The organism is Chitinophaga sp. S165 (assembly GCF_003182155.1).
Lineage (GTDB): Bacteria > Bacteroidota > Bacteroidia > Chitinophagales > Chitinophagaceae > Chitinophaga.
Genome location: NZ_QGTG01000001.1, coordinates 1,477,853 through 1,535,523 on the forward strand (window position 1 = coordinate 1,477,853; position 57,671 = coordinate 1,535,523).

The 57,671-nt window shown below is 47.5% G+C and carries 46 protein-coding genes (2 of these 46 running past the window's edge); 15 read left to right on the top strand and 31 right to left on the bottom strand.

Going from position 1 to position 57,671, the window contains the following annotated elements; all coding sequences use genetic code 11:
- The 3 genes in view from C7475_RS05395 to C7475_RS05405 are tightly spaced (at most 4 nt apart) and all read right to left on the bottom strand, a layout consistent with a single transcriptional unit that may run on beyond the window.
- Nucleotides 1-551, bottom strand: the start of a protein-coding gene (locus C7475_RS05395; RefSeq protein ID WP_110051922.1) for an asparagine synthase-related protein. It extends 1,288 nt beyond the left edge of the window; only the first 551 of its 1,839 coding nucleotides appear in the window; it begins with the start codon at nt 549-551; the stop codon falls past the left edge of the window.
- A gap of 4 nt (nt 552-555) precedes the next feature.
- On the bottom strand, nt 556-966 hold the full coding sequence (locus tag C7475_RS05400; protein WP_110051925.1) for a lasso peptide biosynthesis B2 protein: 411 nt from the start codon (nt 964-966) through the stop codon (nt 556-558).
- Complete coding sequence (locus C7475_RS05405) at nt 966-1,865, bottom strand: serine kinase (protein ID WP_110051929.1); 900 nt, start codon at nt 1,863-1,865, stop codon at nt 966-968. The genes C7475_RS05400 and C7475_RS05405 overlap by 1 nt, the downstream gene beginning before the upstream one ends.
- Nucleotides 1,866-1,938: 73 nt before the next feature.
- Here C7475_RS05405 and C7475_RS05410 point away from each other — a divergent pair, with 73 nt between their 5' ends.
- Both C7475_RS05410 and C7475_RS05415 read left to right on the top strand, forming a co-directional pair.
- Nucleotides 1,939-2,238 (top strand): PqqD family peptide modification chaperone, encoded by a 300-nt coding sequence (locus tag C7475_RS05410; RefSeq protein WP_110052824.1) that lies wholly within the window; start codon nt 1,939-1,941, stop codon nt 2,236-2,238.
- 4 nt (nt 2,239-2,242) lie between these two features.
- Nucleotides 2,243-3,352: a nucleotidyltransferase family protein gene (locus C7475_RS05415; RefSeq protein ID WP_110051932.1), complete on the top strand. Its 1,110-nt coding sequence runs from the start codon at nt 2,243-2,245 to the stop codon at nt 3,350-3,352.
- Between the two features lie 23 nt (nt 3,353-3,375).
- On the opposite strand, the gene C7475_RS05420 is transcribed toward C7475_RS05415, so the two are convergent.
- Nucleotides 3,376-6,120: a discoidin domain-containing protein gene (locus tag C7475_RS05420; protein ID WP_110051944.1), complete on the bottom strand. Its 2,745-nt coding sequence runs from the start codon at nt 6,118-6,120 to the stop codon at nt 3,376-3,378.
- A gap of 281 nt (nt 6,121-6,401) precedes the next feature.
- On the opposite strand from C7475_RS05420, the gene C7475_RS05425 reads away from it, so the two are divergent.
- A complete protein-coding gene (locus tag C7475_RS05425; RefSeq protein WP_110051946.1) occupies nt 6,402-7,130 on the top strand; it encodes a hypothetical protein in 729 nt (242 codons plus the stop codon).
- Nucleotides 7,131-7,358: 228 nt separating this feature from the next.
- Here the strand turns inward: C7475_RS05425 and C7475_RS05430 are convergent, their stop codons facing one another.
- From C7475_RS05430 to C7475_RS05440, 3 genes are all read right to left on the bottom strand, one after another.
- Nucleotides 7,359-7,832, bottom strand: coding sequence for a hypothetical protein (locus tag C7475_RS05430; protein ID WP_110051948.1), 474 nt, complete (start codon nt 7,830-7,832; stop codon nt 7,359-7,361).
- Nucleotides 7,833-8,151: 319 nt separating this feature from the next.
- A complete protein-coding gene (locus C7475_RS05435) occupies nt 8,152-8,598 on the bottom strand; it encodes a hypothetical protein (RefSeq protein WP_110051951.1) in 447 nt (148 codons plus the stop codon).
- A gap of 341 nt (nt 8,599-8,939) precedes the next feature.
- A complete protein-coding gene (locus C7475_RS05440) occupies nt 8,940-9,800 on the bottom strand; it encodes a hypothetical protein (RefSeq protein ID WP_110051953.1) in 861 nt (286 codons plus the stop codon).
- Nucleotides 9,801-10,166: 366 nt separating this feature from the next.
- On the opposite strand from C7475_RS05440, the gene tcmP reads away from it, so the two are divergent.
- From tcmP to C7475_RS05480, 8 genes are all read left to right on the top strand, one after another.
- Entirely contained in the window at nt 10,167-11,057 is an 891-nt protein-coding gene (tcmP, locus tag C7475_RS05445) for a three-Cys-motif partner protein TcmP (RefSeq protein WP_110051955.1), read from the top strand.
- Nucleotides 11,057-11,779: a DUF5131 family protein gene (locus C7475_RS05450; RefSeq protein ID WP_110051957.1), complete on the top strand. Its 723-nt coding sequence runs from the start codon at nt 11,057-11,059 to the stop codon at nt 11,777-11,779. The genes tcmP and C7475_RS05450 overlap by 1 nt, the downstream gene beginning before the upstream one ends.
- Before the next feature lie 390 nt (nt 11,780-12,169).
- The gene (locus C7475_RS05455) at nt 12,170-13,720 is read left to right on the top strand and encodes a CotH kinase family protein (protein WP_110051960.1); all 1,551 of its coding nucleotides are present in this window, start codon (nt 12,170-12,172) and stop codon (nt 13,718-13,720) included.
- 165 nt (nt 13,721-13,885) lie between these two features.
- A complete protein-coding gene (locus C7475_RS05460; protein ID WP_110051962.1) occupies nt 13,886-14,398 on the top strand; it encodes a DUF4402 domain-containing protein in 513 nt (170 codons plus the stop codon).
- A 169-nt stretch (nt 14,399-14,567) separates the two neighbouring features.
- Nucleotides 14,568-15,311: a molecular chaperone gene (locus tag C7475_RS05465; RefSeq protein WP_110051965.1), complete on the top strand. Its 744-nt coding sequence runs from the start codon at nt 14,568-14,570 to the stop codon at nt 15,309-15,311.
- 62 nt (nt 15,312-15,373) lie between these two features.
- Nucleotides 15,374-23,326, top strand: coding sequence for a hypothetical protein (locus tag C7475_RS05470; RefSeq protein ID WP_110051966.1), 7,953 nt, complete (start codon nt 15,374-15,376; stop codon nt 23,324-23,326).
- A gap of 8 nt (nt 23,327-23,334) precedes the next feature.
- Nucleotides 23,335-23,853 (top strand): DUF4402 domain-containing protein, encoded by a 519-nt coding sequence (locus C7475_RS05475; protein ID WP_158286427.1) that lies wholly within the window; start codon nt 23,335-23,337, stop codon nt 23,851-23,853.
- A gap of 6 nt (nt 23,854-23,859) precedes the next feature.
- Nucleotides 23,860-26,496 carry a hypothetical protein gene (locus tag C7475_RS05480; protein WP_110051970.1) on the top strand — a complete coding sequence of 879 codons (2,637 nt, stop codon included), beginning with the start codon at nt 23,860-23,862 and terminating at the stop codon, nt 26,494-26,496.
- Between the two features lie 3 nt (nt 26,497-26,499).
- Here C7475_RS05480 and C7475_RS05485 read toward each other — a convergent pair whose 3' ends face one another.
- The 14 genes from C7475_RS05485 to C7475_RS05550 all read right to left on the bottom strand — a co-directional run bounded on the left by C7475_RS05485 (nt 26,500) and on the right by C7475_RS05550 (nt 43,690).
- Complete coding sequence (locus C7475_RS05485) at nt 26,500-26,997, bottom strand: GyrI-like domain-containing protein (RefSeq protein WP_110051972.1); 498 nt, start codon at nt 26,995-26,997, stop codon at nt 26,500-26,502.
- Nucleotides 26,998-27,098: 101 nt separating this feature from the next.
- Nucleotides 27,099-27,410, bottom strand: coding sequence for an L-rhamnose mutarotase (gene rhaM / locus C7475_RS05490; protein WP_110051975.1), 312 nt, complete (start codon nt 27,408-27,410; stop codon nt 27,099-27,101).
- A 3-nt stretch (nt 27,411-27,413) separates the two neighbouring features.
- Nucleotides 27,414-28,007 (bottom strand): LUD domain-containing protein, encoded by a 594-nt coding sequence (locus tag C7475_RS05495; protein ID WP_110051977.1) that lies wholly within the window; start codon nt 28,005-28,007, stop codon nt 27,414-27,416.
- A 33-nt stretch (nt 28,008-28,040) separates the two neighbouring features.
- Nucleotides 28,041-29,417, bottom strand: a complete 1,377-nt coding sequence (locus tag C7475_RS05500; protein WP_110051980.1) for a lactate utilization protein B — start codon at nt 29,415-29,417, stop codon at nt 28,041-28,043.
- A gap of 12 nt (nt 29,418-29,429) precedes the next feature.
- Nucleotides 29,430-30,164 carry a (Fe-S)-binding protein gene (locus C7475_RS05505; RefSeq protein WP_110051982.1) on the bottom strand — a complete coding sequence of 245 codons (735 nt, stop codon included), beginning with the start codon at nt 30,162-30,164 and terminating at the stop codon, nt 29,430-29,432.
- Between the two features lie 5 nt (nt 30,165-30,169).
- Nucleotides 30,170-31,552, bottom strand: coding sequence for an FGGY-family carbohydrate kinase (locus tag C7475_RS05510; RefSeq protein WP_110051985.1), 1,383 nt, complete (start codon nt 31,550-31,552; stop codon nt 30,170-30,172).
- 17 nt (nt 31,553-31,569) lie between these two features.
- A complete protein-coding gene (locus C7475_RS05515; protein WP_110051987.1) occupies nt 31,570-32,844 on the bottom strand; it encodes a sugar isomerase in 1,275 nt (424 codons plus the stop codon).
- Nucleotides 32,845-32,978: 134 nt separating this feature from the next.
- Complete coding sequence (locus tag C7475_RS05520; protein WP_110051989.1) at nt 32,979-35,102, bottom strand: bifunctional aldolase/short-chain dehydrogenase; 2,124 nt, start codon at nt 35,100-35,102, stop codon at nt 32,979-32,981.
- Between the two features lie 105 nt (nt 35,103-35,207).
- Nucleotides 35,208-36,260, bottom strand: coding sequence for an L-rhamnose/proton symporter RhaT (gene rhaT / locus C7475_RS05525; RefSeq protein ID WP_110051992.1), 1,053 nt, complete (start codon nt 36,258-36,260; stop codon nt 35,208-35,210).
- Between the two features lie 177 nt (nt 36,261-36,437).
- Nucleotides 36,438-37,034: a hypothetical protein gene (locus C7475_RS05530; protein ID WP_110051995.1), complete on the bottom strand. Its 597-nt coding sequence runs from the start codon at nt 37,032-37,034 to the stop codon at nt 36,438-36,440.
- A 44-nt stretch (nt 37,035-37,078) separates the two neighbouring features.
- Nucleotides 37,079-39,061 (bottom strand): PAS domain-containing protein, encoded by a 1,983-nt coding sequence (locus tag C7475_RS05535; RefSeq protein ID WP_110051998.1) that lies wholly within the window; start codon nt 39,059-39,061, stop codon nt 37,079-37,081.
- Between the two features lie 84 nt (nt 39,062-39,145).
- Complete coding sequence (locus C7475_RS05540) at nt 39,146-40,168, bottom strand: LLM class flavin-dependent oxidoreductase (protein ID WP_110052000.1); 1,023 nt, start codon at nt 40,166-40,168, stop codon at nt 39,146-39,148.
- 309 nt (nt 40,169-40,477) lie between these two features.
- Nucleotides 40,478-42,745, bottom strand: a complete 2,268-nt coding sequence (locus C7475_RS05545; RefSeq protein ID WP_110052002.1) for a helix-turn-helix domain-containing protein — start codon at nt 42,743-42,745, stop codon at nt 40,478-40,480.
- A gap of 54 nt (nt 42,746-42,799) precedes the next feature.
- Nucleotides 42,800-43,690, bottom strand: a complete 891-nt coding sequence (locus C7475_RS05550; protein ID WP_110052005.1) for an S-adenosyl-l-methionine hydroxide adenosyltransferase family protein — start codon at nt 43,688-43,690, stop codon at nt 42,800-42,802.
- A gap of 119 nt (nt 43,691-43,809) precedes the next feature.
- Between C7475_RS05550 and C7475_RS05555 the strand changes: the two genes are divergently transcribed.
- A complete protein-coding gene (locus C7475_RS05555; protein WP_110052007.1) occupies nt 43,810-44,148 on the top strand; it encodes a four-helix bundle copper-binding protein in 339 nt (112 codons plus the stop codon).
- Nucleotides 44,148-44,696: an HD domain-containing protein gene (locus tag C7475_RS05560; RefSeq protein ID WP_110052010.1), complete on the top strand. Its 549-nt coding sequence runs from the start codon at nt 44,148-44,150 to the stop codon at nt 44,694-44,696. The genes C7475_RS05555 and C7475_RS05560 overlap by 1 nt, the downstream gene beginning before the upstream one ends.
- Nucleotides 44,697-44,703: 7 nt before the next feature.
- Here C7475_RS05560 and C7475_RS05565 read toward each other — a convergent pair whose 3' ends face one another.
- The 5 genes from C7475_RS05565 to C7475_RS05585 form a co-directional block, all read right to left on the bottom strand.
- The gene (locus C7475_RS05565) at nt 44,704-45,924 is read right to left on the bottom strand and encodes an ABC transporter permease (protein ID WP_110052012.1); all 1,221 of its coding nucleotides are present in this window, start codon (nt 45,922-45,924) and stop codon (nt 44,704-44,706) included.
- 2 nt (nt 45,925-45,926) lie between these two features.
- Entirely contained in the window at nt 45,927-46,676 is a 750-nt protein-coding gene (locus C7475_RS05570) for an ABC transporter ATP-binding protein (protein WP_110052015.1), read from the bottom strand.
- On the bottom strand, nt 46,673-47,929 hold the full coding sequence (locus C7475_RS05575; protein WP_110052017.1) for an efflux RND transporter periplasmic adaptor subunit: 1,257 nt from the start codon (nt 47,927-47,929) through the stop codon (nt 46,673-46,675). Before C7475_RS05575 ends, C7475_RS05570 begins: the two co-directional genes overlap by 4 nt.
- Nucleotides 47,930-47,945: 16 nt before the next feature.
- Nucleotides 47,946-49,286 (bottom strand): TolC family protein, encoded by a 1,341-nt coding sequence (locus C7475_RS05580; RefSeq protein ID WP_110052020.1) that lies wholly within the window; start codon nt 49,284-49,286, stop codon nt 47,946-47,948.
- A gap of 223 nt (nt 49,287-49,509) precedes the next feature.
- On the bottom strand, nt 49,510-51,489 hold the full coding sequence (locus tag C7475_RS05585; RefSeq protein ID WP_110052825.1) for an alpha-L-arabinofuranosidase C-terminal domain-containing protein: 1,980 nt from the start codon (nt 51,487-51,489) through the stop codon (nt 49,510-49,512).
- A 408-nt stretch (nt 51,490-51,897) separates the two neighbouring features.
- On the opposite strand from C7475_RS05585, the gene C7475_RS05590 reads away from it, so the two are divergent.
- Nucleotides 51,898-52,509 (top strand): hypothetical protein, encoded by a 612-nt coding sequence (locus C7475_RS05590; protein WP_110052023.1) that lies wholly within the window; start codon nt 51,898-51,900, stop codon nt 52,507-52,509.
- 501 nt (nt 52,510-53,010) lie between these two features.
- On the opposite strand, the gene C7475_RS05595 is transcribed toward C7475_RS05590, so the two are convergent.
- The 5 genes from C7475_RS05595 to C7475_RS05615 all read right to left on the bottom strand — a co-directional run bounded on the left by C7475_RS05595 (nt 53,011) and on the right by C7475_RS05615 (nt 57,219).
- The gene (locus C7475_RS05595) at nt 53,011-53,553 is read right to left on the bottom strand and encodes a hypothetical protein (RefSeq protein WP_233259768.1); all 543 of its coding nucleotides are present in this window, start codon (nt 53,551-53,553) and stop codon (nt 53,011-53,013) included.
- A 68-nt stretch (nt 53,554-53,621) separates the two neighbouring features.
- Nucleotides 53,622-53,993 (bottom strand): hypothetical protein, encoded by a 372-nt coding sequence (locus C7475_RS05600; RefSeq protein ID WP_110052025.1) that lies wholly within the window; start codon nt 53,991-53,993, stop codon nt 53,622-53,624.
- Between the two features lie 143 nt (nt 53,994-54,136).
- Nucleotides 54,137-54,346: a heavy-metal-associated domain-containing protein gene (locus tag C7475_RS05605; protein WP_110052028.1), complete on the bottom strand. Its 210-nt coding sequence runs from the start codon at nt 54,344-54,346 to the stop codon at nt 54,137-54,139.
- A gap of 13 nt (nt 54,347-54,359) precedes the next feature.
- The gene (locus tag C7475_RS05610) at nt 54,360-56,606 is read right to left on the bottom strand and encodes a heavy metal translocating P-type ATPase (RefSeq protein ID WP_110052030.1); all 2,247 of its coding nucleotides are present in this window, start codon (nt 56,604-56,606) and stop codon (nt 54,360-54,362) included.
- Between the two features lie 91 nt (nt 56,607-56,697).
- On the bottom strand, nt 56,698-57,219 hold the full coding sequence (locus C7475_RS05615) for a helix-turn-helix domain-containing protein (protein WP_370445408.1): 522 nt from the start codon (nt 57,217-57,219) through the stop codon (nt 56,698-56,700).
- Nucleotides 57,220-57,361: 142 nt separating this feature from the next.
- Here C7475_RS05615 and C7475_RS05620 point away from each other — a divergent pair, with 142 nt between their 5' ends.
- Nucleotides 57,362-57,671: the 5' end (the start) of a carboxypeptidase-like regulatory domain-containing protein gene (locus C7475_RS05620; protein WP_146217479.1), read on the top strand. The gene runs 5,366 nt beyond the window's last position; the window shows 310 of its 5,676 coding nt (coding positions 1-310); it begins with the start codon at nt 57,362-57,364; its stop codon lies beyond the right edge, outside the window.

The window sequence follows — 57,671 nt, forward strand, 5'->3', positions numbered from 1 at the left end:
GGATCTGTTTGCCGGAAATAATATTCGATCAGACTAACCTCATTGAATATATGCGGGCCGGGCTTTACTGCAAGGATGCCCTTCTGTTCGGTGCAGAAGATAAACATCTCAGGCGAGTCGTAGTAATATAGGGCCCTGCACCCCATGTGATCTGTAGCAAGCAGCAGCCGTTGTTCATTCTTATGCCAGATGCCAAATGCAAATTCCCCTTCGAGGTGTTGTACGCAATCATTCCCCCATTTGCGATAGGCATAATATAATAAGATCTCATCAGACACTTCAGCCGGGAGGTCCGTCTGTTGCAGCAGGTAAGGCCTATTATCGAGTAGCAGGTCTGCTGCGATAATAACATCCTCCGGAAAAAAAGGCATAACAGGGGCCGTTTCTGTTGTTAAGAACCGAAGGGTACATTGACCGATCAGCACATTGTCATGGTTGCAGGTATACTGGCCGTTGACGGCCCTGTGCTGCATTGCGCCGACCATCAGATCCACGGTATTTTTTGTTACCGGCTTTCCATTCTTATTGATTATCCCGAATATGGCGCTCATCAGCTCAGCTTTTAAAACGTGCGATAACAATAAATTGAGCGGCTTCTTTGCCACCGGTGACGATCACTCCTTCACTTTCCAGCCAGGCGTGCGCCTGCAATTCATCACCCACTTTATTGATACCAAAGAAGACGATGCCGGACATATTCCTGCAGGAGAGCATGATCTTTCCGGCAAGCGCCTGTTCAAAACATTTTGCTCTCCAGGGCGACCAGGCGGCCGCCCTTTTAATGGCAGTACGTATCCTTTTTGGGCGGAGTGATGTAGGGGTACCGGACGTATTATCATCATCAACACTCTTACCCAGCAGGGGCGCTATTTTTCTGAATGGCATGAAGACAAGCATACAGCGGGCTATGGCAATACAGATCCATGCCTGTACGAAGAGCAGTATTGCGGAGACATTTCTTTTCATCACATAATTGAAGTTACTACGTCCAATAATGCATCGGGCTCACATATGAAAGGGCGTGACACCTGATGTACTTCCGAGCCATTCACTAATTTACTGATAACATCGAAACAGAGCGCACGCATAGTGGGTTGTCTGAAAAAAGATGCTTTATAAATATGTTGCACAACTGCCGCGAACGCTTCACTTCCGTATAACTGCTTATGATGAATACCCTCCATTTCGTCCTGCGCATCCAGCAGGATGATCCTTTCAACGGGATAATGCTGTGTATCGAAAGCGCCGTGAAAGAAAAAACCGTACTTCTCAAAGCCGGGTACAATGGGGAATGAGCGATCGTCCAGCTGTAATGTCTTCATAGAATTTTCCCATAGCTTGATCATGGGATAAGACGCGATGCCACTGATACGGTCATCGTCGGGCAACTCTTCGAGTACAGTGATATCATCACTAAAGATCTTGTATTGCCGTTTTCTCAGTCCGGCGAGCGTCGTGGACTTACCGGCGCCTGACTGTCCGGCGATAAGCGTCAGCCGGCCATTTACAATAACGGCGGCAGTATGCAAAGGGATCTGTCTTCTCTGTTGCAGAATGCCTGCCATGGCAGCACCGAGTACAAAGAGGCGGACGACGCGTTCCTGCACATCGCTAGGGTAAGGCTGGATAACGATACTGTTACCGCCAGTGACATAATAACTGGTAAGACCGTCTACCGAGAAGACCAGTTCCCGGTCGTTCATCTTGTAGGTAATGCGGCCCATTGAGAAGAGCGTGATGGCATCAACAGCAGGTATTTCCCCCAGGGTAATATTTACGTCAGCGTGCTTAAAATCGAACGGCAGCAACTCAGGGAATTCAATTTCGGATGTAATATGCAGGCCAAAGCCCCAATATTTATACATGGACAGCGAACTATTTCTGGTTAAATAATGTTACAATAGTTATACACATAAGTAACCACTAATGTTTAAACATATGTCAGAAACTGTACAGACTTCCCTATGCAAAGAGACAATCGTTCGGAGGAACGAACGAAATTTCCTGATCAGCCGCATCGGGGAAGAGGTTGTGTTAATGGATGTTCATAACGGACAGTATATAGGTCTTAATGCCATAGGCAGCGCCATCTGGGAAAAGCTGGAGCAGCCTGTGCCTATCCACCAGGTAGTGCATGCGCTGATGGAAGAATATGCAGTCAGCATGCAATTGTGCGAACAGGAAACCCTTCTTTTTCTCGAAAAAATGATGCAGCACCAAATGCTTATCGTTGATTGATATTATGCGCCAACCTGAGGTTACTATTCTATTATTATGCTGCAGGGTATACCTGCAAACCAGTTCAGCTTCTACGCTTTGTACTTATATATCCGGTCAGCCTGTTGACTGGCAGCGGGTGTATAAATTATCAGCACGGCACCGGATAAGGCCGGTGGTCTTTCATGTATTAAACAAGTTGCATGGAGTTGTTCCTGCGGAGGCTTTGCAATTGTTCAAAGCGTACTGCAGGGAGTTCTCTGTATTTGCTTTTGACAGGAAGATGGTGACCGATGATATTATTGCCCGGTTGCAACAGCATGGGGTAACTGCGCGGTTCTATAAGGGCATGGACTTTTCCCAGATGGTATATCATGATATCGGGATGCGGGAGTTTACTGACATGGATATTATTATCCGGGAAGACCAGGTAGCAACTGTGGTATCCATAATGCAGGCGAATGGTTATGAAATGCACCTGGAACAATATTTCAGCAGTTATCCGGACCATTTTAAGGACCATACCAAAGAGGTAGTATTTGGTAAACGTTGCTCCCGGGGCAAGTGGCTGAGTTTTGAATTCCACTACCGGCCACCGGAAACACTGATGACAATGCAGTACCAGTTTGAGGAGCTGTTGGGCAGTGATTATATCTCCGGCCGGGACTATACGTATGAGGAATATTATAAGTTAATGCTGGTCAACAACGGGGCCAGCGACTTTTATCCCCATCTTCGTTCCCTGCTGGATATGGCTTTACTGTACCGTCACGGGCCGTATAATATCTCCACGGAGCTGCAGGGTTTTGAAGACCTGTGGAAGCAACTGGCCTCCAACCTGCTGGGCTTTCCGGCCGCTGCAACGGGCCCTGTACCGGAGAAGACCTATCATTTGCTGATGAAGCGATTGTTAGATGAGCCTTCGCGGAAGGAAAACAAGTTCCTGCAACTGGCGTTTATCAGGTTTACTTTCATGACCAGTCTGAAAGCAAAGTATATTGTTCTGATGCAGTATCTGCGGTTCCTGCTGAGACCTAATGGCGAAGATGTTATGACAATGAGGATGCCTTATTTCTTCCTATATTATTTTACCAAACCTTTCCGGCTGTTGAAGAAGTTAAGAAACCCTGCGTAACTGGTTACGCAGGGTTTACATCATTATTGTTTGATCACTTTTTCATTGATCACTCCCTGTTTGCTGAAGATCTGGATGATATACAAACCACTCCTCAGTTGTGTGAGATTAATAACGCCGTTCACTACCTGTGTTCTCAGTGCAGGTGAGCCGTCGAGATTCAGCACGTTCACCCTGGCGCGGTCTTCTACTCCTTCCACGTGATAGTTATTGATCACAGGATTGGGATAACCCCTGAACTTAATTTCTGCGATCTTCTCGTCCGCGGGTTTAGTTGCAGCCAGTGTACTTAATGGAGCGGCTGCGCTACCGTAAACTTCTGCAGAGAAGATAGAATATCCCCACTGGGTAGCTCTGGCCGTTCCATAGATACGAACATAGCGACCGGCGCCACTGAGGTTTGTCCAGTCGTTGACCGTCGTTGTATTAGCTGTTACGGTCTTGAGCAGGTGCCAGGTATTGAGGTCGGGCGAGATCTGTACCAGATAGTCCTTGCCGAGGGCAGTTTCCCAGGTGATCTTCACACGGTTCACGTTATAGTTGCCGCCCAGGTCAACATAGATCCATTGAGGATCGGAATAGGCACTCTCCCATCTTGAACCGGCGTTAGCATCGAAGGCGTTATTCGCATTGAACACACCTACCACGCTTGATGCCGTTCCTGTCTTATTTAAGGCGATATTAGACGATGTTTGGGTACCGCCGCCATACACCTCCATACCGAAGATAGAATAGCCGTATTGGGTCCCTCTGGCCGTTCCATACACCCGCACGTACCGTCCGGAGCCACTCAGGTTAGTCCAGTCGTTCACGGTAGCGGTATTGGCGGTTACATTCTGCAACAGCTGCCAGTTGTTGAGATCATTAGAGACCTCAATACGATAATCCCTGCCCAGGGCTGTTTCCCAGGTGATCTTCACACGGTTGATATTGTACGTATTTCCCAGGTCTACATAGATCCATTGGGGATCGGTATAGGCGCTTTCCCAGCGGGTGGTGGCGCTGGCGTCAAATGCATTGGAAGCTGCAAAACTGCCGGTAACGCTGGAGGCTGTGCCTGGCCTGTTCAATGCCAGGTTGGAGTTCACGCCATTCACGGCGATGGTCACCTCGTTAGAACTGGAAGTAGCGCCGCCGTTGTCGGTTGCTTTGGCATGTACGGTATAGTTGCCTGCTGCCACGTTAGACCACTGTACGCTATACGGTGCAGTGTTATCAGTACCGATAAGCGTCGTACCGTTATAGAAGCTGACAGACGAAATGGTGCCGCCGTCACGATCGCTGGCATTGGCTGTGAGTGTGACAGTACCCGGAGCTGAATAGGTTTCTGTACCGGTCGGGCTGGTAAGTGTAACGGCTGGCGGAGGATTGTAAGCAGTGCCATTGGAATATACCCTTACCCAGTCGATATATACATCTGCAGGGAAGATTGCCTGGTCGACGATAGGACCACCATAGGTTTGTCCGCCGCCACCAACACCGGCGCTCAAAATAGCATATAATTTATGCTCGAACGGATGCCATTCGGGGTACAGGTTGGAGAATTCCGATTTACGTACCCTTCTGCCGTTGATCAGTTGCACCTGTGCCTCATTCTCTCCATCGGTTGCAAAGGCAGCGCCATCTTCAAAATAATGGATATGATAAACGTTGCCATCTACAAAGAATTCCATTCTGTCGGCAAACCAGTCAATGCCATACTCGTGCCAGCCGTTCGCGCCAACAGCAGGATCTGTAGCGGATGACTGGGCACAGCACTGATAGTCCGGATTGCGCAGGGAGCTGCCCCACCTGGTGCTGGCGCTGCCATCAAATGCCAATCCGGCGGCAACATCGGCGCCCTGTGTGCTGGAAGCAACGGCAGGTTTGTTCAACGCCAGGTTAGTACTGGTGCTTCCGAATACCTGGAACTCAAACAATGAATAGCCCCAGTCGTTGGAACGCTGTGTACCGTACATTCTCACGAAGCGGGCATTCCTGGCGGAGAAGCTGATGACATCGAGGCCACCGTCGCCCGCAGTAGTGGAATAGGCGTCAGCCCAGTTGGTACCGTCTGTAGAGGTTTGGACCTTAAATGACCTGCCGGTATTTTCCCAGGTCAGTTCTACCCTGCTGACAGACATTACGCTGCCCAGGTCCACGCGGATAAATTCGGGATTGTCGGGCGCCTGTGTTTCTGCGAAACTGTAATAGCCGCCCTGGTGGCCGTGATTCCAATCGGCCCATTGGTTATTGTTCCATGCCCAGGCATAGTGTGTAGACCCGAGGTTAAAGGTGGGGATAGAACCGACGTATTCCATGATATCTATCTCTCCACCCTGCGGCCAGCTGAGTGTACTTTGGCCCTGGGGCAGTTCATCGGGCATCATCCAGAAAGCGAAGCCTTGTCCCATGGTGCGTACGCCTTTGGGCCATACCCTGGCAACGATCCTGTGTTGCGGGCCCCAGCTGGCTTTCCCTTTTGTAAATATTCTGCCGCTGGTATAGTTCCTGTCTATATAAAATTCTTTCCGTGTAGAAATTCTCAATACGTTCCCGTTGGCGCCGGCGATGCCTGATTCGATACCAACATTTTCAATGCGATCGGTGGCGCGGTCTAACTGACCGGTGCCCCAGTCGCCGTTTACACCGGTACCGGTTTCGTACGACCATTTTGTAAGATCGAGGGAGGAGCCATTGAATTCGTCGCTCCAGATGAGGGTCCATGTCTGGCTCTTTGCTGCAATGGATAGGGTGAGTGCAGCACAGAGTAATAGTATTTTCTGCATAAGGTTTAACTTGGGTTACTTTGAGATAATTTTTTACGTGAACTATTTGGCGCAGGCGCACAGGTGGCCCGTGAGCGGCCATAAATCGTGGAATAGTCATTATTTATTGTTTGAGTTCCCGTTGTGCGGGAGGGTTTTCTTTGCTCAGTACTATAGGGAGAAGGGTTTTCTTAAATCTAGTGAAAATAGTATAGAAATCCAAATGAGATGAGGCATGAATTCACCAGAGAATTAATATATTCGTGCACTCACATTTTCCACTACAACAATATATCCCTATTATGCAAGTTTTTAAACTTTCCCCTGAAGGAGTTGATCAGGTTATCAGCAAAAACCGTTTCCGATCAATTGCAATAATGCTTATATCTACTGTTATAGCGCTGATCATCTTTCTGAAATATACCGAGGGCAAGGACAATACACCGACCGATCTGCTACTGCCTCTCGCTTTCATGTTAGTGGTAGCGGTTTGGAGTTATATGCGCGCCATCAAAAGACAAAAAAAGCTATTGGCTACTTTCATCATCACAGTTAATGAAAACAATGTTACACGGCAGCAGATCAATACCCCTGTGGTGTCAATAGCTATCGCTGACATAAAAGAAATTTTAAGAGATAAAAAAGGGAATCTGGTTATCAAGGCTAACGAAAACAGAGACATTATTTATGTTCCAGCCCAGATAGATGATTTTCCCGAACTGGAAGCATTACTTCACCAGATAAAGCCTATAGGCGAACGAAATCCCTATCCTATAATGGAACGCTATCCGATTGCTGTGGGGCTGCTCACTGCCCCTCTTATGCTAGGTGTATACCTTTCGACCAATAAGATCATTGTTGGCGTGACAGGGACTTTACTGCTGGTATTATTGATCTGGAGTTTTTATCAGACCCAACGTACCAAACATGTTGACGATAGAACAAAGAGGCGGGGGTATTTTTTGCTCCTGGTGATGGTAGCTATAGTTGTCTTTATGATAAAAAAGCTTACTGGAATTATGCCATACTAAAAACTGTATAAGCAATCGATAACAAAGACGTTCATCACTGAGCGTCTTTTTTTTTGCACGGAGATGTAATTGTCATGTAGCTATTTGTGTTAACATCTAATTAAGACTTTTATTGAACACGTCCCTCTATCTTGCGTGCGGGACATGTTTTCACACAAAGTTCATGTCTCTTTATAACGTGAAAAACGACAACCGGACATTCCTGTCCGGTTCTTTTCCGCTTAACATTTAACACGTTTGTGACCGGGCCGGGTCTGTGCTATTTGTTCCTTTACTTTTTTTTACTATCGGATGTAGTTTATAGATCCAAATGGCGCCGATGGTGCTGATCAGATAGCAGGTCCAAACCCGGTCCATTCTGAGGTCGAAGATGTGACAGAGATTATCGAATAAATAAACGGCCAGTGTTGTCACTAAGATACCAGGCACAAGAAGTATACATTTCTTCACGACCATGGACCGCTTTAATTTATTGACCAACTTTACGATACCATAGGATAAAACAAAACTGGGGCAAGAGTAGAGTAGTCCGACAAAAAACATGTAATAGAACTCCGTTATAAGCACTTCAAAATCAGGAAAACTATACTCCGACAATAAAGCGATCCTGTATACAATAGGGCCTAGTGCAACAATTGTCAGCCAGGTCTTTAGCGAATAGGTGAATTCATTAGATTTCACCTCAGGAGTGAGGGTATGCATAGGGATGATTTATCCGTCAAATATATGTAATTGTTATTGCTCTTTGGGGAGTGGCTATTGGAGTTCTCTTATGGTTCAATATGCAATATTGGGTTGTTGCGCCTGGGTCTTTTATCGGAGTTCGCTTAGGTTTCACATAGTATTGCGGTCGGCGCCCGCTTATAACGCTACTATGGATTGGTATTAGGGCTGAGCATTGGTACTTTGGTTGGCTTCACCAACAATGCAGGGAACCGGCCGAAGGCCCGCAATTGCTATATGAAACCTTTGTTACCTCTTGAGCTCCGCTAAGTAGCTGAAGGGCTGTTTTCCCGGCTATTTATTCTTCTATAAGCTTGTTAACCGCCGGATGCAACTTGTAAAATATTATTGCGGTCATAGTACTAAACAGATAACAATATATCATGCCGTTATCTATAAACTTGAAGTACTCCTGTTGCGGGTAGTATGAGTAAAATGGTACTAGTGTCAGTACAATGCCTGCTAATACCAGTATACCCTTTTTTATTCCCAGGGAATACTTCAATCTGTTGGTTAGTTTTACCGCCAGACACAGTAAGGCAAAACAGGGTGCGGAAAAGAGCAACCCGTATAGTAACATGAAGAATAACATGAACAAAAATGCCATGACACTGACCATGCCCAGGTCGAATAGAACAAATATAACAGGGCTGAGTGATGCACTTGTTAACCAGATCTTTAACGAATAAGAAAACTCATTGGGTTTCAATTCCTCTGCAAAGAGCTTTTCTGTATCTGTAGACATAGCTGATAGGGTTGTTTTGGGTTATATTCAAATATATGTCATTCCCGTTATACTCCCTATTCCATAGTAGCTGAGATGGCGAAGCACAGAAGCTTTCGTGGTCGTGAGGTGGACCTGAAATTTTGCGGGGTAAATCCTGTGAACTTTCCTTGTCCGGGGTGACGGAGAGGGCGTTTAAACAGGTTTATGCCGGTTGAGGAGTCAGTTGTGGTTCGTTGACCAGGTTTGTATAGGGAGCAAAACAGCTAAATGGAGTAATTTCCAGGGGGATGGATATAGACAGGCAGCGGGAAGATCCTTCCAGTTAATTTTTCCAGGCTACATGATCTGTGAGAGGTACGTTATTCCTGTAGGAGCAAACGGGGTGCAGTCCGTACAACTTTTTTACGTTTCGGGACTATTTGGATAGCAGGTGTACTCCAGAAGACGGGAAGTTTATTCTTTAATTTCTTTACTTTCTTTTTCGCGGATATTACTGGCGGTATTACACTGATAAGATCCATTGCTGATGCCGACTTATTCTGAGACAGATGCAACTGGCCGTTCACTTCATAATAAGACTGTACCTGCAGCAAGATACAGGTGATCTCTTTGTTATTGGTGTTTAATGTGAACGTGACCTGGCGTTTGTCGTTACGCCTGATCAATACGGCCTCGCTGGCGATATGCGTGGTTGTCTGGGTTGCAAAATTCACCGATAAGGCAATTGCTTTTATACTCAGGTGGGTGACACCGCTGAGTGCTTTATTTCTGCTGAAGGATATTTCAGGCAGGGAAACGGTGATCTGGCCATCGCTTGTTTCAATGAACGGTGTTTCATTTAACAGTCTGTCGATAGCTGTTTGATGATTAAAACGGAAGCCTTGCAGCAGGTGCATGTTTTTACCTGTCGCCTGCCGATGGCCGGGCTTATGGACGGCATCTGCACGCACCACCTCTCCCATTGCCTTGTTCAGGCTATTGATCAGGGCACCATTGTCATAATGCTGTGTATATTCTTTCAGTGCATCACGCATTAATTTCGCGCAGTGGCTTGCGGTCCCGAAGTCAGCGGCTGCATTTTGGGTGGCTGCAGTTTGTCTGACCTCGTCAGGTGCATTGCGGACGAAATAGTGTGTTTTGCCATGTTTGTCTTTCCGGGCGTAATAGATCTTATCGCCTATTTTGCCGGATATGGGAAGGATCCCGGTTTGTTTACCCATTCGGTTATTTTTGAGGGTATAAAGGTACGGAAAAAAGAAACACTGTATTTTCTAAACAGGATTATCATCTCAAGAAAAATCATCCATTTTTTTCGCATGTATCATATTTTCATATAACTTCGGGACCGTTGCGGTATGCAGACAATATATCCATTGACTTTTTACTGTTTGTTCTCCGTAGATTATAGCATAATAATTTTCAAAACCATAGATAAATAGGTCTTAAGCTAAATCTCTTGTATTAATATACAATATCGCATTTTAAAACCATCAATATTAAAGTAAAGTGCCATTGTTCTTTATCAGTTGCATCTGCGCCGCAGGCGCGTACCAAAACAATTTAGAAATCAAGTAAATACCTACACTATGACAAATCAATTTGGGGGGTCCTGGACCGACCAAAAAATGGCCATTGTTGTTGCATACGCCAAAGCCTACCTTACCATTATGAAAGAGCAACGCTGGGCCAAAACGATCTATTTTGACGGCTTTGCGGGTTCTGGCAGCATAAAGGACAATTCATCGTTAAGGAATAATAACTGCTTATTAGATTCCAATGCAGAAATGTCCACTGCCGAAGACATTAAGAAAGGAACTGCACTGAGGATATTGGATATCTCTGAGCCGAAACCTTTTGATCTTTATTATTTCGTTGAAAAAAACGAATCATATCAACAACAGTTATTACATCAGATCGGCCGTCGTTATGTTGATAGGAAATGCCATGTTGTAAAAGGAGATTGTAATAAAAAGTTAAACGATCTCGCTGGATTTCTAAAGCAGAACAATGAATTTAGGGCTTTATGTTTTATCGATCCATATGGTATGTCAGTAAAGTGGTCATCCATAGAAGCATTGAGAGGGCTAGGAGTTGATCTATGGATTCTCGTTCCTACCGGAGTTAGCGCTAACCGGGTTTTGGTCAACGATGGAAATATTCCAGACGTTTGGCTCAATTCATTGGAAATATTCCTCGGGCTGAAAAGAGATGACATTAAACGAAAATTCTATAAGGAGGTTATCCAACATAATTTATTTGGAGACGACCTAACTTTAGTTGAAAAAGAGAGAGACACTGTAAATAAGCTGGGAAAATTATATGCCGAAAGATTACAAACTGTCTTTAATTTTGTATCGGAATCCTTCGTACTGAGAAATAGTATGAATTCGATTATGTATCATTTCATGATGGGCACAAATAATCCGGTTGCTTTAAAAATTGCTAACGACGTCATAAAACCTAAATACAAATTGTAATGGCTCAATCCAATATTGAATGGACGGAAATGACATGGAACCCTGTTACTGGCTGTACTAAGATTTCAGCTGGCTGCAAATTTTGTTATGCGGAAGTAATGGCAAAACGACTGCATGCAATGGGAGTGGAAAAATACAAAGACGAATTTAAGGTTAGGATACATCCTGATGCACTTAATATACCTTACACATGGAAAAGACAAAAGGTCGTTTTTGTTAACTCCATGAGCGACCTGTTTCATGCCCAGGTACCTCCTGATTTTATCAAAGAGGTATTCAGAGTTATGAATGAAAATCCGCAGCATATTTTCCAGGTCTTAACTAAAAGAGCAGATAGATTACTGGAGATACATCAGGAGGTGAAATGGACACACAATATATGGATGGGCGTTTCTATAGAGGATGAAAGGGTTATTGAACGTCTTGAACTACTTAAACAAACAAATGCCAGAACAAAGTTCCTCTCTTGTGAACCCTTAATAGGGCCACTTCCCGATCTGGATCTCACCAACATTGACTGGGTAATTGTCGGCGGTGAAAGTGGTTGGAAGGCAAGGCCCATGGATGCCGGCTGGGCACTTGACATAATGGATCAATGTAAACAGGCAGGGGTTGCTTTTTTCTTTAAACAATGGGGAGGAACTAATAAAAAGAAAACGGGCAGACTATTAAATGGAAAAATATATGATGAAATGCCCGAATTCCGTATTGAAGAATTATAGTTCAAAACCCGGTTTATTTCCAAAATATCCTACCTTCACGTTTGAATAGCTATTAACACCCCGTAATTAACCATTTTATTTCTCTGTTTGAATTTGCTACCATTATAATCCGCAAGGACGGATACACCTTTATCACCAAACAACTGATCTGTTACTATGTAGTAGAAGTAACTTTTATTGCCATATTCTATGTCCATGAATAATTGTCATGCGCAAAGAGAGTTATGCCCTGTATGTATCGCCAGGCAACTACAGGATTCCCCAGTATTCATTTCAAAATAGCCAATAACCAATAGTACGGCCATTATTTAGAAGAGATTACACCAAACATTTCACCTAACAACTTCATCTTATCATCTTGTCCCTATCCCGGACAACAACCTTCCCCTTATGATAAAAACTACCTGCCTTTTACTGCTGTTCCTGACAGGATTGTCAGCATGTAAAAAAGATGTTGCGCTCCTTCCCAGAGACGAAACTATTGCAGATGCACCATCTGCCGCAAAAGACATATTTGAGTTCAGATTTGAGTCAAAAAATAATGCGGCACAATTACTGAAAGATGTTGAATGCCAGATCTATACAGACCGTATTGTCGGCTTTGTTCCTTATCTGAGCTCCAGTAAAGCACTGGTTGCGACGTTTAATTCGAGCGGTGTGAAAGTGGCCGTAAATGGGACCGTACAGCAAAGCGGCATCACACTGAACGACTTTAATAAGCCGATCACCTTTACTGTGACGGCAGCTAACGGTACTACAAAAACCTACCAGGTAGAGATCTATACATTCACGGGTTTACCTATCCTTTATCTGGAAACGGAGGCACCGGTAGTCTCAAAAGATGATTATGTGAAGGGGAAGATGACGGTCGATGCCAATTCAAAATATCCGCAGCCTGTTACTACTATGCAGATGGAAATGAGGGGCCGTGGCAACAGTACCTGGACCATGCCTAAAAAGCCTTTCAGGATCAAACTGGATACTAAGGCAGAACTGTTGGGGATGCCTGCTGCAAAGAAATGGGTATTGCTGGCAAATTTTGCGGACAAGACGCTTATGAGGAATTACCTGGCGCTGGAGATCTCAAAAAGGTTTGAAGCCGTCTTTACTCCACGGGCCAGGTTTGTAGAGGTGATACTGAACGGGGAATATCTTGGTAACTATCTGCTGACCGACCAGGTGGAAGTCGGACCGACGAGGATCAATATTCCGGAGTTAAAAAAGACATCACCGGATAGTGACATCAGTGGCGGTTATTTATTGGAGGTAGATGAACGTCTGGATGAAACGGTGTGGTTCAGATCATTATTACAGGTGGCTTTCACGGTAAAATCGCCCGAGGAGATCACAGCTAAACAACTCGACTATATTAAAAATTATGTACAACAGGTGGAGAATGCATTGTATAGTCCGGACTTCGCTCATCCTACAGCGGGGTATAGTAAATACCTCAATGTAGAGACGTTTATCAACTGGTACCTGGTGAATGAACTGCTCAAAAATAATGATGCTGTTTTCTATAGTAGTGTGTTCCTGTATAAGGACCGTAATGCTAAACTGTCGATAGGCCCTGTGTGGGACTTTGATCTTGCGGTAGGTAACGTTACCTATAACGGGAACAACCTGCCGGAGGGCTGGTGGGTAAAGAATGCCGTATGGATGAACCGGCTGTTCGACGATCCTGCATTTGTACAGAAAGTGAAGGCCAGATGGAATTTGCTGAAAGGCGCACAGGTTGCCACCTTGTACGACTTCATCAATAAGACGGCGGAAGAATTAAAAAATTCACAGCGGGAAAACTTTAATAAGTGGGAATTGTTATATAACTATACGTGGCCCAATACTGTGTCGTTAGGGTCTTATGATTCTGAGGTACAGTATATGAAAGATTGGCTCTCAAAAAGAATTAAATGGATGGATACTGAAATAAATAAGTTGTAATTTCGGTTTCGAACATATCCTACGGGAATCTCTCCCTGTCTATAAGAATGCAATAAGTACCCTGCGCCGGGAATCGCAGGTCATTAATTTTCAACCTCACTCACTGCTCAGACCGTATTCAGGTCTGCAACGACTCTTTTACCCTAACATCAAAATAAAGAAAGAATGAAAAGAATACCCATGCTTTTCGTTGCCACGTTAACATTGGCATCTTTGGCAACGACTGTCCGCGGACAGGAAACCGCATCGGCGACAGCAACTGCGACCATTGTAACTCCTATCAGTATCGTGAAGGACGTTGATATGGACTTTGGTAATGTGGCCGTACAATCTACTACTGCCGGTACCGTAGTGCTTGCTCCGGGCGGTACCCGTACTGCTACCGGTGGTGTAACGCTGCCTACTACGGCGGGAACGGTTACGGCTGCATCTTTTACTGTGAGCGGTACTTCAGGGTACACGTACACTATTACGCTGCCGACCACTCCGTTAACTATTACAAGTGGAGCAAACACTATGACTGTTACTGCTTTCACCAGCGATCCTTCAGGTACGGGTACGCTCACAGGTGGATCTGAAGTAGTTAATGTAGGTGCAACGCTGAATGTTAGTGCTGCACAACCCGCAGGGGTCTACGTTTCAGCTACTCCCTTCGATGTGACTGTTAACTACAATTAGTTGCCCTTTTTTTCCCAAAGGCCCTCCCCGGTATTGTCATAGTAGCCGGGCAGGGGCTTATTGGGCCTTATTCTCAACAATATTTATGCGCCATATCCATTATCTGATAATTATTACTTTGTTATCTCCCCTCCTATCATCTGCACAAGGCAATCTTCTGATCACGCCTATGAGGGTTGTTTTCGAGGGACAGAAGAAAATACAGGAGCTTAATCTTGCCAATACCGGCCGGGATACGGCGCGGTACCTGATCTCTCTTATTGAAATACGCATGAACAGCAATGGTACTTTTGAAAAGATCAGTGAGCCCGATTCAGGACAACTGTTTGCCAGCAAGTTCCTGCGCCTCTTCCCCAGAAGTGTGACCCTTGCTCCCGGCGAGGCGCAACTGGTGAAGGTGCAACTTACCAGGACAGGGCAATTACAGGAAGGTGAATACCGCTCGCATATCTATTTCAGATCGGTGCCTGATACGAGGGTACAGGGAGAACCAGCCAGGGCAAAAGATTCGACGCGTATTTCCGTTACGCTGACACCGGTTTTCGGCATCAGTATCCCTGTGATCATCAGGACAGGTCCGCCTGCCATGCAGGTAAGCCTGACAGATATTTCTCTTAAAACACCGGAGAATATTCCCCCCCGCCTGGACCTGGTATTGCGCCGCAGCGGGAACCATTCTGCATATGGGGACCTCAGTATCGACCATGTTTCAGAAAGAGGCAAAATAACGACGGTGGGTACTGTAAAAGGCATTGCTGTATATACGCCGAACCCGCTCAGGCTATTTCATATGGAGCTTGATAAAAAACCGGGTGTCAATTATCACCACGGAAAGTTAAGGATCACATATACCGCTCCATCGAAAGGAGCTGCACCTGACCGGCTGGCACAGGCTGAGTTGCAACTGCAATGATCTGAGGCTGGTATTTATCCGGCATACGCTACCACGTATGCCGGTAGATAATATTGAAACACATGCATACCGAAAGAAAATTTATACTTGTTTGTTTCACACTCCTTCTCCTGTTATGCGGCCTGCCTGGTCCCCTGTGGGGACAGACAAGCTGGAAGGGGACTGTCAGTACGGCCTGGAGCACGGCGTCCAACTGGACGAACGGCGTTCCTACTGCTACTGTAGACGCAATAATAGGCGATGCTGCATTCACCGGTCCCTTTCAACCTACGGTGAGCGCTACGGCGAGCTGCAGGGCGCTGACGCTTTTAACAAGCGCCAAAAACCCTGTTTTGACATTATCTAGAAGCCTGACCGTAGCGGGTACGCTTACCCTTAATTCCGGCTGTACCATCTCCCACCGGGGCGTTACGCTTACTGTAAAGGGCGACTGGGTTAACAATGGTACGTATACAACAACCAGTACATCATCCAAAGTAACTTTCGGAGGCACCACCCAGTCTATTGGCGGAGCGGTAGCTACTGCCTTCAGGCGTCTGACTATCTCAGCCAGCGCTACTGTTACGCTGAATATTGCAACTTCCGTATCCGTTGCCTTTGCCGTAAACGGCACTTTCATACCTGCAGAAAACGCCAGTCCTTTCCTTGTGTCAGGAGCAGGCACTTTAGCGGTGAGCGCAACAGGCGTGTTACATGTAAAAGCATCTACATTTGCCGCTAACTATGCCGCGACCACTATTACCCTTAGTGCCGGAAGTACGGTGGACTATAGTGCTACCACCAGCAATCAGACGGTACGTAATAACCTTACTTATTCCACACTCAGGATCAGCGGGGCGCTTGTAAAAACATTAGGCGGCAATTTAAACTCGCTTGTATCAAGTACGGCGACAGCAGGCAGAATAGAAGTAACGGCAGCTACACTTGACCTGTCCACGTTTACGGCCAACAGGGGCACAACAGTAGCGGGGGGCGCAATAACCGTTGCGAATGGCGCTGTGCTGAAGATCGGGGGAACAGGAACTTTCCCTGCCAATTTCGCAACTCGCTCGCTTTCCCTGACCAGCACCGTAGAGTATAACGGACTGGCACAAACGGTTACGGGTGAAACGTATGGTAACCTGACCTTGTCCAGTTCCAGCGGGGCTGTTATAAAAACCATGCCTTCCACTGCATTTACCGTTGCAGGATTATTGACAAGTGCTGTTGGAGCCGGAACGGGCGTCACTTATACTGCGGCGTCTAACATTGTGATCAGTGGGGGCGTCAACATCGGTGCATCCACTACATTTAACGGCGGCAGTTTCACCATTGACGTGAATAGTAACTGGGTAAACAACGGTACGTTTTCCGGCGGTACCGGCACGGTCAATTTTGGCGGGCCCGGTTCATCGCTGAGTGGTACCGGTACGCACGGGTTCAATAACATGGGATTCCTCGTGACCAATATTACCGCAGCCGCAACCAGCGCTATCAGTGTGTCGGGTAATCTTGCCACTTCCGGCCCCGGTACATTCACGCACCTTACCGGTGGTACACTTACGATGACGGGTGCATCCAAGACCATTACAGGGACAAACATTATTTTTGATAACCTGACTATTTCGGGTAGTGTCAGCGCTGCGACGAGCATCACTGTAACAGGGAATCTTGCTGTCAGCGGCACCTTCAATGGTGTAGGAGGTACGACGGTGATGCAGGGAACCTCCAAGACAATTTCGGGTGCGGGTACTATCAGTTTCGGTACGCTTGTCATTTCCGGTACGGTAACAACCGCCGTATCCTTTTCTGCTATTAATACTTCGCTGGACGTTAGCGGTTCTCTTACTGCTACTGCGGGCACTGTAACCTTTACGGGCACCAGCACATTAAACGGAACAGCTAACCTGTTCAATGTAACGTTGAATGGCACTTCGTTACAACTATCAGCCAATTCCGTATTGGGCATAGCCGGTACATTTACTGTAACTGCGGGAACGCTCAATGTTACTTCCACTCCACCGAATACTGTCAATTTTAATGGTACTGGTGCACAAACCGTCAACGCACTGACATACGACAGATTATTACTATCAGGCGGTGGTACCAAGACCGCCGCTGGTGCTATCACTACTAATTATTTCACGCTTGCCAGCGGTACTACCTTTACGGCGGGTGCCTTTACGCACCAGGTTCTTGCCGATTTCGTCAACAACGGTACCTTTACCGCCGGTTCCGGTACGGTCTCCTTTACCGGCGCTAATCCATCCACCATTACCGGCGCTACTACATTCAATGTGCTCACGCTGAATAAAAGCGCTATGACGACACGTGTCGACATCAACAATGATGTGCAGGTGGCTACCATTAACATGACCAGTGGTGCAATGAATACAGGTAGTAATATCCTGACGATGACTGTGGACAGGTCAGGCCCGGGCATTATATTGGGAACAGTACGCAGGACACATGCTTTCGGTTCTGGAAACACCTACGCATTTGAAAGTCCGAATACCTCTCTGACCATTTCAGGATTGCTGCTGACCGGTTCTATCACTATTTCGACGGTGGTAGCCCCTGTCGGCGATTTTCCGCAGGGTGCTGCTATTAATCGTGTCTATACTATCTCCACTACCGGTTTGGCGGTGGCGCTTACCACTGTGCGACTGCACTATGAAGATGCGGAGCTGAATGGTAATAACGAGTCGAGCATGGGAATGTGGTACAATAGTGGTCTTGGCTGGGTTTCGTCCGGCAAAACAACCAACAGCACGACATCCAATTATGTAGAGTTAGCCGGGCAGCTTGCTGTTGTGGGGCGCTGGACCATGTCAGACAATGCCAACGTTGTGCGTTGGAACGGCTCTGTAAGCAGTGACTGGTTTACTGCTAATAACTGGACTGTTGTTCAGGGTAGTCCTTCGCGCCCACCCGGCGTCAATGATATTGTGGAGATAGGTACGGCGGCATTTACCAATCAGCCGTCGATCAATAATACGGCGTCTGTAAAAGCGATCCGTTTCGGCAGTACGCAGGCGGCCAACCTGACACTGGCCACTGGCGGAAGCCTGACAACGGCAGGGAATATCAGCGGTACCTGGTCGGCCAATGCCATACACACCATTAACGCAGGTGCGCAGACATTAACGGTGAATGGTGACCTGGCCTTAAGTGAGGGTACGGCAAGCCGTGCTATCAATCTGAATGTTGGCACGGGAACCGTTACGGTAACAGGAGCCCTGACACAATCCGGCGGAGCGAATGTCGTTTTCAGCGGGGCAGGTACATTAAATGTTGGAAGTAATTATAACTATACCAATGGCACCTTTACTGCCAGCAACAGTACTGTCAATTACAATGGCAGTACTGCACAGGCGGTAGCCGGGCTGGCATATAATCATCTGCAGATAAATAAAACAGGCGGTATTGCTACATTGGGCAGCGCAGCCACAGTAGCAGGTAACCTGAGTGTTACCGCAGGTAGTTTATCGTTAAATGCGACGACAACAGTGACAGGTAACGTCAGCATCTCTTCCGGCGCAACTTTAACGAGCGGCGTTGTTACATTGACCGCAGGCGGCAACTGGAACAACAGTGGCACATATAGCGCGGGCGGTGGCACGGTAATACTAAACGGTGCAGGCAATCAAAGTATCAGCGCGACCAGTTTTAATAATCTGACCATCAACAAATCCGGCAGTACTGCAACACTCAGTGGCAACTGCCCGATAAATGGCAATCTGACACTGACGGCAGGAACATTAAATCTTTCCACTTTCACTGCCAACAGATCATCTGCGGGTGGCACGTTAACTATTTCAGATGGCGCCACTTTACTTGTGGGCGGCGCTACATTCCCAACCGGATATTCCATTTACACTGTCAGTAACACCAGTACTGTTCACTATAATGGAAGTGTTGCGCAAACAGTGGCAGGTATACCTTACGGGCATCTTATTTTCAGCAACGGCGGCACAAAAACACTTGCGGCCACAAGTACCGTGAATGGCGACTTGACCATCAACAGCGGTGCTACTTTTAACGGCGCTACCTTCACGATCAATCTTTATGGCAACTGGAACAACAGTGGCACCTTTGCCCCTGCCAGCAGTACCATCACGCTGAATGGCGCCGGTAAAACCATTACCGGCAACACTATATTCAACCGGATGACCGTATATGGCAGTTATGTTGTGAGCGGCAGTGACATTACTTATAACGGACTGCTCACCATTGCTACCGGCGGCTCTTATAATGGCGGCGCCGGTAATGCCACTGTGAATGGGGATCTCACCAATAACGGCTCACTCACCAGCAACGGGGTGACTACATTTACCGGAACTGCCGTGCAGACTATCCGCTTCGTGAATGCACTTGTTTCTAATTCCAGCGGTGTCATTAATTTCAACGGCACTGTGCCTCCGGTACTCAATTCTACCAGTACACCTACCTACGCCACGCTTAACGTGAATAACACAGGCGGTGTTAATGCCAGCGTCGGGTGGATCGTAGTTATTGCGTTTAACATCGGTAGCGGGGCTACTTTTAACGGTGGTGTCTCTACGCACACCATATCGGGATCATTTACCAATAACGGTACTGTAACCAGCAGCGGTGTAATGAACTTCATACCCACCACTGCACAGACCATTCAATTGACTGGCACAGGATTTACCAGTACGGGTACTGTTACCTTCGGCGGCAGTGGCGCCATTGCGGTAACCGGCACTCCTACCGCATTAAATCATGTTATGATCAGTAATACTGCCGGTGTCACACCATCTTCCAACTGGAGCATGAGCGGTGATTTTGTTATCGCCAACGGGGCTTTATTCAATGCCGGAACATATAGTTATACTGTAGGTGCAGACCTTGAAAGCAATGGTACATTAAACGGCGGCACTTCTACTTTTACCATGACATCGGCCACCGGTGAATTATATGGAAGCCCAGCCACTACTTTTTATGATTTTGTTATTACCAATGATGTTACAGCATTATCAGATTATAATGTCAGCCACAATTTCACCAACAACGGCATCTATGATGGCACTATCGGCACACTGATCATGACGGGGTCCCTCCCATCTGTAATAACGGGATCGGCCAGTTCATTTGCGCTTTCGCAGGTAACGAATCAAAAGGCTTCCGGTATCACTACTACGCTTGGTAAAGCTATTACGAGCGTGGATGATATTACTATCATTTCAGGTGTGTTCGATAACGGGGGATTTGCCATAGGACCAACAGCAGGAACAGCTTCGCTGGCCATTGAGGATAATGCCAGGCTGGTGCTCAAAGGAACAGAGACATTGCCGGCATTTACTACTTATGCGTTGGATACGTTCAGCACTGTTGAATATGCCGGAGGCGTGCAAGCCATATCATCAGCTACGCCATATGGCAACCTTGTAATATCAGCCGCGGGCAATAAAACAGCTTCCGCCGTACTAAGTATACTGAATAACTTCACGCTGTCTAACGGTACTTTTATACAAGGCAGCTTTACGGATACAGTTGGCGGTAACTGGACCATGACAAGCGGCACGTATACCAATACAGGCTCCACTGTTTATTTCAATGGTCTGGGTACTCAAACCATCTCCTCGACCGGCGCCTTTAATAACCTGACAGTGAATAAGACCGCTGGCATTGTTTCACTTGGCTCTAATATTACGGTGAATGGCGTATTGAATTTCATATTGAATAAGATCAGCACCGGCGCTACGTTTGCCGTGATACAACCTTCTGCGGGAACTGTTACAGGTGCTTCACAAAGTACAGGCTGGGTGATCGGCAGACTGCAGAAAGCCTTGCCTACCGGCAATGTTACGAGGACCTTTGAAATAGGCGATAACCTGTATTACACCCCTGCTACTGTTACGATGCCCAGTGTGACCACAGCGGGTACCCTGCTGGCAACCGTAACAGCGACAGAACATCCGAACATCGGTACGTCGGCTATTAACGCTACAAGAAACGTAAACCGATACTGGTCATTCACCAATACCGGTACAGTATTCACTACCGCTTCCGCAACACTTAACTGGAATGCGGCGGATGTTGATGCAGGAGCCAATACAACCAATTTCAGGGTAGCTGCTTATAATGGCAGCAGCTGGACGACACAAACCGTTGCCAGTCCGCTGACCACTTCAATTCAGGCAACGGGCCTGACCAATATGAGCGTTGCTTTAGCGGTGGGAGAACTGGTGGCTAACAATACCTGGACGGGCGCTGTGAATACGAACTGGTATGTAACAGGTAACTGGTCGAATACTGCTGTGCCGACCAACACTACCAATGCGATCATCCCGACAGGTCTTACCAATTATCCGCTTATTAATACGAGTGTTGCAACCACCGCCAATATCACTATACAGACAGGGGCATCTGTTACCGTAAGCGCCGCTACTTTACAGATCTATGGTGTTATTTCCAACAGCGGCACCTTTACCGCTACAAATGGTACAATAGAAATGGCAGGCAGCACTGCGCAGACAATACCTGCCGGTACATTTGCCGGTAACACGCTGTTGAACCTGACCACGAATAATGCCGCAGGCGTAACACTGGCAGGTACCTTAAACGTCTCGGGCGTACTCAGGGCAACAACAGGGACATTCGCAACAGGCAATAATCTGACCCTGCTGTCTACCGCTACACGCACGGCCCTCATCGATGGCAGCGGCAGTGGCAGTGTGACAGGGAATGTGACCGTTCAGCGCTATCGTCCTACGGGCTTTGGTTATACTTATTTCAGTTCTCCTTTTCAGTCGGCAACGGTCAATGAGTTTTCTGATGATATTAATCTGAGCGCCACCTTCCCTACTTTCTACCGGTATGTAGAGAACCGTGCGTCTTCCGGATGGACGGCCTATACGGCTACATCGGGAGCGCTTACGCCGATGGTGGGATATGCGGGGAACCTGGGTACCTCCACATCGCCGGTAACCATCGATATGACTGGTGTGGTAAATAACGGAACAATTGTATCTCCTGCCCTGAGTAATAACAACCAGCCATACACGCTTGGCTTCAATCTGCTGGGCAATCCATATCCATCTCCGGTAGACTGGGACGCTACCAGCGGATGGATCCGTAACAACGTCGACATCGCTATTTACTACTTCAATGCAGGTACCACCGATCAGTACACCGGTACTTACAGTTCCTACATTAACGGCGTATCCAGCGATGGCATTGCCAATAACATCATTCCTGCCATGCAGGGTTTCTTTGTGCATGTTAACAATGGCAGCTTCCCTGTATCGGGCTCGCTGACAGTCAATAATACGGCGAGGGTCAATAACCTGGCGCCTAACTTCCACAGGGAAAGACCGCTGACAGAGCCCTTACTGCGCCTGAGCGCCGGCTTCACGGATGATGGTCAGCCGTCAGACCCATTAGTAGTGTATTTCGGTAATTATGCCAGCCGTGATTTTGAGCAGGAAACAGATGCGCTGAAGCTTATGAATACAGATCCCGATGTGCCGAGCCTGTATTCGCTGGCCGGCAATCAGCGGTTGTCCATAGCAGCGTGGCCGGACCAGATAGACAGTACGGAAACAATTCCGTTAGGGCTGACGACAGAGCGTGAAGGATATGTAAACTTCACCATGCCGGTGATGGAACGGATGCCTGCGGGATGGCATTTCTATCTCTACGACAAGGATGCTGACATCACGCATGATCTGCATAAGACGACACCTTACCGCTTGTTGTTGAAGAAAGGGACCTATGAGAACAGGTTCTTCCTGGTATTTAAACCTGGAGGTGATGTTGCTCCAGGTAATACAGCGGTTTATCATGCATTCAGTGCCGGTAATAACCTGTACGGGCAATTTGATAAAGTTCCGGGTGAGAAATGTACCATCACCGTCAGCAATGTAGCAGGACAGGTCCTCCTCCGGAAAGATTTTACGGGTAACGGGCGTTACCTGCTGGGATCACAATACAGTGGCGGGATATATATCGTTACGTTCAGCGCGAACAAGCAACAGGTATCGAAGAAAGTGTTCATCAGTAATCAATGATCCATTACATGCGACAGGGTTTAAGTAAATATCATCTCTTTTGTGCGGGCCTTCTGGCCCTGCTGCTGCTGCATGTAACACAATCAGTGAAGGCGCAGGAGCCGCCGCCACGTCCGATATCAGTATATGTGAACCCGGCGCAGGGGCTCATATTCGGGGCCTTCTTCCAGGGGCCTACGGGTGGTACTGTGATCATTTTCCCTGATGGGTCACGCTCCGTAACAGGCAGCATTGTACAGGCTAATCTGGGCTTTCCTTTTTCCCCTGCTATTTTCGAGGTAGATGCTAATCCCGGTACACTTATCCAGATCCTGAACGGGCCTGATGTTGTGCTGACCGGCAGCAACGGTGGTACGTTATCGTTACATATAGGGCCATCCAGTACAGGATCGCCGTTCATAGCCACCGCCACGTCTCCTGCAAGAACATTGGTACGCATAGGAGGCACATTGACAGTAGGGTCTCCGCCGGCGAATCCTGCAGGGAATTACAGTGGATTATTCTCCGTCACATTCATACAGGAATAACAATTAATGACAGGCTGCATTATACATATCGCTTCAATTTCCCGCTACTGCCGCAAGGCGGTATGGATGCTGCTACTGATATGTTGTACCAGTTCTGTATTTGCGAAGGAGGGGGACAATGACGAAGACCCGAAATTTGACGAGACGTCTATCATGGTCATCTTACAAGGCCTGGGCGGCACGGAGATCCCTGCAGTAGTGAAGGATGAAACGGCTTATCTGTCTATTACGGATGTATTTAATTTCCTGAAGATCCGGAATCAGTTATCGGAGAATATGGATTCTGTCACCGGTTTCTTCATCAACCAGGAGGCCGTTTTCCTGATAGATAAAAAGCATAACCGGATCCGCTTCCGTGATAAAGTATTTAACCTGGGGCCTGAAGACCTTGTTAAAATGGAAACAGGGTTATACCTGCGGACAGATTATTTCAATAAAGTATTTGATCTCAATTGTCAGTTCAACTTCCGGAGTCTCTCGGTCAATCTTGTATCTAAAGCTGAATTACCTGCTATCAGGGAAATACGGCAACAGGTGATGTACCGCAACCTGAATAAACTGAAAGGGAATATAGAAGCGGATACCGTTATCGGCAGAAGCAGGAAGCTGTTTAAATTCGGTATGGCCAACTGGTCGGTGGTATCAACACAGCGCCTGCGGAATGTCAATGACACCTGGTTCAACCTGACCATGGGAGGAACGCTTGCCGGAGGGGAAGCAACTGTATCTCTGAACTATAATAACTTCGCAAGGCAACAACTATTACCAACGCATCCGGATAGTAATATTGTTCGTCCGTTTGACCAGCGACAACAATATTACCGTTTACGGTTTGTAAATAATGACAGGCCCTGGTTACGACAGATCATCGCAGGAAAGATCTTTACACCGACCATCGCTACTTTGTTTGCTCCTGTTGTTGGCGTGCAGGTCACGAATACACCTACCATCCACCGTCGTGCTTATGGCACATACACGCTGAGTAATTTCACCGACCCGGGATGGACGGTGGAACTCTATATCAACAATGCGCTGGTGGATTATACGGTGGCAGATGCTGCCGGTTTCTATACTTTCCAGGTGCCATTAGTATATGGCAATTCCCAGCTCAGACTCCGGTTCTATGGCCCGTGGGGAGAGGAACGTTTTCAGGAAGAGAACATCAGCATCCCTTTCAACTTCGTGCCTTCCGGTGAACTGGAATATACGGCCAGTGCAGGCGTAGCGGAAGATACCATGCATAGCAAACTGGGAAGGGTGCAGGCCAATTATGGTGTTACCAATACCATCACTGTTGGAGCAGGTGTAGAATACCTGTCTTCTATCCGCGGCGCGAATACCTTACCATTTGTTACTACTTCCATGCGCATTGTATCTAATTTGTTATTCTCCGGAGAGTATACGCATGGCGTAAGGGCGAGAGGTATTTTAAGTTACCGCTCGCAGAACAATTTGCAGGCTGAGTTAAATTATACGCGATACAGGAGAGATCAGAAGGCTATTATTTACAACTGGCTGGAGGAACGCAAGGCTGTTATATCAAAGCCCTTCAATGCGAAGAATTTCTCTCTCTTTACCAGGCTTACCGTAGACCAGATCATATTGCCCCGTTCCTATTATACCACTACTGAATGGCTGATGTCGGGCGCACTGTATAACATAGGCACCAGTTTATCTACTTATGCGATCTTCATAAAGGATGAAGATCCTTTTGTTTATAGTAACCTCGCACTGACCTTTCGAATACCTGGCAGGATTATGCTGACGCCACAGGCGCAATATGAATACAACAGCCATCGCTTTATGGCAGTGCGTTGTGAGGCCGGCAAGTATCTATTCAGGAATGGTTATCTGAACGTTTCTTATGAAAAGAATTACCGGAATGGCATTACGAATTATGGGATCGGTCTGCGATATGATTTCTCATTTGCGCAGATAGGGTTCTCTGTATGGCGGAACAACAATCTTACTACGTTTGTAGAATCAGCCCGCGGCAGCTTTATTTACGACGGAGAAGCCGGATATGCGGGTACCAATAACCGCAGCAGCGTAGGTTCGGGAGGTGTAGTGTTTGTACCGTTCCTGGACATCAACAATAATGAAAAATTCGATAAAGGCGAACCCAGGGTGGCAGGTTTGCAGTTAAAGTATAACGGCGGACGGAGGATCAGCAATCTGCGTGATACCAGCATTGCTATCCTTGACATGGAGCCATATGCAAACTACCTGTTTGAACTGGAAACCGGCGGCTTTGAAAGTGTTTCCTGGCAGATCAGGAAACCGGCTGTACGCGTGGCTATTGAGCCCAATCAGCTGAGAAGGATCGATGTACCGGTTTCTGTGCTGGGCGAAGTATCGGGCATGGTATATCTGAAAGAAGATTCCCTGTTGAAGGAACAAGGCGGTATCAAAATATGTATCTATAAGTCGGATAGTACGCTGGTGAAATGTATCGTAACAGAATCTGACGGCTATTTTAATTACATGGGATTAGGACCGGGCGACTATGTCATACAACCCGATCCTGCCCAGCTGAAGAAGTTAAAACTAAGGACTAAACAGCCTGCATATGATCTTCACATCAGTTCACAGCGGGAAGGTGATGTGATCGATGATATCCAGTTTATACTTGAGAAGAAGTGATAATTATTTATTGGCCAGCAGGATGGATACTTCTGTTTGCCAGTCCTTCGGATCGGGCACTTCTCTCGGATCGGTGATATAGTGTTCCGTACGTGCGCCGTATTCCTCACCGTCTATCTCCTGCCGTCCTTCTTCCAGTTCATTCTCTTTCATCCAGGATTCGAGTCCCATATGCACATTTTTGAGGCCCTGGTAATCGCCCGTATATATTACAGTCAGATATTCGGCAGCAGGAAAAGATGCTGATATGATCTTTTCATCTCCTTCAACCTGTGTTTCCGTCGGCACGCCCACATCCACGAGCAGCTCTTCCACACTATCAAATGCCAGGTACCGGAAGAAACAGGGGCCTGTCTGGGTAATGTTATTCTTTTCCACCCATTGGATCACTTCGGGAATAAGCTGGGGCAATTCAAAGGGAATATCAGACATCTTCACTTTTTTACGGATAGCCAGGTAATGTTGTTCATTACGAAACTCAACGTGGGGATTCTTCAACATATGATCTAGTATTTGATAATAGTAAATGTACGGATGCTGTTAAACACCCCGACGGTGCAAACAGGACATTTATGAGGGATAACTATGACAATCCGGAAGATTTAGTCCATATGGAAGACCTGGACCAGCGGGGTTGTTACGGGGGAGTGATCTTCGTTCGTTTCCATGATATCGGCCATATAGGCCCACCAGCGTTGCACAACCGGCAAGGTCCCCAGGTCCTGGGAGGATTGCTCACCTGCCTGCTGCTGCACGCCGAACAGCGTATTTGTTCCTTCGTCGAGGAAGATGGTATAATCGCTTACACCACTTTCCTTCAACAACTGTTTCAATTCCGGCCAGATCTCATCATGCCGCTTCTTATATTCCTCTTTAAAGCCCGGTTTCAGGCGCATTTTAAACGCGACCTTCATATGTTAAGGTTTGGGAGTGTAAAGAAAAACTGTCAGGCTTTTAGCCCCGTGAGCGCCTAATACCAGCGACTGTTCAATATCAGCTGTTTTGGATGGTCCGGCAATAAATACGCCGAACCCTGATTCAGGACGGACAATACGCTCTTCATAGGCGTCGTGCATCGTAGCGAGGATGTCTTTCGCAGCAACAACAACTGCCAGGTGTTGCGTAATGAATGGCAGCACTCTGACCTTTACTTCGTTCTCCGTGATCCATATGGCGCCGTTCTCGGCCACACCGAACTGTCCGGGGATAATAGCCAGGTCTACATCTTCCAGCTGGCGGCCATCGCCGGTTTCCCATTGTGTAGCAGCACCAGGGAGGTAGCTGTCCTGAATGGCAACCACTTTGTTAAGGTCGGTATAGTGTTCCGCAATGAGCGGTTGTATCTCTGTATATGAACCGATCTCGAAGACCTGTCCGCCGAGGGTTTCCACTACTTTTTTGAATGCAGCGGGATCGCCGGTGTTAGGACGGCGGAAGGTGTGCAGGTCAGGCAAAGCCTGATGATCTGGCTGATTGTTCTTTATAGCGGCGAGGATTGATTCGCGGGACATGTTATGTGGTTGTTTGTTTCGTTCTGTTGTTTGTCATTCCGGGCGGTTCTTTTTGTACCAGTCGGCGAATGATTGTTTCGGAGGGGCAGGCATTTCGCGTTGTTTGAACCAGGGGTTCATTCCGTTGTTTACAACGGCGGGGAATGTACGCATTACCCAGCGGCCAACGCCTCCGGCGGTTTTATACAGACCAGGTTTAGACAACACGATGTTCATGGCGTGCATGCCGGCGGCTTTTGTTTTTTTAGCGTGTCCTTCCTGTGTGATGACCTGTCTCCATTTATACAATTGCTGATGGATATCGATCTTCACCGGACATACGTTAGAGCAGGAACCGCATAAGGTCGATGCGAACGGCAGGTCAGCATATTCCTTCATGTCCAGATTGGGCGCCAGGATAGCGCCTATCGGGCCGGCAATAGCGTTATGATAGCTATGACCGCCGCTACGGCGATATACAGGACAGGTGTTCATACATGCGCCACAACGGATGCACTTCAGCGAGTTGCGGAAATCTTCGCGTCCCAGCTGACGGCTACGGCCATTGTCGACCAGTACGATGTGCAGTTGCTGTCCCGCTTTCGGAGAACGGAAATGGCTGCTGTATGTAGTGATAGGCTGACCAGTTGCGCTTCTTGCCAGCAGGCGCAGGAACACACCCAGATGTTTTCTTTGCGGGATGATCTTTTCGATACCCATACAGGCGATATGTACATCTGCAAGGTGAGCGCCCATATCGGCGTTGCCTTCGTTTGTGCAGACCACCATCTCCCCTGTTTCCGCCACGGCGAAGTTAACACCGGTAATGGCCACACGGGACTGAATGAATTCTTTTCTGAGATGCTGGCGGGCAGCTGCAGTGAGGAACTTGGGATCTGCATTACCTGCAGGCGTGCCCAGGTGCTCATGGAACAGCTCTCCTATCTCTTCTTTCTTTTTATGGATACAAGGCAATACGATATGACTTGGCGGTTCTTTCGCAAGTTGTACGATACGTTCGCCAAGATCTGTATCGACTACTTCTATCCCGTGTTCAGCGAGGTATGGGTTCAGATGGCACTCTTCGGTAAGCATGGACTTACTCTTCACCATCCTTTTTACGCCTTGCTCCTGCAACAGTTGTAACACTATCTTATTATGCTCGTCAGCGTTGGCCGCCCAATGTACGATAGCCCCATTCTCCTGTGCCTTACGTTCAAATTCCAGCAGATAGTCGTGCAGGTTACCCAGTACGTTATGTTTGATACGGGAAGCCGTTTCTCTCAGTTCTTCCCACTCCGGAATGCTCCAGGCTATTTTATCTCTCTTCTGACGGATCCACCACAGTGTCTCATCGTGCCAGTTCACACGAGGTTCATTGGCATTAAAATCTTCCGCCAGCAGCGCGTGTTCTTTATGTTGATGTTCCATGCCTTCCTAAAGTTAGATTGAATTCAATATTTCCGCGATGTGCAGCACTTTCACATTACTGTTCTGGCGGCGTAAAATGCCTTCCAGGTGCATGAGACAGCTAACGTCATTGCCGGTAATATATTCTGCACCATTATTGACATGATCAGCTATACGGTCTTTACCCATTTTCACGGAGACCGCTTCTTCGAACACGCAGAAAGTCCCGCCGAAACCACAACATTCATCGCTACGTTTCAGTTCTATCAGTTCCAGTCCTTCCACCATATTCAACAGCTGTTGTGGTTTGGAAAACGGAGCGGCCACAAGCTCACTCATCTGGGCGAGGCCTAATCCGCGCTGCCCATGACAAGCCTGGTGTATACCTACTTTATGCGGGAATTTTGCTTTCAGATTATCAACTTTCAGTACATCCGTCAGGAACTCTGCCAGTTCGTATATACGCTGACGGATGTGCGTGGCTGCCTGTTCTTTCCCATCTACATGCAGATGGTCTTTGATGTGCAGCACACAGCTACCCGAAGGTGCTACGATGTAGTCAAAGTTCTCGAAATGGTTTACGAAAAGTTCATTGCAACCGTGGGTCAGGTGTTCAAATCCGGAGTTGGCCATGGGTTGTCCGCAACAGGTTTGTCCCTGGGGATATACCACATCACAACCCAGTTTTTCCAGCAATGATAACGTGGCGATACCTACCTGCGGATAAAACTGGTCTATGTAACAGGGTATGAAGAGTCCTACTTTCATCTTGTTCAAATATAAATCGAGCCGTGGCTATAATGTCTCATCTCTACAAGGTCGGCCGGCAAAGGTTGTGTATTCCAGTGGCGATGAATAGCGAGGGCTGCGCCTATTGCCGTAGCCTGGGCTACAGAGGCGGCGTAGATCTCCATCTGCGGGAAAGCAGCTGCCAGCAGGTGCATGTATACGGTGTTCCTGCTGAACCCACCATCCACGAAAATACGTTTTACCGGTGTACCGTCTATTACCAGCGATGAAGAGAACTGTTGCTGTTCCATGATGTCCATCAGCAAACGGTGATAGGCAATTTCATAGCTGGTAAAGTCGTTCAATGACCTGGTTGCAAAGCGGGAGGCCTGTAACAGGGCCGTACCGGAGGCCGGGCGTTCCTGTTGCGGAGATGCCGCGAGCAACCTGGCAAATATAGCAGGGTCGAAGGCTACTTGCTGGTAGTAATTTACCGGTGTTTGATAATATTCTGCCAGCCTTTTCACCTGCTGCTCATGCTCGTTGCCCGCAAAGAGCCTTGCGGCCTTTACAGGGCGGTTTTCATAGGTCAGATAGCATAGACAGTCAGATGCCAGTTCTTCCGCCGTTAAAGGGCTGTTATTAAACGGATTAAGGGTGATACACCAGGTACCGGTCGATATAAGGGCAAAGGGCTCCGAAAAACTTGCCAGGTAAGGGATCAGGGCAGCGGAGCTATCATGCAGCCCCACGCCGGCAATACAGGTATGCCCGTCAATGGTAGCCGGCAGTGTGTGGTTACCAGGAAAAACAGGCGGCAGTTTATCTGCCAGTCCTTCCTTTAACACCCATTCATGATAACGCTGTTTGGTAAAATCCCAGAGCATCGTATGACAACCAATACTGGTAATATCAGACAATGGCTGGCCCGTAACCAGGAAGCTTATGTATTGCGGTAAATGGAGTGCGTATTTCACCTTCTCATAAACAGCGGGCTGCAACTGCTTTAACCGGTAGAACTGCAGACCGGCGTTAAGGCTGCCCAATGCAGGAGAAGCAGTGTCTCCGCATAACTGATCAGCACCGCCGGCCGCTTCATAAAATGCGGCTTCCATACCGGCGGAGTAAGGTTTCAGATAGTTGTACAAAGGCGCCAGTACCTGGCCCTGTTCATCCAGGTATACCAGGCTGGCGCCATAGGTACTAAAATTAAATGCCACAATACTATAACCGGGCAATTGCAACAGTTCGCGAAGACTGTCTTTCACCCAGTTTGTGAGCAGTTCTATGTTTTCACATGCATCCCCGTCTTCATCCACGGTTTCTTCGAAACAAGCACCTCTTTCCCACACGATGCGGTAGTGCTCGTCTATCAGGAATATCTTCTTGTTGGTCTTACCTATGTCCAGTATTGCAATACAGCGCATGCCGTTGATGATTAGAATTACAATCCCGTTGCTACGGTTTTCAGACCTCTTTCTTTGATCAGTTGTTCTCTTACCTTGAACTGCCTGTAGAAGGATACCGGCTGTAAAACACCTCCTGCCAGCAGGCGTGCCTGGGCAACCAGCGGACGGACGTCAGTGCGGTAAGCGTATTGCAATATTTCCTGTGCGGCCACAGCGTCGTTGTTCTGCTGGGCGGCCTGGAGGGCTTTGGTATCTACCAGTAAAGCCTGCGCATAAGCGATCATGATGGCTTCCACTGACTGTAACAGGTCTTCCAACGGATCTTTTACATTGTGCGAAGCGTCGATCATCCATCCCAGATCATTGGCGTGGTTCATACCACGGGCGTCCATACCTTCCACCAGCTCATTGAAGATGAGGAACAGCTGATAAGGATTGATACTGCCTACTGTCAGATCATCATCACCATATTTGGAATCATTGAAATGGAAACCTGCCAGTTTGCCTTCCATCAACAGCAATGACACGATCTGTTCGATATTGGCATTTGGCAGATGATGGCCCAGGTCCACAAGCGTATATGCCTTTGGCCCGAGTTTATTGGCGAAGAGTAATGACTGGCCCCAGTCGCCGATAGTCGTAGAATAGAAATTCGGCTCATAAGCCTTGTATTCTATGTACAGTTTCCAGGCATCCGGCAGTGCGGCATATACTTCCTGGAGACTGTCCAGCGTGCGTTTAAAAGCACCTCTGAAATTCAGCTGTCCGGGGAAGCAGGAACCATCTGCCAGCCACAGGCTCAGTGCATTGGAACCAAGTTCCACTCCGTATTTTATTACTTCAATGTTATGTTCTACCGCCAGTTTCCTGACGCCTTTATCAGTATGATGCAGGGAACCGAATTTGTAACTCAGTTCCTGGCCAGGCTGGTCCTGGAAGGTATTAGAGTTCACGGCATCAAAGCGGATATCATGTTGTGCTGCCAGTGCTTTTATGCTGGCTGCATTTTCAGGAATATCCCAGGGGATGTGCAGGGAAATGGCACCACTGCTCCTGTTCAATGCGTGCAGCAAACCGATATCGGTGATCTTTTCTTCCAGGTTACGAGGCTCCCCTCCTCCTGAGAAACGGCCGAAACGGGTACCACCGGTTCCCAGCGCCCAGCTGGGGATAGCTACCTGGAAGTCCTGCAATTTCTGAAGGACCTCATCTACATGCTGGATATTTCCGGCGATATATTCGAAGCTGCGCTCGTGCGCCTGCCTGTGGGAATCGTTGAATTCAGCTATCTGAAATTTCTCAATATTCATAACGGGAGTTTGGGTCTTTGGTAAATTAGGAAAAGTTTTTCGTTAACAGACATTATCAACACATGCCGGCCTGGCTTTCGCCCGGAGCATGTGTTGACTCAATGTACTGGTATTTAACTGATGAAAGGCCTTGTTTATCTTACAAAAGCAGCTGCAACACCACCATCCACGTTGATCACGTTACCGGTGGATTTGTTAAGCAGTCCTCCGGTGATAACGAAACATGCATTTGCAATGTCTTCCGGCAGGATCACCTGGTTCAGCAAGGTACGTTTGGCGTAATATCCGGGCAGTTCTTCTACCGTAACACCGTACGCTTTCGCACGGCCTGCCGCCCAGTCACCTTCCCAGATCTTGCTGTCGGCAATCACCGCATCAGGATTTACGACATTGACACGGATACCATCCTTGCCCAGTTCTGCTGCATTCAACCTGCTCAGATGGAGCTGTGCCGCCTTGGCGGAACCATAACCGGCGTTGTTAGGGCCACTCATCAGCGCATTCTTACTAACGATATTGATGACATCACCACCGAGGTCCTGCTTGCGCATCACTTCGACGCCCTGTTGGGTAACGAGGAACTGGCCTTTTACCAGTACATCGTACAGCAGGTCCCAGTCTTTTTCTGTATGTGCTTCCAATGGTTTGGAAATAGAAAGACCTGCACAGTTCACCACCAGGTCCACACCTCCGAAAGCCAGGCTGGCTACGTCGTATGCAGCCTTTATATCACTGCCTTTTGTTACATCGAGGATAGCAGTTGCAAAAACGTCCTTGCCATATTGTTTGGAGAATTCTTCTCTCGCGGCCTGCAGACGGCCTTCGTCGTTATCGTTGATCACCACGCAAGCGCCTTCGTCTGCAAATTTCTTAGCAACAGCTTTACCGATACCACCGGCGCTACCTGTGATCAGGGCAATACGGCCTGACAATGCTTTTGGTTTAGGCATACGTTGCAATTTCGCTTCTTCCAGCAACCAATATTCTATGTCAAATGCTTCCTGGCGCGGTAATGCGGTATATTCAGAAATAGCTTCCGCACCTTTCATTACATTGATCGCATTCGTATAAAACTCTGCAGCCACTCTTGCGGTCTGTTTGTCTTTCGAGAATGTGAACATGCCAACACCAGGATACAGGATCACAACCGGGTTAGGATCACGTAAAGCAGGGCTGTTCGGATGACGACAGGTGTTGTAATAATCAGTGTACATCTGCCTGTAAGCAGCAAATAAAGGCTCCAGTTGTTGCTTTACTGCTGCTGCATCATCCAGTGAAGCCTGGGGATCGAGCGGCAACACCAACGGGCTGATCTTCGTACGCAGGAAGTGGTCCGGACAACTGGTACCCAATGGCGCCAGCCTGTCAAGATCATTGGAGTTGATGAACTCCAATACACGCGGATCATCTGTAAAGTGACCTACCATACGGGTGTGAGCTGAACACAGGCCACGTAAAACAGGCGCCAGCGCTGCAGCCTGTTTCTTACGTACTTCAGCGGGTGGGGAAGTAATACGGCTACCGCCGAATACAGGTCCTTTCTTGCCATAATGCTCTTCGAGGTATGCAGCACAACGCTCGATCACTTCCAGCGTGTTCACATAGCTTTCGTAAGCGGTATCACCCCAGGTGAACAGACCGTGAGAGCCCAGCATAATACCTCTGATGCCTGGATTTTCGCGCAGACATTGTCTTAATTGTAAACCCAGGTCAAAACCGGGGCGCTGCCAGGGCACCCAGCCTATTGTACCACCAAAGAGCTCCTGTGTGATACGTTTACCATCCTTCGCTGCTGCAATAGCAATGGCCGCATCAGGATGCAGGTGGTCTATATGTTTGAACGGCAGAAAACCGTGCAGCGGCGTATCGATGGAAGGAGCTTTGGAACTGAGATCGAAGATACAGTGATTGAAAAGCTCTACCATTTCGTCTTCCTGATCAATACCTTTGTAGATATTCTCCAGGCTATGCAGCCGCTCCACATACAAAGCTGCCAGACCACTACGTTTCAAGGTACCCAGATCGCCACCGGAACCTTTTACCCACATTACTTCCGTTTGTTTGCCCGTCAGCGGATCTGTAGACATCACTTTGCAGGAAGTATTGCCACCACCATAGTTTGTGAGGCGGAGATCAGCACCCAGCAGATTAGAACGGTAGATCAGTAATGCTACTTCGTCTCCTGCCAGTGCAGCGGCTTTCTGCTCATCCCAGAGATAACTTACGTGTTTGAAATTTGTTAAGGAAGAAACCGACATATGTTGTTTTTTATATTTTTTAGATTGGTTTATGATAGTTAAAAGTCTACGAACACTTGCCCCATGCCGGGTGTAGTTCCTGCCTTCAGATCATGTTTATGAACATCACAATGAATTGCCGTAGCCTACGAGCATCACAGATGCCATGATCGTTGCAACGCCCAGTATGATCGTTCCAAAGGTCTTTGCGCTTACGCCTTTCCATTCACGCAGTGTAATACCCCACAGGCTGGAGATCATAATGATAAACGCCATGTGCAGGATCCAGGAACTTGCGCCGTTACCGAGTTTACTTTCACCCATGCCGTAGAAGAAGAACTGGAAGAACCAGGTGGTACCGGCAAGTGCTGCAAAGAAGTAATTGCCAGCCAGCGGCGTTTGCTTGTTGACATAATCACCAAAGGTCTTATTGCGGAAATTCAGCAACAGGCACCAGAACAGGTTAGTAGTAAGACCTCCCCACAGCAGCACAACGAATATCACGTTGTTCTGGAATAAGGGGTTGCTGCCTTGTTCAATAGCGATAGCCGCCATTGGTTTACCCGCCTCTATACCGAAATTGAAACAGGCGCTCAGGATGCCTGAAACAGTTGCTACGATCAGTCCTTTTTTCAGATCGAACTCCTGAATACTTTCCTTTTTCTGATCTTCGGATAATTCACGTTCCTTCATCACTCCTGCGGCACCGCAAATAGCGATACCTGCAAGGCAGACCAGTACGCCACCGAGCACCATCAAACCGCCCGGGCTTTTTAACATTGCTGAAAATGTGTTTGCACTATCGGAGGAGAAGAGGTCCCTGTATATTGGTGGAATGAGGGAACCGAAAGCAGAGGTATATCCCAGCGCTACGGACATACCGAGCGACATGCCCAGGTAGCGCATAGCCAGGCCGAACGTGAGACCGCCGATGCCCCATAATACGCCCATAAAATAGGTCCAGAAGAGTGTAGAACTGTCTGTTCTGCTAATGATGCTCAGGAAGTCAGGTACAGTGATCCAGGCTGCCAGAAAGGGTACAATTAACCAGGAGAAAAAGCCACCCACTATCCAATAACTTTCCCAGGCCCAACTCTTTACTTTCTTGAAAGGGATATAAAAACTGCCGGACGCGAAGCCTCCGATAAAATGAAAAAATACGCCTAAAATAGCTTGCATAATAGTGGAATTGTTTTTTTTAATCGCGGAACCTTTCAAATTTAAATAAAGGCAGCGGGGCAACTGTCCTACACATTCCTATTAGGGCTAAATTAACCGGGGGCATTGGCATAAAATGACTAAAGGCCGCCCACTTGCGCGGACAGCCCTTATTCTCTCTGCATAAATTTCTTAATATCAGTAAGTTACTTTTACATCAGCAACTATATAATCACCAGTTATTGCTGTTACTTTGATAATACCCTTCTTTCCAAAACCATTCTGGAAGAACACTACCAATGGCATATCGGCTGAAGCAAAAGTCTCATCATCAGTAGTGATGGTCAGTTGTCTCAGTGTGGATGCATGTGTAATAGTATCAAAGGAATTGACATTGAAAGTATCCGAAGGCACCAGGTTACGCACAAGCGTGGTCAGTGAGCCAGGAATGTTCAGATCGAACGTTTCATCGTTCGGGCTGGTAAAGAACATAGAGAAGGAGCCAAAATTATTGAAAGCCAGATCTATGTATTTTCCAAGTGTATCAGGAATATCATTATCCAGGTAAACGTTTCCTTTAAAAGAGGAGAAAACGCGGCCATAACTTTCACTTGCAGGTGTCAAGGCAAACTTCAGATCTGTGAATGTAACAACGCTGTCTTTATTTCCGGATCCGGATCCAGGCAGACCAGTAGTGTCACCGGGATTTTGTGTTCCACCGCCAACACCTGCTTCTTTGGTACAGGCAGCGACAACCAGTGCTATGACTGCTATCAGCAGGAAGTATTTTCTCATAGGATAGGATCAGTTATTTCCAGCAAAAATATGAAAAAATATAATCAAGTGTATGCCGGTAAAATAACTGTGAAGGCAGCACCTTGTTTTTCTTCTGATTCTGCGTAGATAACACCATGATGAGCAGTCACTATTTTCTGACATAAGGCCAGTCCGATACCGCTTCCCTCATATTCTCCCCTTCCGTGCAGGCGCTGAAAGATCACAAAGATCTTGCGTGCGTACGTTGGGTCGAAACCGATACCATTATCCTGTACTTTGATCTCGCAATAGGTAGTACCGTTCTGTAACTGCGGATTAGCCCCGACTTCTTCCGGCTCCATCATACGGGAAGTTATCCTGATAACAGGGGCTACGTCTGCTTTGCTGAATTTCAGTGCGTTACTTAAGAGGTTCTGGAAAAGCTGTGTCATATGCAGGGGGATACCCTTTATGCAACAAAGTGAGTCGTAATTAATTGTGGCGTTCTTTTGCTGAATGAGCACTTCCAGGTCGGTCAGTACCTGTTCCATGACCTGAACGAGGTCTATCCTTTCAAACAGGTGATCCTGGCGGGACACTCTTGAAAAGGCTAGCAGGTCCTGTATCAGGGTGGTCATACGGGTTGCGGCATTTCGGATGATGCCGAGATTACGTACGCCCGTCTCGTTCAGCTCATTTGCATATTTATCCTGCATCAGTGCTGAGAACATATTGATCTTGCGAAGCGGTTCCTGGAGGTCATGACTGGCCACGTAAGCGAACTGTTCGAGGTTCTGGTTCACGATGTTAAGATCAATATTCGCCTTTTTCAGTTCATCTGTCCTGAGTTCCACGAGGCGTTCCAGTTCCTGCTCATTATCGATCATCCGTTGCCTTAACGCCTTTTCTTCACGCAGGTCGCGGGCAATGCTCGCCCTTCCCTGGGAGACGCCTGTAAGCGGATCGTATACCAGCATGGTTGTGCCGAATACGGGGATGGCCTCTCCTGTTTTGAAGTGCCGGTATTGTATTTCGCCGGACCATTGTCCGCGGTTGAAGAGTTCTACATTTATCTCATTTTTCAGCCGGTCTATTTCCCCTGGCATAAGGTATTCACTGTTATGCCTCCGGGCGTCCATCAGGCTATCAAGGCCCAGTAATTTTTGTCCGGCGGCATTGACGTAGGATACATTTCCGGCTTCATCAGATAAGCTGACGAAGTCCCGGCTGTTTTCCAGCAGGGCCAGTAGTTTCTGTTGTTCTTTTTTTGCTTCCAGCTCGGGCCTTAGATCGCGCAGCGCTGCGCCATGGCCGATGAAGCTATTATTCCTGGGATCTTTGATGATGGAGAAATCGGCATGAAAAGGGATGATCTCTTTTGAATCATAGTGCCGCAGATAGACGGTACCTGTCCATTTGTGTCCTGTTCTTAACTGTGGTAGTACTTCTTTGGCAATGAAATCGTGGTAATCGGGATTATACAGATCGACCTCTCCCAACAATGTTATATCCAGGTCCTGTGGGATCCCTAACAATTTCCGTCCTGAAGAATTCATATAAAAAATGCGCCCTTCATAATCTGCCGCCGCTATAAAATCTGAGCTGCTCTCCACCAGGGAGAACAGCATTACTTTCTTTTCCCTGCTCTTTGATTGTCGGCTCACGTCCTGTATAGTACCGGCAAAGCGGTATGCCACTCCTGCTTCATTAAAGTAAGCCTGACCAATACATCTGAGCCAGCGCAGCCTGTTATCGGCGGCGGTTACACGGAACTCAAAATCGTAACGCCCGCCGTTCTCATTTGCGAGGGCGCGTTCCATTGCCGTAGCTACCATTGGTTTGTCTTCCGGGTGAGCGTATGTCAGTAAACTTTCGTAAGACATGACGTCACCTTCGGGAAAGCCATACAGCTCCCTGCAGCGGTCATCGTATACAATACACCGGTTGATGGGATCCATATCCCAGGTACCCAATCCTGCGGAGCGTAATGCAAAGCGCATCCATTCCTGATCATCTTCTCTATAGCGTTCTACCGGTCTGGCCTCGTTATTATGCTTTTGTTCCATTGTAGTAATACAGACGAATTTAGTTGTCCCTTTTCTCGAAAGAAGGCAATAATCACAATATCTGCAATACTACGTAAATGTCAATCAATTGCGAGGTTCCAGCTGAAAGATTTCTGCGAGCAGTTCATATGAGCGGAAGCGGTCTTCTATCTTTTCGGTGATGGTGGCAGCTACGATCTCGTCTACTCCATAATCGTCCGCCATTTTCAGCAAACGTTGTTTCACCTGTTCGGGCGTACCTGCAACGATACGGCCCCTGTTGGCCATCACGCGCTGCCACTCCTGATCTGAGTACTCATAATCGCGTACTTCTTCCCAGGAAGGAGTTTCGTCATACCTGCCTTTCTCAAAACTTAACAGGCGATAATCCATCACAGCTTGTAGTTCATCTGCCTTCTCCTGGGTGTCGGCGCAGAAAAGGAAGATCCCTACACTGGCAGCAGGTTCTTTCAGGAATTGTGAAGGTTTGAATTTTTCACGATAGGTCCTGACTGCCTGCGGGCCGCCAATTGGATATATAAAATGTGCGAATGATAATGCCCAGCCCTGTCTTGCCGCCAGCAGCCCACTTTCGCCGCTGGACGTCAGCATCCAGAGCTCGGGGACCGTATCTATCCGTGGGATGGCTTTTACTTTCTCATGTACCGTACCGGTTTCGGAGGAATCAGTTAAATAACCTTCCAGATCATGGACCTGCTGCACGAAATCTCTGGGCTCAAAATTATTGGAGGGGTTCAGTATATGACTTGTCAGCCTGTCGCCACCCGGTGCACGGCCTATGCCCAGGTCAATACGTCCTGGATTGAGTGCTTCGAGCAAGCGGAAGTTCTCCGCCACTTTCAGGGTACTGTGGTTCGGTAACATGACGCCACCTGAACCCAGGCGGATATGTTTCGTAACAGCTGCCAGCCGGGAGATCAATACTTCCGGGGCTGCGCCTGCCAGTGTACGGCTATTATGATGTTCTGACACCCAGTAACGGGTAAAGCCGAGCCGGTCGGCCAGCTGCGCCAGCTTAATACTTTCTTCCAGTGCTTCTACGGCGTTGCTGCCTTTGCGAATAGGGGTCTGATCCAGTACGCTGATCTTTAATTTCCTGTCGGCCATTGGCTGTGCTTTTTAGAATGTTCATTCCAAAATTACAAAAGAAATGGGAAATAATGTTAGCCAGGGGGAAAATGCATTGATATTATTCGATGGACGGTATGGGGATGATGGTGGCCGGGGGATGATAATTAATTGCCGTTGGGATTTCCGTGGTATCCCGGTTCGTGTTCCGTTTGCATTCCGGTGGCGTTTCCGTTCCGGTCCCCGGGGTTGCCCCCCCGGGCGCACAACAGGGGACCCCTACCGGGGTCCTATTGTGTTTTGTTAATTGTGTTTTGCTAATTATGTTTTGTTGGATAATGCCCAGTGTTACTCCATTGTGCGGCGGTAATAGGCCTGTACAGCCCTGATCTCTGCCCAGGTGGCTGTTTCTCCTAATCTGGCCTTGATGGGCGCAGACGCCGTAGCGCCCAGTTCTTTTACGAGCGGTAATATGAGGGCGATCTTTTTGTCGTCCATGAAGCGGTTGAGCTGGAGCTCATCGTTGGCTACGCAGTCTGCGAGATGGCTTTCCACGGTGCTCATGGCAAGGTCACGCTCGGCAGAGATTTCTTGGAGCGTTTTACCGGACAGGAAGAGTTCGAGCGTACCTCGTCTGCTGCCGCCAGCTTCCCGGGGCTTCTTTGCCGGCTTTTCCTTTGTGGCTTTCGTGCCCTTCGTTTCTTTAGTATCCTTTGTGTCGTTGCTTTCTTTAGCCTCCTTCGCTTTTTCTGCCGGAGGCCTGCGCAACGATTCATAGTCCGGCAGCCCTTCATTGAACTTTACATTGCCGTAACTGGCGTCTGCGAAGATCTCTAACCTGCTCCAGAGAAAATGTTCCAGCCCGGACAACTGCAGGACGTACTTCTTTATTTTCGGAATATCCTTTACAATGTCCCTTTCACGGCGCACCGGCTGTATAAAGGATTCATATATTTCATTGGTGAAATAGGCTACGGCCTTGCCGACACGTTCACTCAGCGTAGTCGTATTACCGGATTGCAGCACTTCTTTCAGCAGCGGATCCAGTTGCTGTCTGAACTTCAACCCTACCTCATGTAATGCAGCCGCCCGTTGCTGCAGATTGCGGCTTAATGTTAAGGCACTTTCCATGCCTGTCATCTTTTTATCGCGCAGCCAGGCGGCATGTACCTGCAACTCTGCCAGGATCTTTTCTGCGCTGAATAGCTTCAGCAGCTGCTCTGCCCAGAAGACTAACTTCTCTCCTTCCAGCAGCATTTCCAGTTCTTCCTCTTTGTGAAAGCGGGAGGAGAATGCCAGCACCTGTTCATCCGTACGGATAGCGCCGGGATGGATCCTTGAATGCAGTACCAATCCTTCCAGCGAGGTACAGCGGCTCAATGCTACGTACACCTGTCCGGGAGCAAAGGCATTGCCTGCATCAATGATCGCTTTTTCAAAGGTGAGGCCCTGGCTCTTATGGATGGTAATGGCCCAGGCAAGACGGATAGGATATTGTGTGAAGCTGCCCATTTCCTCCTCGTCCACAGTGCCTTCGGTTTTGTTCCAGGAATAGCGGATATTACGCCAGGTCTCCTTTTCCAGCACCAGCGTCTCTTCACTTTCCGCCAGCGTCACCACAATTTTATCGTCAGGCATGATCTCTTTAACGGTGGCCAGTTTACCATTGAAGTAACGGCGTGGCTCCGCCACATCATTTTTGATGAACATCACCTGTGCACCACGCTTGATGCGTAGGTCCATATCCGTCGGGAGGGCTTTATCACTGAAGTCGCCCTTGATCTCTCCTGTGAATGTATGGATCCCGCCCGGCATAGCCGCCAGGCGCGCATTATTGATCTCGTCTGCACGCCGGTTGTGGGTAGTCAGTACAATGTACTGATCGCCATCGCCTGTAAAATGCGGCAGGTAGCGCTGATTGAGTGTTTCGAGATCATCCCAGTCCAGTGAACTGTTACGTACACCGTTCAGCAGACTGATAAAGGTGGCCTCATTCTGCCGGTAGATCTTATTCAGTTCTATGAACAGCGGCGGGGCCTGTTGCATTACCCGCGCATCAAAGAAGAAGACACTGTCATAAACGTCCTTCAATAACTTCCACTGTTCTTCCGGCATTACAGGCGGAAGCTGGAAAAGGTCTCCGATATATAGCACCTGTACACCTCCGAAAGGTACTAAGGGCTGGCCACGGAAGTGACGGAGAATGGCGTCAATCGCATCTAAAGTATCTGCACGCACCATACTCACTTCATCAATGACGAGCAGCTCCATTTCCTGCAACAGTTGCTTTTTGTCGTGGTTGAAGCGGATATTCCGGAACAGTGCGTGAGCGTCTGTCACGCCGTTATCTACACCAAAAAGGTGTGCGCCTGTTGGCACATAAGGACCAAAAGGCAGTTGGAAAAAAGAGTGCATGGTCACACCGCCCGCGTTAATGGCAGCTACACCTGTAGGCGCTATTACGACGGTATTCTTGGTGGTATGTTGCCGTATATATTTCAGGAAGGTCGTCTTCCCTGTACCGGCTTTCCCGGTCAGGAAAATATGGCGGTTAGTATTATTAATATAGTCTGCCGCCAGATGGAACATCCTATTTGCAGTATCCGGTTGTGGCATCTGTAAATTGTAAGATTTAAAAAAACGAACGGCGAATTTAGGTAAAAACCGGCATTATCTGCTGATCACTACACTCCATTCAGGCCCACTTTTCACATGATGTGTGGTGGCGAAATCGCCCATATTGAGGGCAAACGATACATTCAGCAGACTATTCAGATAAACAAGTTCTTTTCCTTCGGGTACGGCAGAAAAAGTATTGGCAAATGGCATCGTACCGCTATACACCTGTTCAGCGCCTTTATAGATGGTCACTTTCAGGAGATCGCCCGGCTGCACCTTCAATTTGCTGAAGGTTTGCTGATCGATATTCGTCCAGATATTTCCATATTGCACATCCAGCACCGGAATGTTCCCCTTTACAGTGTTACCGGAAAATACAGGCATCTGAAAACCGATACTCACGACTGAATCGGCCAGCTTCGGTCCTACCTGCTGAAAAGTGATCTTACCCGCCGCCAGTTTGCCTGCTGTATAGGCATAAACATCCCTGCCATGAAAAGTATAGGATGCCCCGGAATTCTTTCTGCGGTTCACTGCTTCATCGATCTCCCTGACTTCAGAGATGCCCATCTGCCTGGCTACCAGCGTAAGCGTACCGTTGTCGGGCGTCACGAAGTAATGCCCTGTTTTTGTTTTCAGTACTACTGATTTGCGTTCAGAACCAACACCGGGATCTACTACAGATACAAATACAGTACCCGCCGGCCAGTAAGGTGCGGTTTGCTGCAGCCGGTAAGCTGCTTCCCAGATATTGTAGGCTGGTATCTCATGCGTCAGATCGAACATTTCTATGTCGGGAGACAGGGTGTATACTACGCCTTTCATTTCGGCGACAGCCCCGTCCTTTAATCCGAAGTCCGTCTGAAAGACCAGTGCATGCCGCTGTGCAAAAGCGGAAAAGCACATAAAGATCAAACAATGGAAAAGGAATGTGTGTTTCATTCCTGCAAATTAGCAAATTCCTTTTCAATATCGGCAGAGTATGCTTGTTCAAATTTGTACGGTATTTGGGGTAAATGCTTTTGGGAACAATTTATTATTAAACCACCAATACTTAACACATGACCACCGGTTATCATTTCTACAAAGATTGTATTGACGCTTGTTTACGCTGTGCAGCTGTTTGTAATCATTGTGCTTCTTCCTGTACGCAGGAAAAGGATGTAACGATGATGGCCCGCTGCATCCGGCTGGATATGGAGTGTGCGGCTGCCTGTTATGCGGCTGTACAGTTGATGAGCATGGGAAGCAGTTACGCTGTCCAGCTTTGTTCTGTTTGTGCAGATATCTGTGAAGCCTGCGCCGCCGAATGTGGTAAACATAACAACGAACATTGCCAGGAATGTGCGGAGATCTGTAAACAATGTGCTGAAGCTTGTAGAAAAATGCTTGTATCCTGATGGACATATTAGCCAATATAGAGGAATTTGCCAGACAGGCGCATGGGGATCAGCAAAGGAAGTTTGCAGATGAACCTTATATCATGCATCCCATCAGAGTGATGCAGCTTTGTCAGGATTATACGTCAGATCTTCCGGTACTATCGGCGGCTTTACTACACGATGTACTGGAAGATACTGCCGTTACAAAAGATGATCTTTCTTCCTGGTTATGGGGCGTAATGCCAACAGATGAAGCCTTCAGGACTTTGTCGCTCGTTGTGGAACTGACCGATGTGTACATTAAAAAAGATTATCCGAAGTGGAACAGGCGAAAGCGCAAACAAGCTGAAGCTGAACGGATGAGCAGGACAAGCGCCGCTGCACAAACGATCAAATACGCTGATATTATTGATAACTGCCTGGATATTGCCAATTCATCTTCCGACTTCATGCCCAAGTTCCTGCACGAATGCCGGGTATTGTTAAAGGTGATGGACAGGGGCAACCCCGAACTTCGTGAGAAGGCAACGGCTACTGTCAGCAAATTCCTTCAACAGGTGAAGTAAGGCAAGATCACTCGTATCGTAAAGCTTCTATAGGATCGAGTCGGGAGGCCTTCTGCGCCGGATAATATCCGAAGAAAACACCTGTCAGCGCACATACCATAAAAGACAAAATAATAGAGGATTCCGACACCAGCGTCGGCCAGTTGAGGAAGTAAGTGATCAGCTTTGCAGATGTAACGCCCAGCACCACTCCTATCAATCCTCCGGTAATACTGATCATGATCGCTTCTATGAGGAACTGCATGAGGATGTCAATGCCTCTCGCACCGATGGACATACGCAGCCCTATTTCGCGTGTACGCTCTGTAACAGATACGTACATGATATTCATGATCCCGATCCCGCCGATAACGAGAGAGATGCCGGCAATAGCGGTCAACAGTATGGTAAGCAGATTACTGGTAGAGCTCAATGTGCTGATCAGTTCCGCCATTGTCCTTACCTGGAAATCATCTTCGTCTGCATCGCGCAGCCTGTGAGATTTACGCAGAATGGTAGTGATCTCTTTTGTGGCTGCATCTGTAGCGGCTTCACTTACCGCAGAAACATACAACGTACGGAAGTATATCGTAGCCAGAATACGTTTCTGGACGGTAGTATAAGGCGCCAGGATGACATCATCCTGGTCCTGTCCGAAAGAGCTCTGTCCCTTCGCCGCCAGTACACCGATCACCTGGAAAGGTATGTTATTGAAACGGATGATCTTTCCTACCGGATTCTCTCCGTTCGGGAAAAGGCTGCTTACAACGGTTTGTCCAAGCAAACAGACTTTAGCGGAAGCTCTTACATCTTCATCTGTAAATACCACGCCATCCTGCAAAGTCCACTTGCGGATATCGAGATACGCAGGACTTACGCCCTGTATGCTCGTAGGCCAGTTTAATGCGCCGTTGATGGATTGTCCGCTGGATGTAGCCGCAGGTGAAATAGCGCTGATATTAAGCGCCTGTTTCTGCAAGGCCTTTACATCTTCGATAGTGAGCGTCTGCACACTGGCGCCTCCCAACCTTGCGCCACCGGTCACATTACTGGCGGGCAGAATGGTGATCATGTTAGACCCCATGCTGGAAAGCTGTGACTGGATACTTTCTTTGGAGCCTTGTCCGATTGCCACCATTGCAATAACAGCTGCCACACCGATGATGATGCCCAGCATGGTAAGGAACGCCCTCAGTTTATTACGCTGTAAGGCTTTTAATGCGATCCGTATGAGGTTAAGAATATTCATAATCAATAGTCATCTGCCGGAGGCAGGGCCGCCAGCGCTTCTTTAGCCGAACGTATATTTTCATTGACAGTATCCTTTACCACCTTTCCATCGCGCAGCATCACGGTACGACTGCTGAAGGCTGCGATATCCGGTTCGTGAGTAACGAATACGATCGTCTTGCCTTGTTCCTGGTTCAACTCCTGCATGAGGGCCATGATCTCGTAAGATGTGCGTGTATCGAGGTTACCGGTCGCTTCATCCGCCAGTATCATCACGGGTTCGTTGACCAGTGCACGGGCAATGGCCACACGTTGTTGCTGACCGCCGGATAACTGATTAGGCGTATGTCCAAGCCGCTCGCCCAGCTTCACTGCTTCGAGTGAATGTACTGCCCGTTGCCTGCGTTGTTCATGGCTGATCTCCATGTTATACAGTAAAGGCAGTTCTACATTCTCAAGTGCTGATGTACGTGGCAGCAGATTGTATGCCTGAAATACAAACCCGATCTTCCTGTTACGTAAACGCGCCAGTTCATTGCGGGACTGTTGCCCGATGTTCACGCCATCCAGCAGATAATTGCCTTCTGTGGGTTTATCCAGGCATCCCAGTATATTCAGCAGGGTTGTTTTTCCAGAGCCGCTGCTGCCCATAATGGTCACAAACTCGCCCGCGAATACATCGAAGGAAACACCTTTCAGTGCGCGCACAATTTCCGTTCCCATGCGGAACTCCCTTTTGATGTTCTGTATTTCGAGGATCTTCTTGCTCATCGTCTCCTTCTTTGCGGCATGAAAGGACTGGCTTGTCCGCCACTACCTGCAGCCTTCTTATCAGTTACTTCCTGCATGCCGGTTATTACATCTTCATCGGGTGATAATCCTGACAATACTTCCGCTCTTGTATTATCATTCAGGCCGATCTCCACTTTCTTTTGTAACAACGTATCTCCTCTTTGCACCCATACATAGTTCGTTGCTTCAGCATTCTTCCCTTTATCATGCGTTAAACGTCTTGTGGTATCGCGATCGCCTCCGGTCACGGGCACTGCACGTTTGTGACGTTCGGCTGCCGGAGGAGCAATAGAAATAAGTTTAAACTTCTTCGACAACGCCGAATCAGGTTTAAACATCAGTGCTTTGGAAGGGATTAACAGCGCATGGTCCCTTTCTGCGGTATAGATAGTGACGGTGGCCGTCATACCGGGTTTCAGTTTCATGTCATCATTATTAGCACTGATAATCGTCGTATACGTCACCACGTTAGCTGAAACAGAAGGCCGCAGGCGGATCTCCTGTACCTTTCCCGCAAACTCATCATTCAGGTAAGCATCAACGGTAAATGACACCCGCTGACTGTCCCGCACATTTCCTATATCAGCTTCATCTACACTGGCCTGCACCTGCATTTTGGTAATATCTTTAGCGATCACGAACAAGGTCGGCGTATTGAAGCTGGCAGCAACTGTTTGTCCGACGCTCACACTTCTGTTCAGCACCACTCCATCTATCGGAGAATAAATTTCTGTAAAGAACAGGTTCCTTTCAGCAGTTCTGAGAGAGGCCCGGGCACTCTCCACACTGGCTATAGCGGCCTTATACAGGAAATTCGCATTATCATAATCAGCCCTGCTGATAGCGCCAACTTTATACAGCTGTTCCTGCCGTTTGAACTGGGCTTCCTGGTATACCTGCTGACTTTGTGCATTTGCCACCTGGCCCCTGTTACGGTCTACTTCAGCCTGAAGTAATACCTTATCCAGTTCTGCCAGCAGTTGCCCTTTTTTCACCTCCGAGTTGAAGTCAGCGTAAATGTATTTCAAGATCCCTGATACCTGTGTGCCGACTGCCACGGTATCTACAGGTTGTACTGCACCCGTAGCCGTTACACTGGTGGAGATATGGCCATAAAAAGGCTTCTGCGTGGTGATCACAACGGGATTCTCCTTCTTCCTGAAAAAGAAATACCAGACGGCCGACAGGGCCACCAGCACCAATATTATCGTTATAATCTTCTTCCTGTTCATCCGTTATTTTTTTATGCTATAACTTAACGGGTACGCCCCTGTAGAAATCATATATCCTGACATATAAAGCAGCGCTGTATTTCGCCTGGATGTATGCCTGCATGGCCTGTACATAGAGGTTCTTTTGTTGTAATACTTCAACGGTATTGGCTGCGCCTATTTTCAGCTGTTCATTTGCTATACGGTAACTCTCCTGCGTAAAACGCAGCTGTTCCACGGCCGCATCATATTGCCCCTGTGCGTTCAACACATCGATATACGCCCGTTCTATTGCCTGCGTGAGGTTTAGCCGTGTGTTCTGCAAGGTGAGTTCCGCCTGTTCTACCCCTATCTTTGCTTTCTCTTCATTTACTCTATTCACCCGGCGACTAAAGATCGGGACTGATAAAGTCAACCCTACCTGCTGATAGAAGTTATTGTCTGCCTGCTTTAGAAAAGTATTATTGTCAACGCCAGTATAGTTAGTACCCAAACCCGCTCCTGCAGTCAACGCGGGCAGATAACCCGCCCTTGCTTTCCTTACGTCCAGTTCCGCTACCTGTACGCCCAGCTCACTGCTTTTTACTTCCGGCCTTACTGACAATGCTGTTTTCTGCGCATCCAATAATGGCGTGAGCAAGGCATACCCCATCAGCGTATCCGGCTCCACAATTGCGAAAGACGTTTCTGTAGGAAGTTGTAGTAATTGTTTCAATACCAGCACAAAATTGCGGTGTTGGTTCTGTGCAGTGACAAGTGTGTATTTATCGTTTGCTAACTGGGCCTGCAGTTGTATGAGATCTTTCAGCGCTACTGAGCCTACATCATAAAACTCTTGCTGTTGCTGTACCTGGGCCTGCGATGTAGCGACTACATCCTGTACATATACGATATTCTCTTTAGCCAGCAGAATATTCAGATATGCTTCTGTGATCTGTAGGGTGATATCATTTTCCGCTGCAGCGAGGTCCAGGCCTGCCACCTTCACCAGGAGATCTTTTTGCAGGATATCATTCCTTAGAAAACCTCCGTTATATAAAGTAACGGCAGAATTAACGGAAGTGCTTCCAGATAGGCGGGTGCCTGATCTCAGGTTACCAGTATTATTATCTGTTGCATTACTGTGTGTTAAAGTGGGCGAAACACTTGCTGAGAGATTAGGCAATACGGCCGATCTTGAAAGTACGAGGTCTTGTTCTGTGCTTAGCCGGTTTAGCCGGAAGCTGTTCAGGGTAATATTGTTTGCCTTTGCATAATCGAGACAGGCCTGTAAGTCCCACTTCGCAGGTAATTGCCCGGGCAGGGCGGTACTATCCTGTGCGTATAAAGGAATAATCCTGAAGATGAAGATCAAAAAGAGTATGTATCTGCTGAACATATACTTGCTTTTCCGGAGAACCGGTCCCAGATAAAGACTAAAAAGCGTGCCACAGCGGGCATAGCAGCATTAAAGATGCCTTAAAATCTATTGAAGCCCGGTTAAGCCTGATGGTCAGGCATAATAACAGCAGAATCGTATAAATAGTTGGGTATATGTCTTTTCTACAATAAAAAACGTATGCATTTCGTGCATACGTTTTTAATATTTTCTTAAGGTCTGTTTATTTGTAGGGTATCGTGATCACGTTCAGGGAATTTGCCGCCAGCGAAACGTCGACATTATTCTTTCCTGCCTTCAGTGGTTGTTCGACGGGCTTCACAACACCGGGATTATCCAGCGAATTAAAATCTCCTTTACTCTTTGCTGTCAATACCTGCTGCGTAGCTGCATTACCTGCAGTAACGGCCCCTGTCAATGCGAGTTTATAGTTCGTTGCTTTATCAGTGGTGTTAACGATCTTCAATAGTATCTTCCGGTCCTGCTGATCGATCGTGGCACTGGCATATACTCCCTCCTGCCCTGTTAACGGCAGATTATTCACTGTGACAGGAATGGTGTGTGTGCCTTTATTATTTGCAAAGAGTTGCTGCACGTAATAGTTAGGCGTACCTACTGAACGCAGGTTGTCGAACCAGATCAGGTCAGGCCGCCATTGCCATGCTTCCACGTGCGCTAAGAGCGGTGCATAAGATGACATCTGCACTACATCAGCATTCCTTTCAAGACCTGTCATAAACGCGGCTTCTGCCAATGCACTTTCCCAGGTGTTACGTGTTTCTCCCTGTTCCTTGTCATTTTCTTTCGACACTTTGATATGTGCCGCATATTCGCCGGCAAAGATCTTCGGTCCTTTGCGATCGTATTTGTCGTAACGGTTACTGTTTTTCAGGAACCATTCCGGCGGCATATAATAATGTTCATCTACAAAATCGGCTTTTGACGGCCGCAGCTTTGACCATAAATATTCAAAGCGCTCACCGCTTGAGAAAGGTCCTACGCTTGACACCAGTTTTATCTCCGGATGTTTTGTTTTCAGTTCCTGTTCAAAACGCTGGTACCTGGCTATATACTGACTGTCCCATTGTTCGTTACCAACACCGATCATTTTAAGATCAAAAGGTTTTGGATGTCCCATTTCGGCTCTTAATTTACCCCACTTCGTATCGGTACTGCCATTCGCAAATTCGATGAGGTCTATTGCGTCCTGGATGTATTGAGATACATCATCATCTGCAGCCACCTCGCCGGTATTGAACTGGCAGGCCATGCCGCAGTTGAGTATGGGCAATGGTGCTGCACCTATATCTTCCGACAACTGAAAATATTCATAGAAGCCGAGACCATAACTCTGAAAGTAATCGCCCGGCGCACGGTGTGCAAATTCTGTATTCCAACGGTTAACGATGAGTGTGCGGTCCTCTATTTTCCCTACTGTCTTTTTCCATTGATAACGGTTAGCCAGGTCCCGGCCTTCCACGATACATCCGCCAGGGAAACGAACGAACCCTGGATGGAGATCTGCGAGTAACTGTACCAGATCTTTCCGGAGACCGCCGGGACGCTGTTTCCAGGTATCTTCCGGGAATAAGGATACCATATCAATATCCAGGCTGCCATTACCGGAGAACAGCAACTTTAATCCTCCTTTGGCAACTGTACGGGAAGCGGTCACAGAGGCCGCATATTGCTTCCATTCCTTCCCGGCTGGTGCGATATTCGCCTCTCCGATATTCGCCCCGTTTTCGTCCACTAAAATGAGTTTTCCGGTGGGATTGCCTTCCGTAGTCCTGGCCCGGAAGGAAAAATTGTAGCGTCCGTCCTTTTTGAAGCCCATTCCCCTGAACCCTTCATTGAACAAACCGTAGGAGCTGTCGCCGGCCAGCACTGTTAAGTGTGCGAACCTCGGATTAGCGGGATTCTCATTACCTCTGTTAACGATCAGGATATTGCCTGCCCCTTTTTTGCCGGCCTCCTTCCAGCCCATCAGTGGCTGTGAAAACTCGAAGGACCGGTTCTTTACGAGCTCTGCGTAGATACCTCCATCAGCTGAGAAGTTAATGTCTTCAAAGAAGATCCCCCACATGGTGGGCTGTACGGCTGCCTGTGGTTTGTTCACGCTTAATGTGATGGTTTGCGCAAAAGATGTGCTGCCTGACAGCGACAGCAATCCTGCCGCTATAAGATTAAGAATTGTTTTCATAAAGGGAATTGTTACAACAATATACATCCAAAAATCAATATCCCAAACATTTACAACTACTTTTTGTGTTAGAATGACATTTAATTAGACAGATACCTGAAATGGACAAAAGAACACCTATGTATATACATGTGATGGTAGAAAACTGTGAAAGCGTGTACCCGGAATTGTTACTACCTGTCTACAAAGTGGCTTTGTTCCCTTCTTACTTTTTCCAGTAAGATCCGGGCAGATCATCAAAACTACTCAAATAAGAAAAAGTTCATAATGTTATGTAAATCAATAAATTAAAAAGAATTAAAATCGTTTTAACATTTCCTTAGAGTATTCTCGCAAGATTTTGGTTGAAATGGTACTCAACCATCTTTTATTGATCTTTTATTTTTTAACCAGTTAAATTGAAAAACCATGAAAAAGCAATTATTGAGATTTGGCCTCATGGCTGGCCTGGGAGCATTCGTATTGACTCAGACTAACGCAGTAAATGCAATGACGACAAATGCGGACACCGCAAACATTGCATTGGATACTGCCAGCTTTGTAAGAGATACGGCAAACTTTGCACCAGACACGGCTAACTTTGCAATGGACACAGCTAACTTCTCACTGGACACGGCTAACTTCAAAGCAGACACGGCTAATTTCTCACTGGACACAGCCAACTTCGTAAGAGACACTGCTAACTTTAAGTTAGATACAGCTGCCTTCGTAAGTGATACGGCTGCCTTCGGCAAAGACACTGCCAGCTTCCATTTCGCAAAAGACACTGCGTTTTTCAAAGACACCGCCAGCTTTGCTTTCAAAGCAGATACTGCAGCGGCGTTTAAATCTGCAGATACAGCGACCATGAAGGCTGACACAGCGACTGCCAGGGACACAGCCAGTTTCGCAGCGAAACTGGATACTGCAACCGCTACAGCTGATACAGCTGCAACAAAACGCGACACAGCAGTGGTTAAAGACACTACTGTAAAAAGCCCGGCTGATACTTCCAAAGCGAAGAAGCCATCTAAGCGGTAGAAAAGTGAACAACAACGTTATTACAGGTCGAAAAAATCAAAGGGGCCGCCTCATGTATGAGGCGGCTTTTTTTGCTCATTAAATTCCCATCATACAAGGTTTATACAAGGCTTAACTTACGTTCATCCTACGTCTTTGAACGTAAGATGAACGTAAGTTAAGCCTTGTATGACCCTTGTATAATGGGTATCAAAACCAGAAAGAAAGCTCGGACGATAAAAAATATCGAAACCCTCACCAGCAATGCAACTTTAAAATTTGATCCCCACATTTCTGCGTCCTGTATACACGTTTCTGCGTCCTGCATACATGATTTTGCGTCCTGCATACATCGTCCAAAACCGCTTTAGAATCTTCCCTAATATTGCATAATAAATCGAGGAAACGTACCAGCAACCGGGGCTTGGGCGTTTCCAAGACAGTTCTTTGACTTATTGATCTATACATAAAAAAAGCCGTCTCATTTTCCATGAGACGGCTTTAAATAAAATATGGGATCTCTTAGAAGTTATAACCGGCTTTCAGACCGAAGAAACCGCGAGTACTGTTCTTAAACCAGGCTTCGTATTTGGCTTCTACGTCCAGTCCGAGGAAACGGATACCCAGACCTGGCGCCAGGATAGCTGCAGTACCTTTGAAATGGTCGCCTTCGCCGCCTACAAATGTAGCGGTACCGCCTTCAACTTTCACGTATAACAGCGGGAAGCCGAATTTGTACTTCAAACCCACTCTTACCGGCAGTGCTTTCAGGGATTCTCCCTTTATACTGATGGTTTGATTGTTTTCGTTCAGTGTCTGGTATGTCTTGCCCGGGAAATACATAAAACCTGCGGAACCCGTCACACCAAATCCTGCGATCAGTTTGATGTCGGCGTTCAGGCCTCCACCAAAACCAGTGTTATTGGTTTCCTTAAAGTCCCCAACCGGGGTGCCGGTTTCAACATATGGGCCAATGCTGAATCCTTTCAATTGAGCTTTGGCCGTATTGCCGAACATGCAGGTGGCGGCAATGAAAAGGCCAGCGGTGTACAAGGTCTTTAACATAGAGGATATTTTAAAATTTCCACAAATGTAATTAATTCACATTAAATCGAACAAACGGGTAAAAAGGGTTATTGTGGACGGACTTTATAGACGGAATCCATACGTAAACTATCAGTGGGCTTTACCGTTTTTGTATCAGGTTTCGGAGCGGTCGCGGCGGCCTTGCTTTCTCGTGTTTCCTCGGCAGCTGCATTGGACTCTCCCGTTGGATATCCCATTTTTGCCATTTCTTTACGGGTCTTTTTATCGAAAAGATGCTGGGGTTTCTTTTCCTTCCTCAAACCTTCTTCAAACCGGTATTCCGCCCCTGCTCTTGGAGCGGGGTTATAGCCACGGTCGGCGGTTATACAACTGCTGCTGATTAAAATGCCTGCCAGGATACCGAGACCTGATATCTTGCTGGCAGGCTGTTTAAATACTTTCCAGGTGGAGTTTAACATATGCCTGGGTTTACTGTCCGGTTAAATAACGTTTTTGTATAGCAATTATTATACCGCTCATCAGTAGCAATTCCAGCTGCCCTTATAAAAAAACCGGGCTGGTAAGTGCCAGCCCGGTAAAACACTAAAAAACTATTCTCCGATTATAATTTCTCTGCCTTATAACCCGCCTTTTCCACTGCCCTGATAATCGCTTCCGCAGGTATCTTGTCTGCCGAAATGGTCAGCACCTTATCCGGCGCGGCTGTATCCACTTTCCATGCATTCTCGCCGGCAGCTTCATTCAGAAAAGGGGTTACCGTAGCGATACAACCGCCACATTTGATATTCGTCTTAAATTGTTGCGTTTCCATGCTTATATGTTATTTAGATTTTTGACCATTTTAATCTGAGGCTATTGCTGACTACCGATACTGAACTTAACGCCATCGCAGCTCCTGCTATCATAGGGTTGAGCAGGAAACCGTTTACCGGGAACAATACGCCTGCCGCCAGAGGAATGCCGATCACATTATAGACGAACGCCCAGAAGAGGTTCTGCCTGATGGTATAGACCGTTTTACGGGACAAGCGCAGCGCTTTGGGTATCACATTCAGATCGGAAGTGATCAGCGTCATTTTGGCCACATCCATAGCGATATCCGATCCTTTGCCCATCGCGATGCTGACATCCGCCTGCGCCAGTGCATGGCTGTCGTTGATCCCATCCCCTACCATGGCAACTACCCTGCCCTGCTGCTGCAGTTCTTTCACAAATGCAGCTTTATCTGAAGGCAATACACTTGCCCTGTAGTTAATTATTCCTACTTGTTTTGCCACGGCCTCCGCAGTACGCTCATTATCGCCCGTCAGCATGTAAACAGCTATTCCGCTATCCTGCAGGGCGGCAATGGCTGCTGCTGATGTGGACTTGATCTTGTCTTCAATCGCCACAATACCTACCAGGCGGTCTTCAGCCGCAAAACAGATAACGGTCTTCGCGGCATCCTGCCATTCGGTGATCTTGCCGGCGATCTCTCTTTCAGATTGGATTCCCTTTTCCGTCATCATGGCCATGTTACCGGCCAGATAACGCTTCCCGTTGTAATAAGCCTGTATGCCCTTACCGGTGATGCTTTCCACCTTTTCCAGCTGTTCCGCCGGAAGCGGTGTTATTCCTTTATCCTGCAACTCTTTTACAATGGCTGTCGCCAACGGATGTTCCGACTGCATTTCCATTGTAAGTAATATACGCTGGAGTTCGGCCAATTCATTACCAGTCTGTAGGAAATAGCTGCTGCTGACAAGTGGCTTACCTTCTGTAACAGTGCCTGTTTTATCCAAAATAACAGCATCTACTTTATGCGCCAGTTCAAGGCTTTCCGCGTCTCTTATCAGGATGTTGTTCTCTGCTCCTTTTCCAACGCCCACCATGATGGCAGTAGGCGTAGCTAAACCCAGGGCACAGGGACAGGCAATTACCAATACTGTTACTGCAGACAGTAGCCCATGTGTAAAGGCGTTCTCTCCACCTGCCAGCATCCATATGGCAAAGGTGAGCAGTGAGATGCCTATTACGACAGGAACGAAGATACCTGCGATCTTGTCTACCAGTTGCTGAACAGGCGCTTTACTGCCTTGCGCTTCTTTTACCATGCGGATGATCTGGGCCAGCACGGTATCTCCGCCTACCTTTTCCGCCCGGGAACGGAAACTGCCTTTCTGGTTGATCGTACCTGCAAATACAGCTGTTCCCGCATCTTTCAGCACGGGCACAGGCTCGCCTGTGATCATACTTTCGTCTACCCAGGAAGAGCCGTCTACGACGTGCCCGTCCACCGGAATACGGGCGCCTGGTTTTATTACGAGCATATCACCTACCTGTACTTCGCTAAGCGGCACCTCTTTGGTATTTATACCATCAGCAGCTACTACGAACGCAGTAGCGGGCTGTAAACCCATTAACTTCTTCAAGGCTGCGGATGTATTTGATTTTGCTTTTTCTTCCAGCAAACGGCCTAATAATATAAACCCTACAACTACTGCCGCTGCTTCGAAATATACATGCGCATGTAAACCACGTGCATGCCAGTAATGAGGAAACAGTGTATTGAATACACTGAAGATCCAGGCAATGCCCGTACTCAACGCTACCAGCGTATCCATATTGGCTTTACTATGTCTGGCCTGTTTCCAGGCATTGATGAAGAATTGTCTGCCGAGATAAAAAATAACCGGAGTGGATAGTACCAGCATAATCCAGTTTGCATATGGTATCTCCATGAAGAACATACCGATCGCTACGACCGGTGCTGATAATATTAAAGCGGCAATTGTCTTTTTCTTCAGGCTCCTGTAGTGGTCAAGCTGGGCCTGTTCCTGCACCTGTTCACGGTTATGCTCTTCTATGACGAGATCATAACCAATGCTACGGATCACATTGCGTAATGATACGGGGGTTACGCTATCGCCATCGTATACCACGCGGGCCGTCTGATCAGCATAATTGACGGAAGCCTCCTGTACACCGGGTGTAGACTGCAGCATGGTGGCCACGCTGACTGCGCAGGACGCGCAACTCATTTCCAGTACAGGGAATGTTTCTTTTATTATATGTCCGGTTGTTGTAGCCATGTCCGATCTTTTCACAAAGCTACCACCGTCTCAAACAAGGATTGTTATAGAATGATGGGGAATATGTATATAATTATGGGCGCATGTAATGTTATACTTTATCGAGCGGCTTCCTGTTGTTCTCTTTCAGCTGCCTGTACCCTGTTGGCGTCAAACCTGTTATCTTCTTGAACTGCTGGGACAAATGCTGCACACTGCTATAACCAAGACTATCGGCTATTTCACTCAGGTTCATCTCATCGTATTGTAACAACTCCTTCACACGTTCGATACGTTGCAGGATCACGTATTTCTCGATGGTAAGGCCTTCTGTAGTAGAGAACAGTGTAGAAAGATAATGATAATCAACCTGTAGTGCATCCTGCAAGTAGACAGACAATTTCGTATTGAGCGTTTCATTCTCATTGCCATGGATCAGGCGGATAATAGCCGTTTTCAGTTTCTCAACCAGGGTCGTTTTCTTATCGTCCAGTAATTCAAAACCCAGGCTATGCAATTGCGTTCCAAGTGCTTCCAGCTTTTCCGGAGCAGGTGTTTCCTCCAGCTGAACATCACCCAGATCTACTTTGGAGTAAGGGATCTCCAGTTTATCCAGTTCCTGTTGTACTACCATGATACAACGGTTACAAACCATATTTTTTATAAAGAGATGCATTGATCGGAATTAAAGGGACAAAGTTAGGCGATAAAATGAACTTATCTATATTTCGTCTATCTTGGGGCATAGTTGATTCAATATTTTAATCCTTATACCTTTGAAAAAGTTAGCATTGCTGCTGCTCCTGCTGTCATCCTTTACGGCAAGCGCTCAGCATCCATTATCCCAGGGACGCCGTACCAGTGTGTATGAATATCTTTATGAACTCAGTAATGAAGAGGCGTTGGAGATCAGCTCCCATGGTGCGGGCAAGATCAATACTTCACTGCTGCATACCCTGAAAGATTCCTTTCCTCATGATAAAGGAGTGCCTGCCAACATTCCACCGGGCAATTACCTGAGAGTATATGCGCAAAACGATCAGCTGCAAACTGTTTTTCTACAGGTACCTAATGTATACGTGAAAC

Bases quoted from the DNA above. Each gene is read 5' to 3' on its own strand.
- C7475_RS05400 (WP_110051925.1), bottom strand. From the start codon at position 966: ATGAAAAGAAATGTCTCCGCAATACTGCTCTTCGTACAGGCATGGATC.
- C7475_RS05405 (WP_110051929.1), bottom strand. From the start codon at position 1,865: ATGTATAAATATTGGGGCTTTGGCCTGCATATTACATCCGAAATTGAA.
- C7475_RS05410 (WP_110052824.1), top strand. From the start codon at position 1,939: ATGTCAGAAACTGTACAGACTTCCCTATGCAAAGAGACAATCGTTCGG.
- C7475_RS05415 (WP_110051932.1), top strand. From the start codon at position 2,243: ATGCGCCAACCTGAGGTTACTATTCTATTATTATGCTGCAGGGTATAC.
- C7475_RS05420 (WP_110051944.1), bottom strand. From the start codon at position 6,120: ATGCAGAAAATACTATTACTCTGTGCTGCACTCACCCTATCCATTGCA.
- C7475_RS05425 (WP_110051946.1), top strand. From the start codon at position 6,402: ATGCAAGTTTTTAAACTTTCCCCTGAAGGAGTTGATCAGGTTATCAGC.
- C7475_RS05430 (WP_110051948.1), bottom strand. From the start codon at position 7,832: ATGCATACCCTCACTCCTGAGGTGAAATCTAATGAATTCACCTATTCG.
- C7475_RS05435 (WP_110051951.1), bottom strand. From the start codon at position 8,598: ATGTCTACAGATACAGAAAAGCTCTTTGCAGAGGAATTGAAACCCAAT.
- C7475_RS05440 (WP_110051953.1), bottom strand. From the start codon at position 9,800: ATGGGTAAACAAACCGGGATCCTTCCCATATCCGGCAAAATAGGCGAT.
- tcmP (WP_110051955.1), top strand. From the start codon at position 10,167: ATGACAAATCAATTTGGGGGGTCCTGGACCGACCAAAAAATGGCCATT.
- C7475_RS05450 (WP_110051957.1), top strand. From the start codon at position 11,057: ATGGCTCAATCCAATATTGAATGGACGGAAATGACATGGAACCCTGTT.
- C7475_RS05455 (WP_110051960.1), top strand. From the start codon at position 12,170: ATGATAAAAACTACCTGCCTTTTACTGCTGTTCCTGACAGGATTGTCA.
- C7475_RS05460 (WP_110051962.1), top strand. From the start codon at position 13,886: ATGAAAAGAATACCCATGCTTTTCGTTGCCACGTTAACATTGGCATCT.
- C7475_RS05465 (WP_110051965.1), top strand. From the start codon at position 14,568: ATGAGGGTTGTTTTCGAGGGACAGAAGAAAATACAGGAGCTTAATCTT.
- C7475_RS05470 (WP_110051966.1), top strand. From the start codon at position 15,374: ATGCATACCGAAAGAAAATTTATACTTGTTTGTTTCACACTCCTTCTC.
- C7475_RS05475 (WP_158286427.1), top strand. From the start codon at position 23,335: ATGCGACAGGGTTTAAGTAAATATCATCTCTTTTGTGCGGGCCTTCTG.
- C7475_RS05480 (WP_110051970.1), top strand. From the start codon at position 23,860: ATGACAGGCTGCATTATACATATCGCTTCAATTTCCCGCTACTGCCGC.
- C7475_RS05485 (WP_110051972.1), bottom strand. From the start codon at position 26,997: ATGTTGAAGAATCCCCACGTTGAGTTTCGTAATGAACAACATTACCTG.
- rhaM (WP_110051975.1), bottom strand. From the start codon at position 27,410: ATGAAGGTCGCGTTTAAAATGCGCCTGAAACCGGGCTTTAAAGAGGAA.
- C7475_RS05495 (WP_110051977.1), bottom strand. From the start codon at position 28,007: ATGTCCCGCGAATCAATCCTCGCCGCTATAAAGAACAATCAGCCAGAT.
- C7475_RS05500 (WP_110051980.1), bottom strand. From the start codon at position 29,417: ATGGAACATCAACATAAAGAACACGCGCTGCTGGCGGAAGATTTTAAT.
- C7475_RS05505 (WP_110051982.1), bottom strand. From the start codon at position 30,164: ATGAAAGTAGGACTCTTCATACCCTGTTACATAGACCAGTTTTATCCG.
- C7475_RS05510 (WP_110051985.1), bottom strand. From the start codon at position 31,552: ATGCGCTGTATTGCAATACTGGACATAGGTAAGACCAACAAGAAGATA.
- C7475_RS05515 (WP_110051987.1), bottom strand. From the start codon at position 32,844: ATGAATATTGAGAAATTTCAGATAGCTGAATTCAACGATTCCCACAGG.
- C7475_RS05520 (WP_110051989.1), bottom strand. From the start codon at position 35,102: ATGTCGGTTTCTTCCTTAACAAATTTCAAACACGTAAGTTATCTCTGG.
- rhaT (WP_110051992.1), bottom strand. From the start codon at position 36,260: ATGCAAGCTATTTTAGGCGTATTTTTTCATTTTATCGGAGGCTTCGCG.
- C7475_RS05530 (WP_110051995.1), bottom strand. From the start codon at position 37,034: ATGAGAAAATACTTCCTGCTGATAGCAGTCATAGCACTGGTTGTCGCT.
- C7475_RS05535 (WP_110051998.1), bottom strand. From the start codon at position 39,061: ATGGAACAAAAGCATAATAACGAGGCCAGACCGGTAGAACGCTATAGA.
- C7475_RS05540 (WP_110052000.1), bottom strand. From the start codon at position 40,168: ATGGCCGACAGGAAATTAAAGATCAGCGTACTGGATCAGACCCCTATT.
- C7475_RS05545 (WP_110052002.1), bottom strand. From the start codon at position 42,745: ATGCCACAACCGGATACTGCAAATAGGATGTTCCATCTGGCGGCAGAC.
- C7475_RS05550 (WP_110052005.1), bottom strand. From the start codon at position 43,690: ATGAAACACACATTCCTTTTCCATTGTTTGATCTTTATGTGCTTTTCC.
- C7475_RS05555 (WP_110052007.1), top strand. From the start codon at position 43,810: ATGACCACCGGTTATCATTTCTACAAAGATTGTATTGACGCTTGTTTA.
- C7475_RS05560 (WP_110052010.1), top strand. From the start codon at position 44,148: ATGGACATATTAGCCAATATAGAGGAATTTGCCAGACAGGCGCATGGG.
- C7475_RS05565 (WP_110052012.1), bottom strand. From the start codon at position 45,924: ATGAATATTCTTAACCTCATACGGATCGCATTAAAAGCCTTACAGCGT.
- C7475_RS05570 (WP_110052015.1), bottom strand. From the start codon at position 46,676: ATGAGCAAGAAGATCCTCGAAATACAGAACATCAAAAGGGAGTTCCGC.
- C7475_RS05575 (WP_110052017.1), bottom strand. From the start codon at position 47,929: ATGAACAGGAAGAAGATTATAACGATAATATTGGTGCTGGTGGCCCTG.
- C7475_RS05580 (WP_110052020.1), bottom strand. From the start codon at position 49,286: ATGTTCAGCAGATACATACTCTTTTTGATCTTCATCTTCAGGATTATT.
- C7475_RS05585 (WP_110052825.1), bottom strand. From the start codon at position 51,489: ATGAAAACAATTCTTAATCTTATAGCGGCAGGATTGCTGTCGCTGTCA.
- C7475_RS05590 (WP_110052023.1), top strand. From the start codon at position 51,898: ATGAAAAAGCAATTATTGAGATTTGGCCTCATGGCTGGCCTGGGAGCA.
- C7475_RS05595 (WP_233259768.1), bottom strand. From the start codon at position 53,553: ATGTTAAAGACCTTGTACACCGCTGGCCTTTTCATTGCCGCCACCTGC.
- C7475_RS05600 (WP_110052025.1), bottom strand. From the start codon at position 53,993: ATGTTAAACTCCACCTGGAAAGTATTTAAACAGCCTGCCAGCAAGATA.
- C7475_RS05605 (WP_110052028.1), bottom strand. From the start codon at position 54,346: ATGGAAACGCAACAATTTAAGACGAATATCAAATGTGGCGGTTGTATC.
- C7475_RS05610 (WP_110052030.1), bottom strand. From the start codon at position 56,606: ATGGCTACAACAACCGGACATATAATAAAAGAAACATTCCCTGTACTG.
- C7475_RS05615 (WP_370445408.1), bottom strand. From the start codon at position 57,219: ATGGTAGTACAACAGGAACTGGATAAACTGGAGATCCCTTACTCCAAA.